The sequence below is a fragment of the Kitasatospora sp. NPDC114501 genome, from assembly GCF_055633695.1.
In genome coordinates this window covers 173,015-228,321 of record NZ_JBVKDS010000011.1, presented here as the reverse complement: position 1 = coordinate 228,321, position 55,307 = coordinate 173,015, and the positions used below count along the sequence as shown (strand labels likewise).

At 75.1% G+C, this 55,307-nt stretch carries 53 protein-coding genes and 2 pseudogenes (2 of these 55 running past the window's edge); 29 read left to right on the top strand and 26 right to left on the bottom strand.

Annotation, left to right across the window (positions count from 1 at the left end; translation table 11 throughout):
* From ACZ7RU_RS22020 to ACZ7RU_RS22005, 4 genes are all read left to right on the top strand, one after another.
* On the top strand, positions 1–790 hold the 3' portion of the coding sequence (locus ACZ7RU_RS22020) for a universal stress protein (protein ID WP_470342626.1). Its footprint begins 5 nt before the window's first position; the window shows 790 of its 795 coding nt (coding positions 6–795); its start codon lies off the left edge, out of view; its stop codon occupies positions 788–790.
* 178 nt (positions 791–968) lie between these two features.
* Positions 969–2,180 carry a M48 family metalloprotease gene (locus ACZ7RU_RS22015; protein ID WP_470342625.1) on the top strand — a complete coding sequence of 404 codons (1,212 nt, stop codon included), beginning with the start codon at positions 969–971 and terminating at the stop codon, positions 2,178–2,180.
* Positions 2,181–2,210: 30 nt separating this feature from the next.
* Entirely contained in the window at positions 2,211–2,633 is a 423-nt protein-coding gene (locus ACZ7RU_RS22010; protein ID WP_049651037.1) for a MarR family winged helix-turn-helix transcriptional regulator, read from the top strand.
* 71 nt (positions 2,634–2,704) lie between these two features.
* Positions 2,705–4,057, top strand: coding sequence for a PP2C family protein-serine/threonine phosphatase (locus ACZ7RU_RS22005; RefSeq protein ID WP_470342624.1), 1,353 nt, complete (start codon positions 2,705–2,707; stop codon positions 4,055–4,057).
* 131 nt (positions 4,058–4,188) lie between these two features.
* Here ACZ7RU_RS22005 and ACZ7RU_RS22000 read toward each other — a convergent pair whose 3' ends face one another.
* The gene (locus ACZ7RU_RS22000; RefSeq protein ID WP_470342623.1) at positions 4,189–5,631 is read right to left on the bottom strand and encodes an ABC transporter substrate-binding protein; all 1,443 of its coding nucleotides are present in this window, start codon (positions 5,629–5,631) and stop codon (positions 4,189–4,191) included.
* Positions 5,632–5,635: 4 nt separating this feature from the next.
* Positions 5,636–6,226 (bottom strand): MTB12 C-terminal domain-containing protein, encoded by a 591-nt coding sequence (locus tag ACZ7RU_RS21995; protein WP_470342622.1) that lies wholly within the window; start codon positions 6,224–6,226, stop codon positions 5,636–5,638.
* 109 nt (positions 6,227–6,335) lie between these two features.
* On the opposite strand from ACZ7RU_RS21995, the gene ACZ7RU_RS21990 reads away from it, so the two are divergent.
* From ACZ7RU_RS21990 to ACZ7RU_RS21965, 6 genes are all read left to right on the top strand, one after another.
* Positions 6,336–7,013 (top strand): hypothetical protein, encoded by a 678-nt coding sequence (locus tag ACZ7RU_RS21990; RefSeq protein ID WP_470342621.1) that lies wholly within the window; start codon positions 6,336–6,338, stop codon positions 7,011–7,013.
* Between the two features lie 6 nt (positions 7,014–7,019).
* Positions 7,020–9,143, top strand: a complete 2,124-nt coding sequence (locus ACZ7RU_RS21985) for an ABC transporter permease subunit (RefSeq protein WP_470342620.1) — start codon at positions 7,020–7,022, stop codon at positions 9,141–9,143.
* Between the two features lie 405 nt (positions 9,144–9,548).
* Positions 9,549–9,827: a hypothetical protein gene (locus ACZ7RU_RS21980; RefSeq protein ID WP_470342619.1), complete on the top strand. Its 279-nt coding sequence runs from the start codon at positions 9,549–9,551 to the stop codon at positions 9,825–9,827.
* Positions 9,824–10,561: an ABC transporter ATP-binding protein gene (locus ACZ7RU_RS21975; protein ID WP_470342618.1), complete on the top strand. Its 738-nt coding sequence runs from the start codon at positions 9,824–9,826 to the stop codon at positions 10,559–10,561. Before ACZ7RU_RS21980 ends, ACZ7RU_RS21975 begins: the two co-directional genes overlap by 4 nt.
* A gap of 31 nt (positions 10,562–10,592) precedes the next feature.
* The gene (locus ACZ7RU_RS21970; RefSeq protein WP_470342617.1) at positions 10,593–11,264 is read left to right on the top strand and encodes an ATP-binding cassette domain-containing protein; all 672 of its coding nucleotides are present in this window, start codon (positions 10,593–10,595) and stop codon (positions 11,262–11,264) included.
* Between the two features lie 584 nt (positions 11,265–11,848).
* Positions 11,849–12,109: a hypothetical protein gene (locus ACZ7RU_RS21965; RefSeq protein ID WP_470342616.1), complete on the top strand. Its 261-nt coding sequence runs from the start codon at positions 11,849–11,851 to the stop codon at positions 12,107–12,109.
* Positions 12,110–12,424: 315 nt separating this feature from the next.
* On the opposite strand, the gene ACZ7RU_RS21960 is transcribed toward ACZ7RU_RS21965, so the two are convergent.
* The 3 genes from ACZ7RU_RS21960 to ACZ7RU_RS21950 form a co-directional block, all read right to left on the bottom strand.
* A complete protein-coding gene (locus ACZ7RU_RS21960) occupies positions 12,425–13,387 on the bottom strand; it encodes a hypothetical protein (RefSeq protein ID WP_470342615.1) in 963 nt (320 codons plus the stop codon).
* A gap of 110 nt (positions 13,388–13,497) precedes the next feature.
* Positions 13,498–14,271, bottom strand: a complete 774-nt coding sequence (locus ACZ7RU_RS21955; RefSeq protein ID WP_470342614.1) for a GNAT family N-acetyltransferase — start codon at positions 14,269–14,271, stop codon at positions 13,498–13,500.
* 4 nt (positions 14,272–14,275) lie between these two features.
* A complete protein-coding gene (locus ACZ7RU_RS21950; RefSeq protein WP_470342613.1) occupies positions 14,276–14,767 on the bottom strand; it encodes a MerR family transcriptional regulator in 492 nt (163 codons plus the stop codon).
* Positions 14,768–14,922: 155 nt separating this feature from the next.
* Between ACZ7RU_RS21950 and ACZ7RU_RS21945 the strand changes: the two genes are divergently transcribed.
* A complete protein-coding gene (locus ACZ7RU_RS21945) occupies positions 14,923–15,816 on the top strand; it encodes an NAD(P)-dependent oxidoreductase (RefSeq protein WP_470342612.1) in 894 nt (297 codons plus the stop codon).
* An 83-nt stretch (positions 15,817–15,899) separates the two neighbouring features.
* On the opposite strand, the gene ACZ7RU_RS21940 is transcribed toward ACZ7RU_RS21945, so the two are convergent.
* The 3 genes from ACZ7RU_RS21940 to ACZ7RU_RS21930 form a co-directional block, all read right to left on the bottom strand.
* Positions 15,900–16,688, bottom strand: a complete 789-nt coding sequence (locus ACZ7RU_RS21940) for an SDR family NAD(P)-dependent oxidoreductase (protein WP_470342611.1) — start codon at positions 16,686–16,688, stop codon at positions 15,900–15,902.
* Positions 16,689–16,924: 236 nt separating this feature from the next.
* The gene (locus ACZ7RU_RS21935) at positions 16,925–17,656 is read right to left on the bottom strand and encodes an MIP family channel protein (protein WP_470342610.1); all 732 of its coding nucleotides are present in this window, start codon (positions 17,654–17,656) and stop codon (positions 16,925–16,927) included.
* Between the two features lie 231 nt (positions 17,657–17,887).
* Positions 17,888–18,817, bottom strand: coding sequence for an NADP-dependent oxidoreductase (locus ACZ7RU_RS21930; protein WP_470342609.1), 930 nt, complete (start codon positions 18,815–18,817; stop codon positions 17,888–17,890).
* 147 nt (positions 18,818–18,964) lie between these two features.
* Here ACZ7RU_RS21930 and ACZ7RU_RS21925 point away from each other — a divergent pair, with 147 nt between their 5' ends.
* The gene (locus ACZ7RU_RS21925) at positions 18,965–20,380 is read left to right on the top strand and encodes a LuxR C-terminal-related transcriptional regulator (RefSeq protein WP_470342608.1); all 1,416 of its coding nucleotides are present in this window, start codon (positions 18,965–18,967) and stop codon (positions 20,378–20,380) included.
* A gap of 27 nt (positions 20,381–20,407) precedes the next feature.
* Positions 20,408–20,851, top strand: a complete 444-nt coding sequence (locus ACZ7RU_RS21920; RefSeq protein ID WP_470342607.1) for a protein-tyrosine phosphatase family protein — start codon at positions 20,408–20,410, stop codon at positions 20,849–20,851.
* A gap of 131 nt (positions 20,852–20,982) precedes the next feature.
* Here ACZ7RU_RS21920 and ACZ7RU_RS21915 read toward each other — a convergent pair whose 3' ends face one another.
* Both ACZ7RU_RS21915 and ACZ7RU_RS21910 read right to left on the bottom strand, forming a co-directional pair.
* Complete coding sequence (locus ACZ7RU_RS21915; protein WP_470342606.1) at positions 20,983–21,339, bottom strand: hypothetical protein; 357 nt, start codon at positions 21,337–21,339, stop codon at positions 20,983–20,985.
* Between the two features lie 22 nt (positions 21,340–21,361).
* The gene (locus ACZ7RU_RS21910) at positions 21,362–22,246 is read right to left on the bottom strand and encodes an NmrA/HSCARG family protein (RefSeq protein ID WP_470342605.1); all 885 of its coding nucleotides are present in this window, start codon (positions 22,244–22,246) and stop codon (positions 21,362–21,364) included.
* A gap of 74 nt (positions 22,247–22,320) precedes the next feature.
* On the opposite strand from ACZ7RU_RS21910, the pseudogene ACZ7RU_RS21905 reads away from it, so the two are divergent.
* Positions 22,321–22,788: pseudogene (locus ACZ7RU_RS21905) on the top strand (MarR family winged helix-turn-helix transcriptional regulator); the annotation flags it as partial.
* Positions 22,789–22,899: 111 nt separating this feature from the next.
* Here the strand turns inward: ACZ7RU_RS21905 and ACZ7RU_RS21900 are convergent.
* From ACZ7RU_RS21900 to ACZ7RU_RS21890, 3 genes are all read right to left on the bottom strand, one after another.
* The gene (locus tag ACZ7RU_RS21900; RefSeq protein WP_470342604.1) at positions 22,900–23,661 is read right to left on the bottom strand and encodes a dienelactone hydrolase family protein; all 762 of its coding nucleotides are present in this window, start codon (positions 23,659–23,661) and stop codon (positions 22,900–22,902) included.
* A 272-nt stretch (positions 23,662–23,933) separates the two neighbouring features.
* Positions 23,934–24,332, bottom strand: coding sequence for a hypothetical protein (locus ACZ7RU_RS21895; protein ID WP_470342603.1), 399 nt, complete (start codon positions 24,330–24,332; stop codon positions 23,934–23,936).
* Positions 24,333–24,456: 124 nt separating this feature from the next.
* On the bottom strand, positions 24,457–25,218 hold the full coding sequence (locus ACZ7RU_RS21890) for an alpha/beta fold hydrolase (RefSeq protein WP_470342602.1): 762 nt from the start codon (positions 25,216–25,218) through the stop codon (positions 24,457–24,459).
* A 136-nt stretch (positions 25,219–25,354) separates the two neighbouring features.
* Here ACZ7RU_RS21890 and ACZ7RU_RS21885 point away from each other — a divergent pair, with 136 nt between their 5' ends.
* Both ACZ7RU_RS21885 and ACZ7RU_RS21880 read left to right on the top strand, forming a co-directional pair.
* Positions 25,355–25,888 carry a SigE family RNA polymerase sigma factor gene (locus ACZ7RU_RS21885; RefSeq protein WP_470342601.1) on the top strand — a complete coding sequence of 178 codons (534 nt, stop codon included), beginning with the start codon at positions 25,355–25,357 and terminating at the stop codon, positions 25,886–25,888.
* Positions 25,885–26,868: a hypothetical protein gene (locus ACZ7RU_RS21880; RefSeq protein WP_470342600.1), complete on the top strand. Its 984-nt coding sequence runs from the start codon at positions 25,885–25,887 to the stop codon at positions 26,866–26,868. The genes ACZ7RU_RS21885 and ACZ7RU_RS21880 overlap by 4 nt, the downstream gene beginning before the upstream one ends.
* A gap of 57 nt (positions 26,869–26,925) precedes the next feature.
* On the opposite strand, the gene ACZ7RU_RS21875 is transcribed toward ACZ7RU_RS21880, so the two are convergent.
* Positions 26,926–28,152 (bottom strand): glycosyltransferase, encoded by a 1,227-nt coding sequence (locus ACZ7RU_RS21875; protein WP_470342599.1) that lies wholly within the window; start codon positions 28,150–28,152, stop codon positions 26,926–26,928.
* A gap of 219 nt (positions 28,153–28,371) precedes the next feature.
* Between ACZ7RU_RS21875 and ACZ7RU_RS21870 the strand changes: the two genes are divergently transcribed.
* Entirely contained in the window at positions 28,372–29,175 is an 804-nt protein-coding gene (locus ACZ7RU_RS21870; protein WP_470342598.1) for a nucleotidyltransferase domain-containing protein, read from the top strand.
* Positions 29,176–29,235: 60 nt separating this feature from the next.
* Here the strand turns inward: ACZ7RU_RS21870 and ACZ7RU_RS21865 are convergent, their stop codons facing one another.
* On the bottom strand, positions 29,236–29,739 hold the full coding sequence (locus ACZ7RU_RS21865) for a hypothetical protein (protein WP_470342597.1): 504 nt from the start codon (positions 29,737–29,739) through the stop codon (positions 29,236–29,238).
* Between the two features lie 187 nt (positions 29,740–29,926).
* On the opposite strand from ACZ7RU_RS21865, the gene ACZ7RU_RS21860 reads away from it, so the two are divergent.
* From ACZ7RU_RS21860 to ACZ7RU_RS21850, 3 genes and pseudogenes are all read left to right on the top strand, one after another.
* Positions 29,927–30,592 (top strand): DedA family protein, encoded by a 666-nt coding sequence (locus ACZ7RU_RS21860; protein ID WP_470342596.1) that lies wholly within the window; start codon positions 29,927–29,929, stop codon positions 30,590–30,592.
* Positions 30,593–30,714: 122 nt separating this feature from the next.
* Positions 30,715–31,878, top strand: a complete 1,164-nt coding sequence (locus ACZ7RU_RS21855; protein ID WP_470342595.1) for a sensor histidine kinase — start codon at positions 30,715–30,717, stop codon at positions 31,876–31,878.
* Positions 31,869–32,512, top strand: a pseudogene (locus tag ACZ7RU_RS21850) (response regulator transcription factor). The gene ACZ7RU_RS21855 and the pseudogene ACZ7RU_RS21850 overlap by 10 nt, the downstream one beginning before the upstream one ends.
* A gap of 52 nt (positions 32,513–32,564) precedes the next feature.
* Here the strand turns inward: ACZ7RU_RS21850 and ACZ7RU_RS21845 are convergent.
* Complete coding sequence (locus ACZ7RU_RS21845; RefSeq protein ID WP_470342594.1) at positions 32,565–33,023, bottom strand: MarR family winged helix-turn-helix transcriptional regulator; 459 nt, start codon at positions 33,021–33,023, stop codon at positions 32,565–32,567.
* Between the two features lie 118 nt (positions 33,024–33,141).
* Positions 33,142–33,624, bottom strand: coding sequence for a YbaK/EbsC family protein (locus ACZ7RU_RS21840; RefSeq protein WP_470342593.1), 483 nt, complete (start codon positions 33,622–33,624; stop codon positions 33,142–33,144).
* 322 nt (positions 33,625–33,946) lie between these two features.
* On the opposite strand from ACZ7RU_RS21840, the gene ACZ7RU_RS21835 reads away from it, so the two are divergent.
* The 5 genes from ACZ7RU_RS21835 (at position 33,947) to ACZ7RU_RS21815 (ending at position 39,955) form a co-directional block, all read left to right on the top strand.
* Positions 33,947–37,087 (top strand): sensor histidine kinase, encoded by a 3,141-nt coding sequence (locus tag ACZ7RU_RS21835; RefSeq protein WP_470342592.1) that lies wholly within the window; start codon positions 33,947–33,949, stop codon positions 37,085–37,087.
* Complete coding sequence (locus tag ACZ7RU_RS21830) at positions 37,084–37,548, top strand: roadblock/LC7 domain-containing protein (protein WP_470342591.1); 465 nt, start codon at positions 37,084–37,086, stop codon at positions 37,546–37,548. Before ACZ7RU_RS21835 ends, ACZ7RU_RS21830 begins: the two co-directional genes overlap by 4 nt.
* Before the next feature lie 5 nt (positions 37,549–37,553).
* Positions 37,554–38,123: a DUF742 domain-containing protein gene (locus tag ACZ7RU_RS21825; protein ID WP_470342590.1), complete on the top strand. Its 570-nt coding sequence runs from the start codon at positions 37,554–37,556 to the stop codon at positions 38,121–38,123.
* Positions 38,124–38,125: 2 nt separating this feature from the next.
* On the top strand, positions 38,126–38,734 hold the full coding sequence (locus tag ACZ7RU_RS21820) for a GTP-binding protein (protein ID WP_470342589.1): 609 nt from the start codon (positions 38,126–38,128) through the stop codon (positions 38,732–38,734).
* Between the two features lie 87 nt (positions 38,735–38,821).
* Complete coding sequence (locus ACZ7RU_RS21815; protein ID WP_470342588.1) at positions 38,822–39,955, top strand: FAD-dependent monooxygenase; 1,134 nt, start codon at positions 38,822–38,824, stop codon at positions 39,953–39,955.
* A gap of 21 nt (positions 39,956–39,976) precedes the next feature.
* Here ACZ7RU_RS21815 and ACZ7RU_RS21810 read toward each other — a convergent pair whose 3' ends face one another.
* The 6 genes from ACZ7RU_RS21810 to ACZ7RU_RS21785 form a co-directional block, all read right to left on the bottom strand.
* Positions 39,977–40,627 (bottom strand): DUF4328 domain-containing protein, encoded by a 651-nt coding sequence (locus ACZ7RU_RS21810; protein WP_470342587.1) that lies wholly within the window; start codon positions 40,625–40,627, stop codon positions 39,977–39,979.
* 29 nt (positions 40,628–40,656) lie between these two features.
* Positions 40,657–41,823: a transferase gene (locus ACZ7RU_RS21805; protein ID WP_470342586.1), complete on the bottom strand. Its 1,167-nt coding sequence runs from the start codon at positions 41,821–41,823 to the stop codon at positions 40,657–40,659.
* 274 nt (positions 41,824–42,097) lie between these two features.
* Positions 42,098–42,898, bottom strand: a complete 801-nt coding sequence (locus ACZ7RU_RS21800; RefSeq protein ID WP_470342585.1) for a serine hydrolase — start codon at positions 42,896–42,898, stop codon at positions 42,098–42,100.
* 91 nt (positions 42,899–42,989) lie between these two features.
* The gene (locus tag ACZ7RU_RS21795) at positions 42,990–43,625 is read right to left on the bottom strand and encodes a DUF1707 SHOCT-like domain-containing protein (protein WP_470342584.1); all 636 of its coding nucleotides are present in this window, start codon (positions 43,623–43,625) and stop codon (positions 42,990–42,992) included.
* A gap of 244 nt (positions 43,626–43,869) precedes the next feature.
* Positions 43,870–44,151 (bottom strand): hypothetical protein, encoded by a 282-nt coding sequence (locus ACZ7RU_RS21790; protein WP_470342583.1) that lies wholly within the window; start codon positions 44,149–44,151, stop codon positions 43,870–43,872.
* Positions 44,152–44,492: 341 nt separating this feature from the next.
* Positions 44,493–45,032, bottom strand: coding sequence for a CGNR zinc finger domain-containing protein (locus tag ACZ7RU_RS21785; protein WP_470342582.1), 540 nt, complete (start codon positions 45,030–45,032; stop codon positions 44,493–44,495).
* A gap of 26 nt (positions 45,033–45,058) precedes the next feature.
* Here ACZ7RU_RS21785 and ACZ7RU_RS21780 point away from each other — a divergent pair, with 26 nt between their 5' ends.
* The 3 genes from ACZ7RU_RS21780 to ACZ7RU_RS21770 are packed head-to-tail and all read left to right on the top strand — an operon-like array spanning position 45,059 to position 47,117.
* Positions 45,059–46,366 (top strand): MFS transporter, encoded by a 1,308-nt coding sequence (locus ACZ7RU_RS21780; protein WP_470342581.1) that lies wholly within the window; start codon positions 45,059–45,061, stop codon positions 46,364–46,366.
* Positions 46,367–46,375: 9 nt separating this feature from the next.
* Positions 46,376–46,519 carry a DUF2510 domain-containing protein gene (locus ACZ7RU_RS21775; protein WP_470342580.1) on the top strand — a complete coding sequence of 48 codons (144 nt, stop codon included), beginning with the start codon at positions 46,376–46,378 and terminating at the stop codon, positions 46,517–46,519.
* Between the two features lie 4 nt (positions 46,520–46,523).
* Positions 46,524–47,117 (top strand): hypothetical protein, encoded by a 594-nt coding sequence (locus ACZ7RU_RS21770; protein WP_470342579.1) that lies wholly within the window; start codon positions 46,524–46,526, stop codon positions 47,115–47,117.
* A 225-nt stretch (positions 47,118–47,342) separates the two neighbouring features.
* Here the strand turns inward: ACZ7RU_RS21770 and ACZ7RU_RS21765 are convergent, their stop codons facing one another.
* From ACZ7RU_RS21765 to ACZ7RU_RS21755, 3 genes are all read right to left on the bottom strand, one after another.
* A complete protein-coding gene (locus ACZ7RU_RS21765; protein WP_470342578.1) occupies positions 47,343–48,857 on the bottom strand; it encodes a hypothetical protein in 1,515 nt (504 codons plus the stop codon).
* Positions 48,858–48,956: 99 nt separating this feature from the next.
* The gene (locus ACZ7RU_RS21760) at positions 48,957–49,739 is read right to left on the bottom strand and encodes a leucyl/phenylalanyl-tRNA--protein transferase (RefSeq protein WP_470342577.1); all 783 of its coding nucleotides are present in this window, start codon (positions 49,737–49,739) and stop codon (positions 48,957–48,959) included.
* A complete protein-coding gene (locus tag ACZ7RU_RS21755; RefSeq protein ID WP_470342576.1) occupies positions 49,736–53,074 on the bottom strand; it encodes an amino acid adenylation domain-containing protein in 3,339 nt (1,112 codons plus the stop codon). The genes ACZ7RU_RS21760 and ACZ7RU_RS21755 overlap by 4 nt, the downstream gene beginning before the upstream one ends.
* A gap of 232 nt (positions 53,075–53,306) precedes the next feature.
* Here ACZ7RU_RS21755 and ACZ7RU_RS21750 point away from each other — a divergent pair, with 232 nt between their 5' ends.
* A protein-coding gene (locus ACZ7RU_RS21750) for an EAL domain-containing protein (RefSeq protein ID WP_470342575.1) crosses the window boundary here: on the top strand, positions 53,307–55,307 show its 5' portion. The gene runs 1,185 nt beyond the window's last position; 2,001 of the gene's 3,186 nt are visible here — the first part of the coding sequence; its start codon is at positions 53,307–53,309; its stop codon lies beyond the right edge, outside the window.

Genomic DNA, 55,307 nt, shown 5'->3' with positions numbered 1-55,307 from the left:
CAGCAGTCAGCTCTCACCTGTGGGCGGCGAACCCCCGGTCGTGGGCGAGGGCCGGCCCTCCCCCGCCCTGGAGCGCCGGATCGTGGTCGGGATCGACGGCTCCGATCCGTCGAAGGCGGCCCTGCGCTGGGCGGTCGGCCAGGCCGTGCTGACCGGGGCGACGGTGCACGCGGTCGCCGCCTGGGAGTACCCCTCGCTGTACGGGTGGTTCGCGCCGGTGGACGACGGCTTCGAGCGGACCGCCCGCCGCACGCTGAGCGCCGAGATCAACGAGATCCTGGGCCCGGACCGCCCGGTGGAGGTCCGGGAGAGCCTGGTACTCGGCCACGCCGCCGACGTGCTGCTGGAGGCGGCCGAGGGGGCCGACCTGCTGGTGCTGGGCAGCCGCGGGCGGGGCACCTTCGCCCGGACGCTGCTCGGCTCGGTGTCCGCCCGCTGCGCGGTGCACGGGGCCTGCCCGGTGGTGATCGTCCGCGCGGACGGGACGGCCGCCGCCCCGTCGCGGGCCGTGGCGGGCGGCGTCGAACAGCGGGGCCCCGGCGCCGTGCGCACCAAGGACTGGCAGCTCAGCCTGCACGTGGTCGAGGACGAGGACACCACCCGGGTGCACGCCGTGCTGGACGCCGACGGCACCGTCCTGCACAGCGACGCCCGCTCCCGCCGCAACCCGCGCGACGCCCCGGCGCCGGAGGTCGGCGACGAGTTCGCGGTCGGCCGCGCCCTGGTGGACCTCGGCCACCAGCTGCTGCGCGCCGGCGTCCACGGCGCCACCGGGCCCACCGAGGAGTGAGCGCCCGCCCGCGGCTGGACGCTGGGCCGGAGCGTGGGCACCGGGCCGTGGCGTGGGCGCCGGCCGGTCGGGTGCGCCATGCTGAATCCCCGCTGAACCCCCGTACCGACCTGCCGACGCCGCACCGACGCCGCACCGACACCCGTCCCGCGACCCGACCGGAAGAGCCGCCCCCGCCGTGGACACCACCCCCGACGTCGCCGCCGACACCACCGCCGACTTCACCCCCCGAGAGCGCGCCCGGGGCCGCGCGCTGCGGCGCGCCCAGCTGCCGTGGGCGCTGGGCGGACGGCTGGCGGGCCTCGCCCTCACCCTGCTGCTCGGCCTCACCCCGGCCGGCGCCGCCCTGGTGACCGCCACCGGTGACTGGTTCGGCGGCTCCCGGACGGCCGGAGTGCTGGCCGGTGCGGCGGCCCTGCTGCTGCTCGGCCAGGCGCTGCAACTGCCGTTCGGCGCCGGGGCGCGGACCGTCCGGGCCCGGTTCGGACTGGTGACCCAGGGCTGGGCCGGCTGGGCGCTGGACGCCGTGCGCGGCCTCGCGCTCACCCTCGTCCTCGTCCTCCCGCTCGCGCTCGGCCTGTTCGCGCTGACCGCCTGGTCGCCGCAGCGCTGGTGGCTGCCGGCGGCGGGCGCGGCGGCGCTGCTGACGGTCGCGCTCTCCTTCCTCCACCCGCTGCTGATCGAGCCGGTGTTCAACCGCTTCTCCCCGATGCCCCCGGGCGAGCTGCGCACCGCGCTGCTGGCGCTGGCCGAGCGGGACGGCGTCCGGGTGCGGGACGTCCTGGTGGCGGACGCCTCCCGTCGGACCACCGCGCTCAACGCGTACGTCTCCGGGTTCGGGGCCACCCGCCGGATCGTCGCGTACGACACGCTGCTGACCACCGCCGAGCCGCGCGAGGTGGAGCTGGTGGTCGCGCACGAGCTGGGCCACGTCAAGCACCGGGACGTGCCGGTGGGCACCGCGCTGGGCGCGGTCGGTGCGGCCGTCGCGGTGGCGGTCCTGGGCCTGCTCGGCGCCTGGCGGCCACTGCTGGACGCCGCCGGGGCGACGGACGCGGCGGACCCCAGGGCGCTGCCGTTGCTGGCCGCGCTCGCGGCGCTGCTGGGCGCGGTGTCGGGGCCGCTGCAGTGCGCGGTGAGCCGCCGGATCGAGGCCAGGGCGGACCGGCACGCACTCGAACTGACCGGGGACGTCGAGCAGTTCGTGGCGATGCAGCGCAGACTGGCGGTGGCGAACGTCTCCGATGTCGACCCGCCGAGGGTGCTTGAGCTACTGTTCGCCACTCACCCGAGTGCGACCAGCCGGATCGCCGCAGCCCGTGCCTGGCAGGCCGCACCGGAGCAACTGGCGCCGGAGCGGCGCGCGACCCCGGGCGAATTCGTTGTATAGTGCAACAAATATCGAGGAGGTAGGAACGCCGTGCCCGGCCGCCAGTCGTCCATCGAGACCATCCAGCGCGAGCTGACCGCCTTCGCCCGCCGCGCCCGGCACAAGGCCTCCCAGCTGCACCCCGACCTCTCTCTGGTCACGTACAGCATCCTCGACCTGATCACCGAGCGCGGCGGCTGCCGGGCCGCCGACGTGGCCGCGTACTTCATGCTCGACAAGTCCACCGTCAGCCGCCAGGTCACCGCCCTGGAGAAGCTCGGCCTGCTGGCCCGTGAGACCGACCCGGACGACCAGCGCGGCCAGATCCTGCGCGCCACCGAGGCCGGTCTCACCCTGCTGCGGGACGCCAACGAGCAGCGTCGGCTCTCCTTCACCGCGCGCTTCACCGACTGGTCCGACGAGGACGTCGCCCGCTTCGCCGACTACCTGGCCCGCTACGGCCAGGAGGGCTGACCGCGCCCGTCGGCGAACGGGCCGGGCCCCTCCGGGTGCGCCCCGCACCCTCCACGGTGTACAGAGGAGGAGTGCCCCTCCGGCAGCGCCCCGATGCGCCGCACCCGCCGCCCGCGTCGCATCCCCCCGACCGCCGCCGTGCCTGGCGGCCCGACCGCCGGGTGCTGACGGCGTTCACGCTCGCGCTGATCGTGCTCATCACCGTGGTGGACATCCTCTCCCCGCCGGAGATCCACCTCGGCCCGCTGCTGATCGTCGCCCCCGCCCTCACCGCCTCCTTCGCCGGCCCCCGGGCCACCGCCGGGGTCGCCGCGCTCGCGTTCGCCGCGCTGACCTTCGTCGGCGCCGTACGCGACAGCCTGACCGGCGCCAACGTCCAGACCCAACTGGGCGCGCAGCTGGTCGTCTCGGTGCTGATCGTCGGCCTGCGAGTGCTGCGCGAGCGGCACGAGCGCGAACTGGCCCGGGTGCGCTCGGTGTCCGAGGCCGCCCAGCGGGTGCTGCTGCGCCCGCTGCCGGAGCGGATCGGACCGCTGCACCTGGCCTCCGTCTACCTGGCGGCCGAGGCCGAGGCGCAGGTCGGCGGCGACCTGTACGCCGCCGCCCGCACCGCCACCGGCACCCGGCTGCTGGTCGGCGACGTGCGCGGCAAGGGCCTGTCCTCGCTCGGTGACGCGGCCCTGCTGCTCGGCGCCTTCCGCGCCGCCGCCCACCTCCACGCCGAACTGCCCGACCTGGCCGCCTACCTGGACGGCAGCGTCAGCTGGGACCTCGCCCAACTCGCCGAACAGTCCCAGCGGGATCGCAGGGACGGCCGGGACCGTCGGGCCTGCCAGGACGGCCAGGACCGCAGGGACGGTCGGGACCGTCGGGACGGTCGGGACCGTCGGGACCGGGGCGAGCGACATGGTGGGGGCGAGCGGCAGCAGCGGGGCGGGCGGCAGGGACTGCGGGCGCTGTCCGCGCTGCCCCTCCCCCCGCCCGAGGAACCCCCCGAGGAGAGCGGCGAGGCCGGCGAGTCCTTCATCACCGCCGTCCTGCTCGACATCCCCGACGACGGCTCCCCGGTCCGCCTGATCGACTGCGGCCACCCGCCCCCGCTGCTACTGCGCCCCGACGGCATCAGCACCCTCACCGCCCGCCATCCCGCCCCGCCCCTGGGCCTCGGCGAGCTCGCGCCGGTGCGGTACGAGACGGAGACCTTCCCGTTCCGGCCCGGCGACCGGCTGCTGATCTACACCGACGGCGTGATCGAGGCCCGCGACGCCCAGCGGCGCTTCTACCCGCTCACCGAACGGGTCGCAGCCTGGCACGCCGAGCGCCCCGCCGCGATGCTCCACCACCTGCGCCGCGACCTGCTGGCCCACGTCGGTGGCCGACTGGACGACGACGCGGCCATGGTCGTGGTCGAGCGGTTGCCGTGAGGGGTGCTGCCGGGCGACAGCGGACGGATGACAGCCGACGGATGACAGCTAACAGATAACAGAGTTCAGCTGACAGATTTTGAAATCTGTCAGCTGAACTCGGTCAGCTGTCGACTGTCAGCGCGCCCGCCCTACGGCTTGTACGGCAGCTGCGGCACGTCGAAGCAGTTCGTCGTCATCGACGGCACCTGGGTGACCCAGCCGCCCCGCCCGCCCTGGGCCGCGTCCTGCCAGCGGGCGGCGTTCAGGCAGGCGCGGGTCGGGCCGGCGGGCGGCGGCTGCGGGACGAAGGAGGCGGGCAGGATCAGGCCGTGCGCGTCGTACGGTTCGGCGCGCTCCATGAACGCCTCGACGCAGGAACGGGTCGGCGCGGAACCGCAGGAGTACAGCGCGTCGGTCAGCCACTGCGCGCCCGCCCAGCCCTCCAACTCCCAGGCGGACAGCCGGGCGGCCCGGTCCGGGTGGTAACGGGCCATCGCGGTACGGAAGTCGTGCACCGCCGGGTACTGCTCGTCCTCGTAGTTCAGGCTCGACGAGGTCGCCCACAGGGCGTTGCGGCAGTTCGGCGAGGCGGCGTAGTCGGTGCGCACCGTCTCCGACCAGTTCTGCACGTTGGTGACCTTCGCCGCCACCGTCACCCCGGCCTCGTCCAGCGCCCGGCACAGCGCCGCGTTGCCCCGGGAGTCCATCGCGTCGAACAGCAACTGCGAGCCGTCGGCTCGCACCGCCGCGGCCACCGCCTGGAAGTTCGGCAGCGCGAAGTCCACCGTCTGGAGCAGCACCCGGTACCCCTCGGCCTCCAGTCCGGCCTTCAGCTGTCCGGCGTACCGGGTCGAGTCGGCCTGGTTGTAGGCGACCACGGCGGCGCTGGTCGCGCCCAGGCGCTGCTTGAAGAAACGGAACACCTCGGTGCTCTGGTAGAGCGTCCCGTTCCAGCCGACCGACCGCCCGTCGCGCGGGGCGGCACTGCCGTAGATCCCGTACAGGTGCGGCCAGCGGTCGTACTCCGTGCCGATCGGCTGGCCGCCGACGTCCGGCACCGCCTTGCTGCTCACGTACGGGGCGCCCGCGTAGTCGAGGACGCTGCCGCTGACGAAGGCGAAGACGTGCGCCTGGTCGATCAGCCGGTGCACGCAGTCCTGGTTGCCGACCCCGCTGCCGCCGTCGTCGCAGGTCACCAGCCGGACGCTGCGCCCGTGCAGGCCACCGCGGTCGTTGAGGGCCTGGAAGAACGCCTCGGCACCGTAGCGCGGGCCGCTGAACACCTCGCTGCCGACCGGGCTGGTGAGCGAGGTGACGAGGCCGATCCGGATCTCGGTGGCGGTGACCCCGGTGTCGGAGTCGGGGTTGGCACCCCCGGTCGTGCCGGTGGCGCCGGTGGTGACCGTGGGGCGGACGGTGAAGGCCTCGCCGGGCAGCCGGGTGCCGCAGCCGGCGAGCAGCGCGAGGGTCAGCAGGAGAGCGGCACAGGCCGGACGGGAGCGGTTCGGGCGGTCCGCCGCCGGGACACGGCCGGGCCGCCGGCGCGGGGACGCGTCGGCGGCCCGGCGTCGCGACGGGGCGGTCGGCCGCATCCGCTCAGCTGCAACCGGGGATCGGGGAGGCGGTGGCACCGCCGGCCTGGGTGAGCAGACCGCACAGCGTCGATCGGGACACCTTCCAGGTGCCGTTGTCGAGGACGGACTGACCGGTCGCGCTCGGCTCCACCACGTTGCCCTGGAGCGAGAGCGAGTAGGTGACGGTCGCGTCGCTCGCGTCGGTGAACCCGACGTCGTCGACCTTCGCCCGCACCTGGCCGACCCGCGGGTCCTGGGAGAAGCCCTGGAGCACCGGCAGCAGCGTGTCACCGCCATGGAGCAGCTTGGCCTTGTCGGTGATCGGGGTGTCGGGGTCGAAGAACTTCTCCCAGTTGGTGGTGATCTCCGCCTTGGCGGCGGCCGGATCGGCGGGGGCGGTGCCGGTGGCCGTGGCGGTGGCCGTCGCGGTGCCCGTGGCAGGGGTGCTCCCCGTGGCGGTGGCGCCGGTGGCCGCCGGGGAGGTCGCCGCGGAGCCGGACTTGCCGTCGCTGCTGCACGCGGCCGCCGTACCGGCGAGTAGCAGGGCGAGCAGCGCGCCCGCCGTCCGCAGAGCCCTGCCACCGCCGGCGGTACCGCTTCGCGTCACGTGCATGGTGGTCTTCCCTCTCGACTGCGCCGCCCGGGCCCCCGCACTCGGCGTCCCGGATGCTGTTCCAGGCCGATCCTGGAAACGTCTCAAGTGACACCATGAAGGCGGATCCATGGACGAATCGCATTCCGGCGGGGAAATCACCCGTAACGCCCCGGAGGGTTCCCCCGTCCGGGGCGGGTGGGTCCGGGGCCGGCCCCTCCTGGGCGGGTTCCGTCGGGCCCGGCTCCTCCGGACCGGCCGGGAGTGGGCGGGCTGGCTGCTCGCCGCGGCCGGCGCCGTGCTGTGCGTGCTCGGCTGGTACGGGACCTCCGGTGAGCGCTTCGCCGAGCAGCAGGTCCCGTACCTGGCGTCGTCCACCATCCCCGGCGCGGCGCTGATCGTGTCCGGGACCGTCCTGGTCGCCCTGCGGCCGCCACCGTCCCCGCCGGGGCGCGCGGATCTGACCGACCGACGGGTGGAGCGGCTGTACGACCTGCTGGTCGAACCGGACGCCGGGCCCGCCCCGCCGGCCCCGGTCGGCCGAACCGCTGATACCGACCGTTCCGACCCCTCCGGCACGTCCGACCGTTCCGGCCGGGCCGACGACGCCGGGTGGCTGGCCGTCCCCGAGGGCACCCGCTACCACCGGCCGGACTGCCCGCTGGTCGTCGGCAGGGAACGGGCCGCACCCGTGGACGCGGACGCCGTCCGGGCCCGGAGCCTGACGCCCTGCCCGCTCTGCTCGCCGCCGACAGCCGGTCCTGCGTCCACCCGTCCGGGCGAATCCGCCCCGCCGAACGCCGGCTGACCGCCCATGAGCACATCGGTCACATCGGTCACATCGATCCTCACCGCCCTCACCGCCGCCCCCGGCTCGTTCGGCTCGTTCGGCTCGTTCGGACTCACCGTCGACCTCGCCCTCGCCGGACTCACCGTCGGCGCCGCGGCCGCGCTCAGCGGCATCGGCCTGGTCGTCTGCCACCGCGCCACGGGCGTGCTCAACATCGCCCAGGGCGCCCAGGCCATGGCCGTCGCCTACCTGCTGCGCGACCTCGTCGTGGTCCGGCACTGGCCGGTCTGGCCCGCCGTCGCCTGCTGCCTGCTGGTCGTCGCCCCCGCGCTCGGGGTCCTGCTCGACCTCCTGGTCTACCGCCCACTGCAACGGCGCGGCGCCGGACCGGCCGAGACCATGGTCGCCGGGATCGGCGTGTTCGTGCTGCTCATCGGCCTGGCCGTACTGCTGTGGGGCGCGGCGCCACTGGCCGGCGCGCCCTCCCCGCTCGGCGGCGCCCCGATCCGGCTGCCCGGCGGGCACGGGCTGCGGCCGGACACCGTCGCCCAGCTCGCCGCCATCCTCGTGCTCGGCCTCACCGTCCTCGCCACCACCCGGTGGACCGGGTTCGGCCTCCGGCTGCGCGCCGTCGTCGACGACCGCCGCCTCGCCGCCCTCACCGGAGTCGACGCCGACCGGGTCTCCGCCGCCGGCTGGGCCTTCGGCACCTTCACCGCCGGACTGGTCGGCGTCGCCCTCGCGCCGTACCTGCTGCTCGACCCGTACGGGCTGCCGCTGCTGGTGATGGAGACCATGGCCGTGGCGGTCGCCGCCCGGCTGCGCAGCATCCCGGTCGCGGTCGCCACCGGGCTCGGGCTCGGCATCGCCCAGGCCGAACTCACCCGGCTGCGACCGTCCGGGCAGTTGCTGCCGCTGGTCGAGGCCGTGCAGTCCAACCTGTTCGTGGTCGCGCTGCTCGCCACCGCCCTGCTCGGCGGGCCGGGCATCACCGGGGAACGGGCCGGGGGCTGGGCCGCGCCGCTGGTCGCCGGCCGTCCGTGGAGAGGGGTAAGGGCTGGGAGCGGAGGTGGGGCCGGAGTCGGCATCGCGACCGGGGGCGGTGGCGGTGGCAGGGCCGGGGGCGGGGCAGGGACCGGCGGCGAGGCCAGGGGCGGGGCCGGGGGCGGGCGGCTGGCGGGCTCCGTCTGCCTGGTGCTGCTCCTGCTGCCGCTCGGTTTCCGGGGCAACGACCTGCGCGACGCCCTGCTCGTGCCCGCGCTCGCGCTCGTCCTGCTGTCCATCGTCGTGGTCACCGGCTACGGCGGGCAGATCTCGCTCGGCCAGGCCGGTTACGCGGGACTCGGTGCGATCGGCACCGCACTGCTGATGTCCGGCCGCATCCCCGGCCTCCGGCCCCTGCCCGCCGCACCCGCCCTGCTGCTCGCCGTCCTCGCCACCGCCCCGCTCGGCCTGCTCACCGGCTGGCCCGCGATCCGCCGCCGCGGACTCGCCCTCGCCCTGGTCACCTTCGGGGTGGGAACGGCGATGAGCCGGTTCGTCTTCGAGCAGCCGTACGCCACCACCGGCCTCGTGCTCGACCGTCCGTCCTTCCTCGCCGGCGACCGCGCCTACTACCTCGCCGAACTCGTCCTCCTCGGCCTCGGTCTGCTCACCGTCCGCGCCCTGCACCGGGGGCGCCTCGGCCGGGCCCTGACCGCCATGCGGGACCACGAACCGGGCGCGGTCGCGGCCGGCGTGGACGTCCCCGGCCTCAAGCTCCTCGCCTTCGTCGCGGGCGCGGCCCTGGCAGCCCTCGGCGGCGGACTGATGGGCCTCGCCGGACGCGCCTTCGACCCCACCGCCTTCGACCCGGTGCGCGGCCTCCTCTGGTTCGCCGCCGTGATGGTCGCCGGCGCCGACAGCGCCCTGGCCGCCGTCCTCGCCGCCGCCCTCCTCGTCGGCCTCGACGCGGGCACCGTCGCCGGAGTCTCCGCCGTCGCCGTCGGCGCCCTCGCGGCCACCATCGGCCGCCTCCCCGGCGGCCTCGCCGCCCTCCCCCTCCCCCGCCACCGCCCACCCCCGCCGACTGCCCTACCGCCCTCCCGCCTCACCCCGACGGGCCACCGCCTGCGGGAAACCCTCTCAGCCCGGAACGGACAGCGATGACCGCCGGCTCCCCCTCCACTCAGCACGTCGGCAGGCAGGACCGCCGAACCCCCCATCAACTCCCTTACGACGCAACGAGGTACGCGACCGGCCCGCAACAGAACCGCAAAGCCAGACCGCGCACATCTCCCGCAGCCCTGCCAGCAGCCCTGGTTTCCCCCTACCCACAGCAGCAGCCGCACCGGCCGGGCGGCATCAGCACACGCGAGCGCAGACCACCGCGTGAAAGGGGAAATCATGACCACCCGCCTCCCCACCGCCCGCACCAGCGAGCGGCGCCACGAGCGGGCAAGCCGCGAACGCCCCGGGCCCGCTCGGGCCCATCGACATCAGCGGGTGCGAGCGCAGACCGCCACACCCCACTCTTCACACCACCGCGTCTGCCGCCGCACACGAAGGACGACCATGAGTGCCGCACGGCTCACCATGCGGGGATTCGCGCGGCAGTGCGTGCGCATCGAGGCCTCGAGAGGCTGGCCTGAAGACCCGGCCAAGGCCGCCGGACCACCACACCAGGCAGACCCGACACCCGCGCCGCCCACCCGCCACGAGCGCCACACCCCCGCCGTACAAGGCGTCGAGGCCGCGAGCGAACCGGCCCTGACGGCGCGACCGGGGCGGATCACCGCGCCCACCGCGACCAACACGCACCCCATCCGCCCGGCGCGCGAGGTGCGACTGTGACCGCCGCCCCGGCCGCCGCTCGGCTCACCGCGCGGGGGGTCGTGCGGCGGTACGGGGGGATCGAGGCGGTGGGCGGCGTGGATCTGGTGGCGCGGGCGGGGCGGATCACGGCGCTGATCGGGCCCAACGGGGCGGGGAAGAGCACGTTGTTCGACTGTCTGGCCGGGACGGTGCGGCCGGATGGCGGGCGGGTGCTGCTCGGGGGGCGGGATGTCACCGGGCTGGCCGCGCACCGGCGGGTGCGGCTGGGGCTGGCGCGGACCTTCCAGCAGATCGCCGTCTTCCCCACTCTCTCGGTGGCCGACAACGTCCTGGTGGGCGCCGAGCAGCACGCCCGTCGGGTGGAGGCCCGGGTGGCCGCCGAGCGGTGCGCCCGCGCGTTGCGGCTTCTCGGTCTGCAGGAGCTCGCCGCCGAGCCCGCCGGTGGGCAGCCCACGGGGGTGTTGCGGCTGGTGGAGCTGGCGCGGGCGCTGGCGGGCGGGCCCCGGGTGTTGTTGTTGGACGAACCGGCGGCGGGACTCGACGGGGTGCAGACGGCTCGGCTGGTGTCCGTGCTGCGCGGCCTCGCCGAGAGCGGCATGGCACTGCTGCTGGTCGAGCACGACGCCGAGCTGGTCGCCGAACTCGCCGACTCCGTCTACGCCATGGCGGAGGGCCGGGTGGTCGCGTCCGGTCCGGTCGCGACCGTCCTCGCCGACCCCCGGGTCACCCGGGCGTGGGGAGCCGCCACGTGAGTCCGGACCACCGCACCGCCGAGGCGGGTTGATGCCCGTCGAAGCCGCCCTCCGTGCCGCCCGGGTCCGCTACGGCCCGCTGGAGGCGTTGCACGGCGTCGACCTGGACTTCCCGTCCGCCGCCGTCACCGTTCTGCTCGGCCGCAACGGGGCCGGGCGGACCAGCGTGCTGCACGCCCTCGCCGGGCTGGTGCCGCTGGCGGGTGGGCGGGCGCTCTGGCGGGACCGGGACGTCGGCAGGCTGTCGGTACACCAGCGGGTGCGGCGGGGGCTGGCCCTGGTCCCGGCCGAGCGCGGGGTGTTCGGCTCGCTGACCGTGGCCGAGAACCTGCGCCTGGGCGGGCCGGGGCGCGCCGAGGTACTGGAGCTGTTCCCGGAGCTGACCGGCCTGCTGAGCCGCCGGGCCGGCACCCTGTCCGGCGGCCAGCAGCAACTCGTCGCCGTCGGGCGAGCCTTGGCGGCGCGGCCGGCCCTGCTCCTGCTGGACGAGCCCGAGCGCGGGCTGGCCCCCGCCGTCGCCGCCCGGCTGCACACCCGCCTGCTGGCGGACGCCGCCGCCGGCCGTACGGTCGTGCTCACCGCGCAGTCGCTGCCGCGCGCCCTTGCCGGGGCGGCGGTGGTGCATGTGCTGCACCGGGGCGAGGTGGTGTTCTCCGGCGAGCCCGGGGAGGCTCTCCCGGGCCCGTGGACGATCATCCCGTGACGAGCGCTCCCGCTCAACCACCCCGAGACGCACTCCTCCCGGGCCACCCCCGGCTGCCCCAGGAACGAAGGAAGATCCATACCCACGCATCGCGGCGGTCGGCGAACGGCCTCACGGAGGCCGCCAGGAGCTTCGATACCGTCGGGCACTGGCTCGACAACAGCCACACGGCCGCCGACACGATGTCGGCCTGGGACTCCGGCCAGCCACTGAAGGACCGCACCGACGCCTGGCAGACCCCCGTGAAGTCCGTCGCCGGTCAACTCCACCTCAATTCGACCCAGTTGCACGAATCGGCCCACTCCTACCAGGCCGACCAGGCCGACCAGGCCGACCAGGAGCACGCTCGTCGTCTCGACGCGGCACTCGGCGACCTCGGGGGAACGGGGCAGCAGCCAGAACTCCGCCCCGGACCTGGGCAAGCAGTACGGCCTCACCGTCGACGAGACCACCGCGACGGTCGACGGCAGCGGCGGCGCGGCGCCAGGTGGGCCCGCGCGGCGGGCCCGCTGCCAAGTACGACCGGGTGAAGACCGGGCCCCGGTGCGCCGGCCCGTCTGCCGCCGCTCGCCTGGGCGGGACTGGTGCTGGGTGTCGGCGCGGTGCGCTGGGGCGGTTGGCAGCTCGCTGCCGCCGTACGGCACCGGACGTGCCGGATCGGCCTGGGGCACGCCCTGCTGTGCGTGCTGCTGCCGGTGGCGGTGATCGGCGTGCCGTTCCAGTACGCCCTCGCGCAGACCGCCGCGCACGACACCGGGACGCAGCGGAGCACCTGCTTCGGACAGGGCCGGCTCACGGGCGCGGTCGATCCCGCGGCGGTGCGTCAGACACGGCTCCCGGCCTGATCGCCGCCGGGCGCGTACGAGGCCGAGGCCGAACCCCGTCCCGAGGCCGAAGCCGAGGAGGGCGGCGGGCACGACAACCGTCGCACCGAGGCGGCGGGGGTGGCAGAGGTCGAACATGTTGGGCTCCTTCCCCGGGGGCCCGGACAGCCCCCGCTCGTGGTGCCTCAACGATGACCCCGGCCGCCCCTCCCGCACATCTACCGAACGGCACAACCTGAGCAGCGACGGCCCGGGTGCCCCCTGCCGATCGGCAGGGGGCACAAAGCACCGGAACAGCAGTGGCGGACGGCCACCGGCACAGTCCGCCGGAGGCCTTCAGCCCCGGCCCGGCCCGGTCCGCGCCGCCCCCAGCCCGAGGGCCAGCCACGGGGTGGCCGCGGCGACCACCGCCAGCGGCCAGCCGACGAGCGGCGACGGCAGGACCAGCCCGACGTACGCCGCGAGTCCCACACCGACCAGCAGGATGCCGGCCACCGGCAGGTGCACGGCCGGTCGGAAGCGTCGCGCCTCGTGCACCCTGCGGCGCCCGTCCGCCAGGATCACCGGGACGAAGATCAGGCCGGCGAAGGCGAGGGCCAGGATCCACGGCAGCGCGAGACCGCTGACCGTGGTGTACGCGTACGGCTGGGCCCCCAGAGCCGGGGCGGTGGGCGCGTACTCGACCGTCACCTCCTTACCGACACGGGCCGGGCCTGCCGTCTCGACGTCCAGGGCGAGGGTCCGCAGGCCGTCCGCGAAGGGCACCGAGAGGTCCACCGTCGTGCGGTACACGGCCTTCCTGTTCACCGTGCTGATCCGGCGGGGCTCCGAGCGGAGCTGGACGATCGGGAGGGCGCTGCTGACGGCGCCCGCCTGGTGGATGCGGCGCAGCCGGCGGCCCTCCGCGCCGTCCGGCCCGCTGGCCTGGGCCAGCGCGGCGGCGGAGGTGAGCACCAGGGTGATGCCGAGGAGGAGGGCGAGCGTCCGTGACCCCCGCGACCCCCGCGACCCCCGCGCCCCGCCACGCCACGGAACCGGGGAAGGTTCCGAATCCGGTGACGATCCCGGTTCGACCGTCGTGCGGCGGGCGGCCGTTCGACGGGCGGTGGCGGAGGCAGCTGCGGAAGCGGCCAGCCAGCCGAGCCCGGCCAGGACCGCGAGGCCGGTCGGGAGCAGCCGCTCGGCGGTGGGCGTGCCACGGCCGGACGGCAGGACCGCGACGAGCAGCCCGTGCCCGGCGGCGACCAGCGCGGCCGCCAGGGTCAGCCAACCCGTCAGCCGCGTCCACACGGTGGTCATGGATCTCCTGGTCGCGGGTGAGTATCAGCAGAACGGGATCATCCCCAGGCTTCGTCACGCCCCGGCACCTCCGGCCGGCCCCACGTCGCAGCCCCGCCCCGTCAGGTCCGCTACGGCCGGCGGACGTACGGAGTCGAGGTGCTCACCCAGGCGAAGCCGAGGCGCTGGAGGATGGGCCGGCTCTGGTCACTCGCGTCGACCTGGAGGTACTGGTAGCCGAGCTCGGCCGCGCGGCGGGCGCGGTGGGCGACCAGGGCCCGGTAGATGCCCCGGCCGCGCCAGTCGGGTGCGGTGCCGCCGCCCCAGAGGCCGGCGAAGCCGGTGCCCGGGACCAGCTCCATCCGGGCACCGCTGACCGGGCGGTCGCCGGCCATCGCGACGACCATGCCGACCGTCTCGGTGCCGTGCCGCAGGTGGTCGAGTATCCGCTCGCGCAGACCGGGGTGCTCGGTGCCGAAGGCCTGTTCGTGGGCTTCCATCAGCAGGTCCACCCCGGCCGGGTCGGTCACCGGGAGCAGCCGGACGCCCTCGGGCAGGGCGGCCTCGAGGGGCAGGTCCGCGATCCGGGCGATCATCAGCGCCTCGGCCGGTTCCGGGGTGAAGCCGGCCGCCAGCAGTCGCGCGCCGAGGTCGGCGGGGCGGTCGTGGGAGTAGGTCTTCCACTCGAACTCCAGCCCGAGCTCGGCGAAGTGGCGCACCTGCGCGGCGATCGCCGCGTCCGCGCCCGTCTCGTCCAGACCGGACCAGACCACGCCGTTCCAACCGTGCTCCGGGCCCGTCTGCCGGACCACCGCGCCGTCGCGTTCGACTCGACACCCGGGGTCGGGCGGCGCGTTGCGCCGGAGTCGGTCGTCGAACAGGGCGAGCACCTCGTCGTGGTTCATCCGCTCACTCCAGCACGGCCCGGGAGCGCACGCCATCGAGTTTCCGCGCGGGCGACCGCGGGCGGCGGTCCCCGCCCGACGCGCGGTCCCCGGCCGGCCCGCGCTCCGCCGCCCGCAGCCGGCCGGACCTGATCAGCTCGCTCGGCGCCTCCGCCCCCATGATGGCGTCCAACAGGGCGCGGGCCTCGGCGAGTTCGTCCATCTGCCGGGTGATCCGGGCGCGCTCTCGGGCCAGCCCGGTGAGCAGCTCGGGGCAGGTCGGGCCGGGAGGGCGCTGTCCGGGCAGCGGCAGGCCGTGGAGGATCTCGGCGATCACCGCGCTGTTGAGGCCGGCCGCGAGGAGGGTGCGGATGCCCCGGACGGTGTCCACGTCCCGCTCGCCGTACTCGCGGTAGCCGCTGGGGCGGCGCTCGGGGGTGAGCAGCCCCTGTTCCTCGTAGTAGCGCAGGGCGCGCGGGGTGACGCCGGCGCGCCGCGCGAGTTCTCCGATCCGCATCGCGGACACCTCCTTCCGTGGAACGTCCGCCATGGCGCTCCGCCCCGTCTCTCCGCTCGGCTCTCCACCGTGGCTCCGGCGCCTCGGCTCCGGCGCCTCGGCTCGACTCCGGCGCCTTGACCCTGCCGTCGGCGTGAAGGTCTAGCGTAACCGCCATGCCGAACGAACGGTCTTCCTCAACCACCCCTGCCCGCACCGCCGTTGCCGTACTGGGGCTGGGCCCGATGGGTCGGGCGCTGGCCGGCGCGCTGCTGGCCGCCGGCCACCCGGTCACCGTGTGGAACCGCACGCCGGGCCGCGACGGCGAGCCGCTCGCCCTCGGCGCACGCTCGGCCGCGAGTGCCGCCGAGGCGGTGTCGGGCGCCCCGCTCGTGCTGCTCTGCGTCCGCGACCAGCCGGCCGCCCGGGCCGTCCTGGAGGCCGCCGGGACGGCGCTGCGCGGACGGACCGTCGTCAACGCCACGTCGGTCGCGCCGGGCGACGCGCGGACGAACGCCGCCGACGCCGAGGCCCGGGGCCTCCGCCTGCTGGACGCCGCGGTCCTCACCCCCACCCCGACCATCGGCCGCCCGGAGGGCACCGTCCTGCTGAGCGGCGACGCCGAGGCCTTCGCCGCCCACGAGGCGACGCTGCGGGCGCTGGGCACGGTACGCCACGTGGGCGCGGACCCGGGCCGGGCGGCGGCCTACGACGCGGCCCTGCTCGACCTGTTCTGGACCACCGTGCACGGCTACCTGCACGCCCTCGCGCTGGCCCGCGCCGAGGGCATCAGCGGCGCCGAACTCGCGCCGTACGCCCACGGATTGCCACGTCTGCTGCCGCAGCTGATCGACCGCTTCGCGCAGCGCGCGGACGAGCGCCGGCATCCGGGCGACCACAGCAGCCTCGCCTCCGCCGAGGCCGGGCTGGCGCACGTCGCGCACACCGCCCGGGCGCGCGGCCTGGACACCTCCGTACTGGACGCGGCGCTCGCGGTCACCCGGCGGGCGGTCGGGGCCGGGCACGGGCCGGACGGGGTGTCCGCCCTGGTCGAGCTGCTCGCCGGGTAGACCGGGTAGCTCGGTAGCCGGGCAGCCTGGTAACTCGGCAACCGGGTAACCCGGTAGCCCGGTAGCCGGACACCCGCGCGGCGCTACTGCGCCAGGTACCCGCCGTCCACCGGCAGCACGACCCCGGTGACGAAGGACGCGTCGTCCGAGGCGAGGAAGAGGACGGCCGCCGCGACCTCGGCCGGGTCACCGAGCCGGCCCATCGGGTGCAGCTTCTCGATCGCCGCGAGGTACTCGGTGCCGCCGGGCTCGTCGTACAGCCGGGCGACGCGCTCGGTGGTGATGGTGCCGGGGGCGACGGCGTTGATCCGGATGCCGCGGTCCGCCCATTCGACGGCGAGGTGCTTGGTGAGGCCGGAGGCGACGAACTTGGCGGGCCCGTACACCGCTTGGCCTCGCTGGCCGGCCTCGCCGGAGATGGACGACAGGCAGACGATCGACCCGCCGGGCCGGTCCTGCGCGGCCATCGCCTCGATCGCGTACTTGCAGGTGAGGAACATCCCGCGGCCGTCCACGGCCATCACGTGGTCCCAGTCCTCGGCGGTGGCCTCGGTGATCTCCATCAGCGGGATGATCCCGGCGTTGGCCACCAGGACGTCCAGCCGTCCGTGCCGCTCGACGGCGGCCGCCACCATCCGGCGGGCGTCCTCGTCCCGGGCCACGTCTCCCACCACCGTGCTGACCGCGCCCGGGAGTCGACCGGCCAGCCGGTCCAGGCCCGCCGCGTCCACGTCGGCGGCGACCACCGACGCGCCCTCCTGGACGAAGCGTTCGGCGACGGCCCGTCCGATGCCGCTGGCCGCGCCCGTCACCACACAGGCGCGGCCGGCCAGCCGCCCGCCCGCGGGGCCTCCCCCGTTCACAGTCACCATGGCGCGACTCTACCCAGCGGGCGGGCGGGATTCGGGGCTCTTCGACCGGTGCGCCGGATCCGGCCGGTGGGCGGCTCAAAAGCGGCGCGGGGGACGGCCGAAGCGCCAGAGCGGAGCCGCAGAGCACCGCACACCCGCTGACCGCTGCCGCACACCCCGCAGAGCGCTGCACCGGCAACAACGGTGGCCGGGACCGTCGTACGGTCCCGGCCGCCACGCCTGCCGAACTCCGCGGCCTACACCCGCGCGTCGGTGGCCAGGGCCTCCGCCACCGGCAGGTTGGGCTGCGGGTGGGTCAGCAGGTGTACGCCCGCCGCCAGCGCGCCGCCGACCAGCGGGGCGAGCAGGAACAGCCACAGCTGCGACAGCGCGTCGCCGCCCGCGAACAGCGCCGGCCCGAGGCTGCGCGCCGGGTTGACCGAGGTGCCGGTGAGCGGGATGCCGACCAGGTGGACGACCACCAGCGCGACCCCGATCGGCAGTCCGTCGAAGCCGACCGCGGCCAGCCGGTGGGTGACCGACAGGACGACGTACACCAGCAGGAAGGTGAGGACGACCTCGGTCAGGAACGCGCCGGCGGCGTTGACGTGCACCTGGGAGCGGTCGCCCCAGCCGTTGGTGCCGAGCTTGCCGTGGGTTTCGAGCCCCGGTATCTGCTTCGCCAGCAGCAGGACGAGCGCCGCCCCCGCGATGCCGCCGAACAGCTGCGCCACCCAGTACGACACCGCCGTGCGCCCGTCGATCCGGCGGGCCAGCAGGAAGCCGAGCGTCACCGCCGGGTTGACGTGGCAGCCGGAGATCGGGCCGAGCGCGTACGCGAGCGCGAGCAGCACGAAGCCGAACGCGAGCGCGATGCCCACCGCTCCGATGGCATCCCCCGCGAGCACCGCCGCACCCACCGCCAGCAGCACCAGCAGCAGGGTCCCGACGAACTCGCCGATCACCGCCCGCCTGTCCGTTCCACCCATGTGCCCGGTCCTCCTGACCGTCAGGGCAGGCGGACCGGTGCCGCCCGCGCCCGGCCGACCCTGGTCGACCGTTCGAGGAACCGCATGTCGGCCGAACGGCTCACCGCCGTGTTCCCGGCGCGTCCGCCTGCCGAATTGCTCCGACCGGATGAAACCGTACGAAAATGGCGCGCCCAATGCAAAACGTAGGTAAAACGGGCAGACGCGGACAGGCCGGGCGGCGGACGGCTGTCAGACCGTCAGCACGATCTTTCCGCGCAGGTGCCCCTCCTCGCTGATCCGCTGTGCCTCGGCCGCCTCCGCCAGCGGGAGCACCCGGTGCAGCGGCAGCCGCAGGGTGCCCGCCGCGTGCAGGGCGAGCGCGGCCGCGTAGGCGCGCTGGTGGTAGGAATCGACGCCCTCGGCACCGCCGGTGAAGCGGACGCCGTGATCCTGCGCGCCCTGGATGTCGGCGATCGTCAGCACCCGGTCCGCGCTCCCCGTCAGCTCGATCGACAGCGGCAGCACTCCGCCCCGCCCGGCCACGTCCAGCGCCCGGTCCACCCCGCCCGGGGCGGCGGCCCGCACCCGCTCGGCCAGGCCCTCGCCGTACGTGACCGGGATCGCGCCGAGCTCGCGCAGATGGGCGTGGTTCGACTCGCTCGCCGTGCCGACCACGGTGATCCCGCGCGCCCGGGCGAGCTGGAGCAGCAGGGTGCCCACCCCGCCGCCGGCGCCGTGCACCAGCAGCGTCTCGCCGGAGCGCACGCCGAGCACGTCGAGGGATCGCTCGGAGGTCTCGGCGCCCACCGGGATCGCCGCCGCCTCCGCCCAGCTCAGCGTGGCCGGCTTGTGGGCCAGCGTCTCCGCGTCCACCAACGCGTGCTGGGCGTACCCGCCGCCCATCAGGGCGCCGAACACCTCGTCGCCGGGCGCGAAACCGCTCACCTCCGCGCCGACGGCCTCGACCACGCCGGACAGCTCGAAGCCCGGCACGTAGGGGAAGACGACCGGGAAGAACCCGGCCAGCTCGCCGGTGCGCAGCTTGTGGTCCAGCGGGTTGACGCCCACGGCGCGGACCGCGACCCGCACCTGGCCGGGGCCGGGGGCGGGCAGTTCGATGTCGATCGGGCGCAGCAGGTCCGCGCCGCCGAACTCGGGGAAGGCGATCGCCTTGGTCATGGAAGGTCCTTGGGGTTGAGGTGAGTTGGTTCCTCCGACGTCTTCCATCCTGCGGCCGGGCGGCGGCCGTTCGGCCAGCCCTTCGGACGGTTCGACCTGGCCGAACGGCCAGGCGCGGACGGCGCCGCCCGAACTAGGCTGGGCCGCATGGACGGCACGAGTGGCACCAGGAGCGCGCACGGCGGCCCGCGCGGCGGCGTGGACGGCGGCACGGACCGCGGCAGGGACGAGACCTGGCGGCGGCACTGGGGCCGCCCCGAGGACGCGCTGGCCCGGGTCGCCGAGGTGCTCCGCACGCCCCGCCCGGACCTCCTGCGGCAGCTGTCGGCGGCGCTCGACACCCTCGTCCCGCACACGGCGCTGGCGCAGCTCAGCGGCGTCTGCACGTTCAGCCCCTCGCTCGGCTACGGCCCGCCCGAGCTGACCGGGGCCATCGGCGCGCTCGACCTGTCCCGGCTGGCCGAGCGCGCGGCCGGGACGACCACGGCCGGCCGCCCCTGGCAGGGCGAGGCCGAACTCGCCGGAGGCGCCCGGCCGGTGGTGGTCACGGCGGCCTCGCCGGGCAACGGCAACGGCGCCGTCCTGGTCCTCGTCCGGGCCGACACCGGACCCGTCGCGCCCGAGGCGCTCGCCGTCCTGCAACAGCTGTGGGACCTGGTGATCGCCCACTCCGACCACCGCGCCACCGACGCCGCCCCCGCCCAGACCGCCACCTCCCGGGCCTCCGCCAACGCCCGCGCCCGGGCCATCGCCGAGTTCACCGGCACCCACAGCGCCGCGCTCACCGCGATCCTGGCGCCGCTGCGCTCGGCCGACCTGGACGACGCGACGGCCCGCCGCAGCGCCACCGAGCTGGCCGTCACCGCCCTGCTCGAACTGCGCCAGGGCGCCGACCTGGACCGCGCACTCAGCGAGAAGCCCGCCGCCGACGCCTTCGCCCGGATGGTGCGCGAGCTGCGCCCGCTGCTCCGGCACACCCGGGTCCAACTCGACGTCGCGCCCCCGGCGGAGGCCGACCGGTCCCTCCCCTCGGACGCCGCGCACACCGCCCGCGACGCCGTCCGGGCGGCCGTGCTGCTGATGCTCGAACAGGAGAAGCCGACCCGGCTGCACGTGAGCTGGCAGTTCACGGCGGACGGCCTGCTGCGCGCCGTGGTGCGCGGGGACGGACTCGGCCTGCTCACCGCCGAGGCCCTCACCGTCCACCGCACCGCCGACCGCATCGCCGCCCTCGGCGGACGGTACGGCGTCGAGGCCGTTCCCGGTTGGGGCACCACGGTGACCGTCGACCTCCCGCTCGCCCTGCCCGAACCCGCCCCCGCTCCCACCGCCGACCCCCTCGACGGCCTCCACCCTCGCGAACGGGAGGTCCTCGACCAGCTGGCGCGCGGCCGCCGCAACCGGGACATCGCGGCGGCGCTGCACATCAGCGAGTCGACGGTGAAGTTCCACGTCGCCAACATCCTCGCCAAACTCGACGTCACCTCGCGCGGCGAGGCCGCCGCCCTCGCCCACCGCGCCGGCCTGCCGCACGGCCCGGTCGGGCTGCACGCCGCCTCCTGACCCCGAACTCCCCCGAGGAAAGCCGACATGACCGACCCCACCAGCTGGGACCCGACCGTCCCCGGCATCCTGCGCCTGCCCTCCGGCCGCCTCCTGCGCGGCCGCGGCCTCAGCCGCCCCCTGCCACCGGGACCCCGACCCGACTTCGGCCTCTATCTGTTGGGCCGCCCGCCGCAACCCTTCGACTGGCCGAGCCGCTGGGTCCGCTGGCCCGACTTCCGCCTCCCCGCCGACCGCGCGGACGCCGCCGACGCCTTCCGCGAAGCCTGGGACCGTTCCCCCACCGAACGCGTCGAACTCGCCTGCGCGGGAGGGCGGGGGCGCACGGGCACCGCCCTCGCCTGCATCGCCGTCCTGGACGGCGTCCCGGCCGCGGAGGCGGTGGCGTACGTCCGGGAGCACTACAGCCGGCATGCCGTCGAAACGCCCTGGCAGCGCAAGTTCGTGGAGCGACTGGCTTCCGGCGTGTAACGGTTCAGGGATCTCGGTGGCGGACGGGATCACCGGGACGGTGACCGGACGCGCTCCGACGCGCCCTGTTCGGCGCTGCGGAGGCCGAGGTCCACGAGGCCGCCGAGGCGGGCTCGGAGGCCGTCGGCACCTCACCTCTGCCGAACGAGCGCGACGTCCGGTTCCTCCCCCGTCACCGTGAAGCGCTCCGGGGCGCCCGGCTCCTCAGGGCGCCAACCGGCGGCGAGGGCGGCGCGGATGAGGGTTGCGGCAAGGGACGGGGTGACGGGGGCGAGGTGGAAGACCTCGGCGATGCGGTCGGCGGGGGCGGTCAGCAGGATGCCGTAGTTGAGCCACGGATCGTCGAAGCGTCGGGTCAGTTCCACCTGGCGACCGGGCCGCCTGTCGGGCCGGATGCGGATCACCACGTGCTCGGCGTCGTGGAAGCGGACCACCCAGCGGTAGTCCCGGCCGTCGACGTGGATCCTGCGGGGTGTCCTGGGTGCCATCCGGGCAACGGTACGCCCCGGGTCAGAGGTCCCAGGTGCGGCCGGCCGTCCACCGCTCCACCGACTGCCAGTCGATGTCGGGGTGTGCGGCGTGCAGGGCGTCGGTGTCGATGTCGAGGCCGGGGTTCCGGAAGTAGCGGAACATCGCGGCGAGGTCCTCGGAGTAGCCGGCCACGACCGGGAGCGGCACCTCCTCGCAGCGGATGGTGCGGCCGCTCGCCGCGGTGATGGCGGCGGCGATCTGCTCGCCGGTGCACCACTGGGAGGCGATGTCGAGGCGTCGGCCCGCGTAGTCGTCGGGCCGGGTGAGGACGTGGGCGGCGAAGGCGCCGATGGTGTCGGCGGCGATCACGGGGAGCGGGACGCCGGGCGGCATGGGGAGGTGGAAGACGCCGTCGCGGAGGGACTGGAGGGTCCACTCGTTGGCGTAGTTGTCCAGGAAGGCGGCGGGGCCGAGGACGGTCCAGGGCAGGTCGAGGCCGGCCAGGTGCTGCTCGATGCGGTACTTGCTGTCGAAGTGCGGGATGCCGGTGGAGCGGTCGGCGTTGGTCGCGGAGGTGAAGACGACGTGCCGGACGGTGCCTGCGGCCCGGGCGGAGTCCAGCAGGGCGATGCCCTGGCGGACCTCGGTGTCGGGGTCGGTTCCGAACGGGGTGGACATCGCGAACAGCGCGCCGGCGCCGTCGAGGGCGGCGGCGAGCGAGGCCGGGTCGTCGAAGTCGGCCCGAACCAACTCGGCGCCGAGTTCGGCGAGTTCGGCGGCGGCGGCCGAGCCGGGGTGGCGGGTGAGGGCGCGGACGGGGCGGCCGGCGCGCAGCAGGGCGCGGGCGGTGGCACCGCCCTGGGCGCCGGTGGCTCCGGTGACGGCGACGGGGAGGGAGGCGTCCGACGTGGTTATCTGCGTCATGCAGGAAACATAGAGATAGATATCTGCGCGGCGCAAATAATTATCCGCCCGGTCCGGCCGGTTACCCTTCCCCCATGACGACGACCCGCGACGAACTGATGGCCCGGCTGTGGCCGGTCTCGCGCCGCTACCTGGCCTCGTACGTCCTGTTCAACCAGGCCGTCGCCGACCACCTGGGCATGCACCCGACCGACGTCCAGTGCCTCAACCTGCTCACCCTCGAGGACGGTCCGGTCACCACCGGCCGGATCGCCGAGCTCACCGGGCTCACCAGCGGCTCGGCCACCCGGCTGGTCGACCGGCTGGCGAAGGCCGGACTGGTCACCCGGCAACGGGACGAGGCGGACCGCCGCCGCGTGCTGGTCGTGGTCCTCCCCGAGGCGCTGGAGCGGTTCGGGGAGGTGTGGCGCGAGCTGTCCACCGACTGGGTGGCCGCCTTCGCCGAGGACAGTGAGGACGAACTCGCCTTCCTGCTACGGCACATGAACCGTACCGTCGAGCTCGGCCACCGCCAGGTCGCCCGCCTGGCGGCGATGGACTCCGGTCGGCCGAGCGACGTCGCCGAGCCAGGCGGGGCCGGTGAGGCGAGCGAGGCCGGCGAGGCGGGCAACTGTTCTACCGACGGTTGACACTGGCGGCGCCGGAGCCCGCGTTCACTGCGCCCGGCCGCCCAGATGCCGGGCCAGGAACTCTTCGGACGAGGCGAGTTCGAGCTCCGGCACGTCCAGGTGGCCGCCGGAGTTGGCGTGCAGCGTCTTCTCCCGTGACCCCAGCGCGCCGAACAGTGCGAGCGCCCCCTCGCGCGGGACCAGCTCGTCGTCCCATTGGAGGAGGAACTCCACCGGCACGCCGACCCGAGCCGCCGCCTCCGTCTGCGACGCGTGCCCCGTCAGCCCGAACACCGCGACGGCGACGCGCGGTTCGACCGCCGCCAGCGGGATGCCGATCACGCTCCCCAGCGACAGGCCCCAGAAGCCCACCGGCCCGAGGGCCGCCCCGCGATCCCCCCACTCCCCCCGCTCGACCAGCGCGTCCAGCACGGCCACCCACTCCGGCACCGCCCGCTCCGCGAGCGCCGCCGTGTGCCGCGCGACCCAGGCGCTGATCGGCCGGCCCGCCGCGATCAGCTCCCCGATCTCGGTGGCGAACCGCTCGTCCTGCGCGTTGCGGGGGCGATCCCCGTGCCCGGGCGCGTCCAGCGCCAGCGCCGCGAACCCGTGTCGCCGCACGCACCGCCGGGCCCGGTCCACCAGGCCCGGCCCCAGCTTGTGCTGGCCACCGCCGTGCCCCAGCAGCACCAACGGCCGCCCGTCGAGGGGCGGCCCGTCCGGCTGCCAGAGCACGCCGGGCACGCCGTCGAGAGTGAAGCGGCGTTCCGTCACGCCGTCCGCGCTGGATTCCGAGATGAAGTGCACCCGGCCATCATGGCTCCCGACAGGCGTTCGAGTCCCGGCTTTTCCCGTTGTGTACGGAACGGCCACGGACGGCGGCGCTCCCCGCGATCACGGAGGCCCTCCACCCGGCGGACCGGGAGAACAGTGGGACACCGTCGAGCCGCTGCTGCGGGCCCTGCGACGGCTCGGCCCGGCGGCCGCACCCGCGGTGTGGCCTGGCAGAACGGCTGACCCCGCGGGTCGAGCACGGCCACCTGGTCGCAGGCGCCGAGAAACGAAGGACGGCCGTGCCGCTACGGGAGGACGGGGTTGCCGCCCGGGTCGATCCACGGCGGTCGGCCCGGCCGGCGGCCGACGGCCCGCCAAACGGCCTGGGCAGCGGCGAACTTCACGTCGCCGGGACCGGTGTCCACCGGTGAGGTGATGATCTCGACGACGGACACGAGCAGCCCCCGGGATTCCTCCGGGAGCTGTGCGAGCGCGTACCGGACTCCTTCCAGCGCCTCCGCCAGAATCCGCTGATCACCAGCACGGCCCGCCTCTCCCGACGGCCCGTAGGAACGGGCGCGCCATCCGAACACGTCCTCACCCATCCGGATCTCGGGCACGGCTGCCGCTGCCGTCCGTACCGTCACCTGGGCGAAGCGTGCCCACCGGCTGGTCTGCCGGAGCAGCTTGTAGCTTCCTTCCACGTCTGCACGGCTCCCACCGGTGATCAGTTCCGAAGAGACCCCGGCTCTGCCGAAGCGGGGAGGTCGCCCCCCCGGCGCCCCGGCCCCGGGGCCGCCCACCGGGAGTCCGGTGGGCGGGCGGGTGTTACCGCGCGACCGGGGCCGACTCGCGGAGGAAGGCGAGGAGCAGCTCGGTGGTCTCGGCGGGGCGTTCCAGGCTGGGGAGGTGGCCGGCCCAGGGGAGTTCCTGGTGGCGGGCGTTGGGGAGGAGGGTGGGGAGGGTGGCGGCGATCTCCCGGAAGTCCGGGAAGTCGTGGGCGCCGGAGACGGCCAGGGTGGGGGCGGTGATCCGGCTGAGGTCGACGTCCTCGCGGTCGGGGCCGACCGTCGCCTCCAGCTGGACGTCGAAGGCGTGGCGCTGCATCCGGCGGACGTTCGCGCGGGTCTCCTCGTCGGCCTCCGGGCCGAGCCAGGCGTCGACGTTCAGCTCGACGGCCGCGTCGATCTCCCCGGCCTCGATCAGCTCGTCCTCGCGGCCGCCGAAGGCGCGCAGGGTGTCGCTGGGCTGGTGTCCGGGCATGCCCGCGCCGAGCAGGGCCAGCGCGGTGACCGCCTCGGGGCGCAGCGCGGCGGCCGTCAGGGCGATCCGGCCGCCGTGCGAGGCGCCGACCAGGGCGGCGGTCTCGATGCCGAGGTGGTCGAGCAGGGCCAGGACGTCCGCGGTGTCGCTGTACGGGACGTCCGAGAGCGGGGTGTCGCCGAAGCCGTGGAAGTCGCAGCGGACCACCCGGTACCCGGCGTCGATCAGCGGCTGCCACTGTGCGTCCCACATCCGACGGTCGCACACCGAGGAGTGCAGCAGAACCACGGCGGGCCCACTGCCTGCTACATCATGAGAAATGATCATCAGGCGGATGGTAGCGCCCCCGCCGCCGTTCCCCAAGCAGTTTTTGCCCGAGCAGCTTTGCCCGAGCAGTTTGATTCGCCCCACCGGTAAGCGTTTCCGGCCGCCCCCGGGCTCTGGACGGGTGAAGGAGGTGCTCATGGGAGAAGCGAAGAGTGGTCGGGACGACGGGTTCCAGGCGTTCATCGTCGCGGTCTGGCCGCGCCTGGTGCGGACGGCGTACCTGCTGGCCGGCGAACAGTACGCGGCCGAGGACCTGGTGCAGTCCACCGCCGAGAAGGCCTGCGCGGCCTGGTCGAAGGTGCGCCGGGCCGACGATCCGTACGCCTACGTGCGGCGGATCCTGGTCAACCAGCACGCCCGCCGCTGGCGCCGCCGGGCACCGGAGCTGCTGGTGGACGCGGTGCCGGACGCGGCGGGTGTGGAGGACGGCTTCGCCCGCTCCGACCAGCGCGGCGCCCTGCTGGCCGCGCTGGCCACCCTGCCGCCGCGCCAGCGCGAGGCGGTGGTGCTGCGGCACTGGGAGGACCTGAGCGACAGCCAGACGGCCGCGGCCATGGGGTGCTCGGTGGGCGCGGTGCGCAGCCACGCGGCGAAGGGCATCGCCCGGCTGCGGCAGGTCACGGCGCTGGTGGAACTCAAGGACTCGACCCGCATCGGAGGAGCGGTATGACGAACGGTACGAACCGGGAGCCGGACGGGACGGGCGCCGGCCTGGACGACGGCACGGACCTGTGGGTGGGGCTCGGCCTGGCCGAGGCGGCGGCCGGTGCGCGAGTCGGCCCGCCGCCGGTGGCGGACATCGTGGCGGGCGGGCGCCGGCTGCGGCACCGCCGCCGTACGGTGGTCGGCGCGGCGGCGCTGGCCACCGTGGTGGCGCTGACCGGCGGGGCGCTGGCGCAGCTGCGCCCGGACCCGGCGGCCGCCCGCGGGACCGGTCCGGCGGGCGTCGGCGCCGTGCTCGGACCGGCGGGCGCCCCCGTGACGAGCGCCGGCCCCGCAGCAGGCACCGCCACCGGCACCGCAGCGAGCACCGCCACCGGCACCGCGGTGCGCGACCCGCTCACCCCGGTCCGGGTGCTGCTCGGCCAGGGCCGGACCCCGGACGGCAAGCAGTGGCAGCTGTGGGAGGCGCTGTGGCCGCTGGCCCCGCAGGAGCGGGCGTTCGAGCAGGCGACGGCGGTGTGGGAGGAGCGCAGCCGGTACGACCCGGAACTCGCCAAGCCCACGGCGGAGTTCGTCCGGCAGTACTGGCAGCCGGACAGCGACGTCAGCAACGTCTACTTCACGGTGGACGGGGTGCGGCTGAGCCACGACTCCGAGGGCACCCGGACGGCCCCGGGCAGGGTCGACCCGCGCAGCAGGACCGTCTTCGGCGGCGGCCTGGTCGGCCACCGGGGCAAGGGTGACACCAAGGCCCCGCTGGACGTGGTGCTGATCTCGCTCGGCCCGGACGTCGGCCGGGTGGTGGTGACCTGGGCGGACGGCAGCACCACCGAGCCGCAGGCCGTCACGGTGGCCGACTCGCCCATCCGGGAGGTGGTGGTGGCCCGTCCGGGGACGATGCGGGCCAAGTCCTGGCAGTTCTTCGACAAGGACGGCAGGGAGCTTCCGGACGCCGGCGCGAGGTACCTCACCGAACCGGCCTCCTGAGGTGGACGGCGGGAGCGGGAGGCCGGCCCGGCCGGCCTCCCGCTCCCCGCCCGCCCCTCAGCCCAGCAGCAGCTTCGCGGCCACCGCCGCGCCGTCGGTGCGGATGTCGGCGGCGAGGGCGGCGGCGCGCTCGCGGGTGACGGGGGCGAGCGCCTCGCGCAGGGCGGCGGTGAGGGACTCGGTGGTCGGGACCGGGCCGTCGTGGGCGACGCCGACGCCCAGCGCCGCCACCCGCGAGGCCCAGTACGGCTGGTCCACGATCTGCGGGACCAGCACCTGGGGCGCGCCGGCCCGGGCGGCCGTGGTGGTGGTGCCCGCACCGCCGTGGTGGACGACGGCGGCGACCTTCGGGAACAGCGCCTGCTGGTTGACCTCGCCGATCGCGAAGCAGTCCGCGGCCCCGTCCACCTCGGCCAGTCGGGCCCAACCTCGGCCGAGCAGCACCCGGCGTCCCTGGGCCCGTACCGCCTCGACGGCGACCCGGGCTGCGCCCGCCGGGTCGCGCAGCGGCATGCTGCCGAAGCCGACGTACACCGGCGCCTCGCCGGCCGCCAGGAAGGCCGACAGGTCGGCGGGCAGCGGGCGTTCGTCCGGCAGGATCCAGGCGCCGGTCTGCACCACCTCGGGCCAACCCGCGCCGTCCCCGCCCGCGCCCGGGCTCGTCCACGGGTCGAGCAGCGGGTCGGTGGCCAGCCACGGCCGGTCGGTGAGGACGTGGTCGCGCACGTTGTCGACCTCCGGCAGACCGACCGCCGCCCGGTGGGTGTTGACCGCACCTCCGAACAGCGCGTTCATCGTCCCGATGTTGAGGTCCCACAGCTCCCGGAGGTCGGTCACCTCCGGCGGGTACGGCTGCATCGGGTACTCGAACGGCCGGTGGTGCGGGGACGGCAGCACGGTCGGCTGGAGGGCGAGGTACCGGAAGCGGGCGCCCAGTTGCTCGGCCGCCGACCGGGAGCCGGCCACCGCCGGGAACAGGCCGGTGGACACCACCGCACCGCCAGGCTCGCCCGCCGCGAGCACCGCCGCGTGGAACTGCTCCACCAGCGCGGCCGCGCGCGCGGGCAGCTCGGACGGCACCGGGGGCGGGCCGCTGACCAGCTCGCGCACCGACTGCCCGACCGGCACCAGCTCCACCCCGGCCTCGGCCAGCCGGGCCGCGAACTCCTCGTCCGGCGGCGCGCACACCCGCGCCTCGGCGCCCAGTTCCCGCAGCCGCAGCGCCAGCGCGGCCATCGGCTCGACGTCCCCGCGCGACCCGTACGTCGACAGCACCACTCGCACTCGTCACTCCCCGTTCCAGCTGATCACGTCCTTGAGCCGGTGATTCTGCGGCATCACCGGGGCCTTGCCGCAAGGCCCCCCGTGCGCTATAAGTTGAGCGTGGCGAGGAGTGGGTACACCTCCGCGAACGCCGACGCGGTTCCGGGACTCAGTTCCGAACTCCCCCTGACCGCCGGGCCCTTCCGCCTCCCTCGGCGCACCGCGTGCCAGACTCTCCCCATGCGCGCGATCATCGAGAACATGGCCGAACGACTCGCCCGCGTACCCGGCGTGGTGGGGGTGATGCTCGGCGGGAGCCGGGCCCGGGGCGAGGAACGGCCGGAGTCGGACTGGGACCTCGGGGTGTACTACCGGGGCGGCCTCGACCTCGGCGCGCTGCGGGCGCTCGCCGGGCCGGAGACGGAGGTGACCGGGCCGGGCGGCTGGGGTCCGTGGGTCAACGGCGGGGCGTGGCTGCGGGTCGACGGCGTCGCCGTGGACTGGATCCTGCGGGACCTCGACCGGGTCGGGCGGGTGTGGGCGGACTGCCGCCAGGGCCGGTACGAGGTGGGAACGCAGGCCGGCCACCCGCTCGGCTTCTGGTCGCCCTGCTATCCGGGCGAGGTCGCCCTCGGGCAGCCGTTGGCCGATCCCACCGGGGAGTTGACGCGGCTCAAGCAGCAGACCGCCGACTACCCGGAGCCGCTGCGCGAGGCGCTCACCGCGGCCGTCTGGGAGTCGGGGTTCCTGCTCGACACCGCCGCGAAGAGCGCCGCCCGCGCCGACGCCCTGCACGTCTCGCTCTGCCTGTCCCGCGCCGTCGGCGTCCTGGTCCAGGCCCTGTACGCCCACCACCGCCGCTGGTGCCTCAACGAGAAGGGCGCCCTGGCCGTGGCCGCCCGACTGCCCGACACCCCGACGGACTTCGGCCCGCGCGTCCGCGCCCTGCTCGCCGCGCCCGGCGGGTCGGCGGCCGAGCTGACGGCCACCGTCGCCCGGGCGCAGGAGCTGACCCGGGAGACCGTGGCCGCGCTGAACCGGTGAACCGGTGAGCCTTGAACCGCTGGACCGGGAGCGGGCGAACGCCAGCCCCCCTACGGGAGTTCAGTCCCCGAGCCCGGCGGCGGTGCGCGGATCGCCGCCGGCCACCACCTCGGTGGCCGCCGCCCTCACCTCCCGCACCCAGGCCCGCGCCACCTCCTCCGGCCACGCCCCGAGGCAGTCCGGGCAGCCGGCCTCGTCGACCGCCGCCACGAACCGCCGCTCCGCCTCAGTCGCCTCCGCGCCGGCCCAGCGCCAGGACGTGACGGCGGCCTCGTCGGGCGAGAGCTCTCCGGACACCAGCTCGACGGCCGTCTCGTACATCCGGCAGCGCTCCACCAACTCCGCGTCGAGGACCGGCAGGCCGAGTTCCTCCGTCGCCCGCCGCAACAGCTCCGCCAGCTCGCCCGAGCGCTCACCCCGGCCCGGCCGCCCCGCCAGCTCGCAGAGCGCGGGCGACTCCCCGCCGACGCCCCGCGCCAGCAGGTCGGCGGCGGCCATCGGCAGGTCCTCGGGGAACACCCGCCCGGCGGCGTGCCGCAGGGCCAGGGTGAATACGGCGTCCATGGGTCCATCCTGACGCCACGGCCGGCGGCCCGCCAGCGAGTTCCGGCACCCTGCGGAAAACCGCGGGTGCGACGGTACGGAAACCCGCAACCGGTTCGCCGGAAACCCGCATACCGCCGACGACCTGCGATTCCTAGCGTGGAGCCAACCGGGGACAAGCCGTCCCCCGACCACTCCGGAGCCCCGCGTGCAGCACACGATCCTCGCCGTCACCCAGCAGCCCGCCGACGGCTTCGCCGGCTGGGCGGCCGACCTGGTGGACACCATGGGCGGCCCAGGCGCCGGCCTGGCGATCGCGCTGGAGAACCTGTTCCCGCCACTGCCCAGCGAGGTGATCCTGCCGCTGACGGGCTTCGCCGCCGGGCAGGGCGTGATCAGCCTCGCCTCCGCGCTGACCTGGACCACCCTCGGTTCGGTCGCCGGGGCCGTCGTCCTGTACTGGCTGGGCGCCCTGTTCGGCCGGGAGCGGATGCACGCGATCTGGGCCCGGCTGCCACTGGTGAAGGCCTCCGACCTGGAGCGCACCGAGGCCTGGTTCGCCCGGCACGGGACGAAGGCGGTGCTGCTGGGCCGGATGGTGCCGATCTTCCGCAGCCTGATCTCGGTGCCCGCCGGGGTCGAGCGGATGCCGCTGCCGGCGTTCGTCATGCTGACCACGCTCGGCAGCCTGGTGTGGAACAGCGTGCTGGTGATGGCCGGGTTCCTGCTCGGGGACCGCTGGGACACGGTGGAGACGTACGTCGGACTGTTCTCCAAGGCGGTCCTGGTGCTGGTCGCACTGGCCGTGGCCGGGTACGTCGCGATGCGCTGGCGCGGGCGCGGCGGCGCCGCCCAGCACCGCCGCGCCCGGTGACCGTCGCGGCCCGCCGCCCGGACCCGGCCGGACCTGCGAGCCCCTCGGGCCCGGCCGGACCTGCCGGCTCCACCGCCCCCACCGGCCCGGCCGAACCTGCCGGCCCCGTAAGCTCGGACCCCGTGCAGGGGGACGGATCGGACACCACGTCATGGCCGCGCCGGGCCGCCGGAGTTCTGCTCGGCTGCCCGAGCGCCGCCCTCGCCGCGCTGTACCTCCTCCTCGCCGGCACCGCCCTCGGCCCGTTCCTGCTCTGGCCGCGCACCCGCCCGTACGCGGTGCCGAGCCTGCTGTCCGGGGTGCGCCGCCTCGCCGCGCTCGAACGGGCCCGGCGAGGCGCCTTCTTCGGCGACCGCTTCCCCCGCCACTACCGGGCGGACGACCGCAGGCTGCTGCGCTACCTGGCGGTGCGCAGTAGTGGCGGGCTGGTCGCCGGGGTGGTGCTGGGGCTGCTGGCCTTCGGGCTGGTGCTGGCCGTGCTGCTGGTCGGCGGGGTGGTGCGCGGCTCGCTGGGCTGGGAGGAGCTGGCGACCCAGGTGCTGCTGGGCGGGGTGCTGCTCTTCCTCGCCGTGCAGGGCCTGTTCTCGCTGGCCGCGCTGGACGCCCGGCTCGCCCGGGAGTGCTTCGGACCGTCCGAGGCCGAGCTGCTGCGCCGCCGGATCGCCGAACTCGCCGACAGCCGGGCCGCGGTGGTGCGGGCGGTGGACACCGAGCGGCGACGGATCGAGCGGGACCTGCACGACGGCGTGCAGCAGCGGGTGGTGGCGCTGGCGATGCTGCTCGGCCGGGCGCGGCGCGGCCTGGACCGCGACCAGGGCCCGGAGCGGACGGAGGCCCTGCTGCGCCAGGCGCACCGGGAGGCGCAGGGGGTGCTGACCGAGCTGCGCGAGGTGGCCTGGCGGGCGTACCCGTCGGCGCTGGACACCCTGGGGCTGGAGGAGGCGCTGGGCGGGGTGGCCGAACGGTGCGCCATCCCCCTGCGGCTCCGTTACGAGGTGGCCGGCCCGCTGCCCGAACCGGTGCGGACCGCGGCCTACTTCGTGGTCTCCGAGTGCGTCACCAACGCCGCCAAGCACTCCGCCGCCTCGGCGATCTCGGCCCGGGTCGAGCGGGCCGCCGGCCTGCTCACCGTACGGGTGGAGGACGACGGCGGCGGTGGCGCGGACCCGGCGGGCAGCGGCCTGACCGGCCTGCGCGGGCGGGTCGCCGCGCTGGACGGTACCCTCCACGTCCACAGCCCCGCCGGGGGCCCGACCGTCATCACCGCGGAGCTGCCATGCGCGTGACCCTCGCCGAGGACTCGACCCTGCTGCGGGAGGGCCTGGTCCGCCTGCTCGCCGAGGAGGGGCACGAGGTGCTGGCCGCGGTCGGGGACGCGACGGCGCTGACGGCGGCGGTGGCGGAGCAGCCGCCGGACGTCGTGGTGGTGGACATCCGGATGCCGCCGACCCACACCGACGAGGGGCTGCGGGCCGCGGTGGAGATCCGCGGGCGGTGGCCGGACGTCGGGGTCATGGTGCTCTCCCAGCACATCGAACGCGGTTACGCGGCGCAGCTGTTGGCCGCCGGCGCGGAGCGGGTCGGGTACCTGCTCAAGGACCGGGTGGCCGAGGTCGACGAGTTCCTGGACGCACTGGTGCGGGTCGCGGCGGGCGGCGCGGTGATCGACCCGGAGGTGGTGCGGCAGCTGGTGGTGCGCACCACCCGCACCGACCCGCTGGCCCGGCTCACCCCGCGCGAGCGCAGCGTGCTGGAGGCGCTCGCGCAGGGCTTCACCAACGCGGCGATCGCCCAGCGGCTGCACGTCTCGTCGAGCGCGGTGGAGAAAAACCTCAACGCCGTCTTCGACAAGCTGGAGCTGCCCGCACCACCGACTACAACCGCCGGATCCTGGCGGTCCTGCGCTACCTCGGCGGGTAGGGCCGGGTAGGGCCGGGTAGGGCGGGTAGACGCCCCCGGGGACACCTTGCCCTCAGTGGTGCCAGGCCTGCCCGCCCGTGTTGTGGATGAACCGCTGGAGGACCTTGAGCGTGGCCAGGTACTCCTCGTCGGAGATGCCCGCGTGGCGCTCGGCCCACAGCTCGTCCTGGAGGGCGGCCGCCTTGTCGAAGAACGCCCGGCCCTCGGGGGTGAGGTCGAGCCGGCCCCCGGCGGACTCGGTGACCCAGCCGCGCTCGACCGTCCCGTCGATCTCGGCGGCCAGGGCCTCCGGCCCGGTGTCCAGGTAGTCGCGCAGGACGGCGGAGACGTCGTCCCGGGTCCGCGGCTGCTCGGCCCGGGCGAGCTGGGCGAGCACCCACCACTGCGGCTGGGTGGTGCCCAGCTCGGCCAGCGCACCGCGGGTGCGGCTGACGACGGCCTTGTAGGCCGCCCAACTCCAGTAGCCGATCGGCTGCTTGACCAGTTCGGCGTCGCTGTGCGAGTACTCCATGGCCTGGACCTTCCCCGTCCTCGTCGACCGCCTTGCCGGCGGCCGCTCCGATGCGGACGACGATAGGAGTTCAAGTCGACTTGAGGTCAAGCGCTGCCCGAGTGCGCGGCTCGACCGGCTACTCGGCCGCCACGGTGGCCGGGGTCCCGCCGGTGACGGCGAGCAGCTCCCGGTAGGTCATCGGCACGACGGTGTGCGGGTGCCCGGCGGCGGCCCAGAGCACCTCGTACGCCTCGAGCGCCGTGTCGACCACGGCGCGCAGCCGGGCCGGGTGGCCGGTGGGGGCGACGCCGCCGATGGCCTGGCCGGTGGCCTCGCGGACCTGGGCGGCGGTGGCGCGCTCGATCGGGCCGGTACCCAGCTGCCCGGCCAGGTGGGCGGTGTCGACCCGGTGGGCGCCGCTGGTCATCACCAGCAGTGGCGCTCCGTCGCAGACGAACACCAGGCTGTTCGCGATGGCGCCGACCTCGCAGCCGAGCGCGGCGGCGGCCTCGGCGGCGGTGCGGGCGGAGTCGGGCAGGACGCGGATCTCGCCGGGGACGCCGGCCGCCGCCAGCGCTTCGGCGACGGCCTGACTGCGGGTGGGGAGCGAAGAGGTCATCGGCCCATCATGCCGTCCGGACCGTCTGCGGCCGCACCGGGCAGCGCACCAACAGAAGCCCGCAGACGCCCGTGGACGTACCGACCTCCGTCCGCCGGGCGCCTTCCGGCGGGGCGTCACACAGTTTTCACACCCCGGCCATCCATCGGCCGCACGATTAGTCGACACTGTGTCAGGCAAGTCCGGAACCGCCCGCTCCGCATACACACGGTCAACGACCGGATGACGTTGTGTCGACCACGTGTGCAAGCACAGCCCAGGCGGCGAACGGATTTTCACTCCAATCACACGGTGCGACTAGTATCGCTTCGTCAAAAAACCCGTGCCCGGACGGCCCGCCCCTCACCGGCCGGCCGCCAGCCCCAAGGAGTCAGCTCTGCGCGCGCGTGCGAATCGGCGGCCCCCGACGCCGAAGGGCCCCCGCAGGCGTCCACGCCTGTCCCTGCGGACGGCGCTGCTCGTCCTGGCCGTCGTCCCCAGCATCGCCCTCGCCGTCCTCTGGGCGGTCACCAGCGGCGAGACCATCTTCGACTTCCAGCGGCAGGCCGCCCAGGGCCTGCTGGCCCAGAAGGCCGGACAGCCGTCGAACATCGTCTACTACAACCTCCAGGAGGAGCGCCGGCTCAGCGCCGAGGCGCTCGCCCGGCCCGGCGCCAACGCCGACCAGCTCCGTCGCCAGCGCCAGCTGACCGACGACGCGGTGCGCCAGTTCCAGGCCCTCTCCGGCGAGACCGCCGACAGCGCGCCCGAGGAGGTGCGCACCGCCGTCACCGAGGCCCGGCAGGCGATGGGCAGGCTGGCCGAGCAGCGCGCCAACGTGGACCGCGGCTCCGTCGACCAGCAGACGGTCTACACCTACTACACCGACCTGATCGCGGTGGACCTGCGGCTGTTCACCGCGCTCAGCCACGTGGACACCGGCGAGGTCACCTGGATCTCCAAGACCCTGGTCAACGCCTTCTGGGCCAAGGAGATGATCGCCCGCGAGGACGCCCTCCTCGCCCGCGGCTGGCCCACCGGCCGGCTGAGCACCGCCGACCTCCAGGCCGTCCAGCAGACCATCGGTGCACAGGACCACCTGCTCACCGTCCAGGTCCTCCCGTACATCCCGGAGGGCGAGGCACCCGCCTGGCGCGAGCTGATGAACAGCCCGGCCTGGCAGGCCAAGGCCGCCGTCGAACAGCAGCTCACCAAGCCCACCGCCGCCGAGGCCAACGGCACCGTCAGGCTGCCCGCCGCCCAGGAGCAGTGGCGCCAGGCCCTCGACCAGCTCAACCCGCCACTGGTCAAGGCCCTCGAGACCCGCACCAGCGGCATCGTGGACGTCGGCAAGGGCACCATCGTGGACCTGCTCACCCGCGTGGTGCTGACCACCGTCATCGGCCTGATCACGGTCGTCGCGGTCGTCATCGCCTCCTGGCGCCTGAGCCGCTCGCTGCGCCGCCGCATCAAGGACCTGCACACCCAGGCCGAGGAGATGCGGCGCACCCTGCCCGAGGTGGTCGACCGGCTCGGCCGCGGCGAGCAGGTGGACGTCGCGACCGAGAGCCGCAGCATCACGGCCGGCTCGCACGGCGACGGCACCGACGAGCTGGCCCGCCTCGGCCAGGCGCTCGACCTGGCCCGCTCCGCCGCCCTGGAGGCCGCCGTCGGCCAGGCCGAGCAGCACCGCGGCTTCGAGCGGCTGCTCCAGCGCATCGCCCGCCGCACCCAGCTGTTGATCGGCCGCCAGCTGCGCAAGCTGGACGAGCTGGAGCGCCGGCACGACGACCCGGAGGTCCTGGAGGGCCTCTTCGACCTCGACCACCTCACCGCCCGCCTGCGCCGCTACGAGGAGAACCTCGTCATCATGGCCGGCGGCCAGCCCCAGCGGCGCTGGCGCAAGCCCGTCCCGCTGCTGGACGTGCTGCGCGCCGCGCAGGGCGAGGTGCAGGACTACCGCCGGATCTCGATCGACATCGAGGGCCACCCGTGGCTCTCCGAGCGGGCCGTCGGCCCGGTGGCGCACGTGCTCGCCGAGCTGATGGAGAACGCCACCACCTTCTCCAAGCCGCCCACGCCGGTCGAGGTGCGCGCCGCCATGGTCGGCCGCGGGCTCGCGATCGAGATCGAGGACCGCGGCCTGGGCATGGACCCGGAGCAGTACGACGCCGCCAACGAGCTGATGAGCCGACCGCCGCGCACCGACGTGCTGGCCCGGGCCGACGACATCCGCCTCGGCTTCCACGTGGTCTCCCGGCTCGCCTCCCTGCACGGGCTGAGGATCGAGTTCCGCCCGTCGGCCTTCGGCGGCACCCGGGTGGTCGTGCTCGTCCCGGACGAGCTGGTCATCGAGGGCGACACCGGGCTGCCGGACGGCGCCGGCGGCACGGCCACCGAGCCGATCCCGCTGGTGCGCCGCTCGCGCCGGGCCGTGCGCTCGGCCTCCGACGAGACGCCCGCCCCGGTGCCGGCCGGTCCGCCGGTCGCGCCGGTGGACTCCTTCGCGCAGGGCGACTTCGCGCCGCAGGCCGCTCCGGTGCCGCTGTCACCGCCGGAACCCGCTCCGGAGCCGACGCCGGTGCCGGCTCCGGTGCCGATCTCGGTGCAGGCCCCGGTGTCGGAGCCGGTGCCCCTGCCGGTGCGGGTGCCGCTGCGGCTGCCTCCGGCGGACGCCGGGGTGGGCGAAGGACCGGCCGACGGGCCGGAGACGACTCTCCAGGACGTCCCGGTGCCACCGGCGCCGTTCCCCGCGGAGCAGCCGTTCGCCGCGGAGCCGTCCTACCCGGCGTACCCCGCCGGGCCGTCCTTCGACCCGGAGCAGTCGTACGGTGCCGAAGCGCCGTACGCCGGTGAACCGCCGTACGCCGCGGAGCCGTCGTACCTGTCAGGACCGTCCCACGGCCCGGAACACCCCGCCCAACCGGAGCAGTCCATCGAGCACAGCTCGCCGGCCGACCCGGCACCCGCCCTGGACGCCCCGGCCTACCCGGACATCGCCTACGCCCGGGTCACCGAGGCCGAGGCCCCGTACGCCGACGAGCAGTACCGCCCGGCCGACCACTACCGGCTGGCCGAGCGGCGCCGGAGCCGGGAGTACCGGACCTCGGTGCCGTTCAGCCCGGCCGAGGGCGGCCAGCCCCCGCTGCCGCAGCGCGTCCGGCAGGCCAGCCTGGCGGCCGAGCTGCGGGTGCCCCCGCCCGCCCAGCCGCAGTGGGTCGGGCGGCCCGCCGAGGACGCCACCCCCGCGGGCCCGTTCCAGCGCACCGAGCGCCCGGTGCGGCGCTCGGGTGCGGCGATCGGCGCCTTCCAGCGCCAGTCCCGCGCCGCCCGGGCCCAGGACAGCGGCGAGCACCCGCTGCCCGCCACCTCGCCGGCGCCCTCCCCCACCCCCGCCGACCCCCCGGCTCCCGCGCCCGCCCCGTCACCCTGGGCCCTGCCGGCCGCGGACCCCCGAACCACACGAACGGATGACCAGTCATGAACCGCACGATCGCCACCCACCAGGACCTGGACTGGCTGCTGGACGGACTCGTCGACTCGGTGCCCGGGACCAGGAACGCCGTCCTGCTCTCCGACGACGGTCTCGTGGTCAGCCACTCCCGCACCATCGAGCGGGCCGACGCCGAGCGCCTGGCCGCCGTCGCCACCGGCCAGCAGAGCCTGGCCCGCGGGGTCGGGGCGCTGTTCGACGGCGGTCCGGTGCACCAGGTGATCGTCGAGCTCGCCGAGTGCTGGCTGTTCGTCATCGCCGCCGCCCAGGGCACCCACCTGGCCGTGGTCGCCTCCCAGGAGGTGGACGCCGAGGTGATGTCCGTCGCGATGCACACCCTGGTGCAGCAGGTCGGCCAGAAGCTCACCACGCCGGTCCGCAACGACGGCGCCGCCGGTGCCCCCGCCGCCCCGGCGTCCTTCGACGCCTTCGCCGCCCGGAACCGGGGCTGACCGGGGTGGAACCGTACGGGAACGACGCCTGGGGGGACGGCCTCGACGACGGCCTGCGGGCCGACCCGGGGCCCGGCCCGCAGGTCGGCGGCCCGCAGTCCGCCGCGCGGTTCGGTCCGCACGACGGCCGGGACGACGGCGGGCGGCGCGGTGCGGTGCCGCACTGGAGCGAGCTGGAGGAGGAGGACGCGGAGGACGAGACGGGCAGCATGGTGCGCCCGTACACGATCACCCGCGGCCGGACCGCGCCCGAGCGCGACGACCTCACCCTCATCACCGTGCTCACCACGGTCGAGGAGGAGGCCGACGCGGTCCTGGCGCGGGGCAGCCGCGCCGGTGCGCGCGGCCTCCAGCCCGAACACCGGCTGATCCTCGAACGCTGTCGGCGCCCGATCGCCGTCGCCGAGGTGTCGGCGGGCCTGGACCTCCCGGTCTCGGTCACCAAGATCCTGCTGGGCGACCTGGTCGCCCAGGGCCTGCTGAAGGCCCGGGCACCGCTCTCGGTGGCCCGGGCCGCCGGGGGCGTGGACCTCGGCCTGCTCACGGCCGTACGCGAAGGACTCCGGAGACTCTGAACATGGCAACGCCCCACTCCGCCACACCCCACTCCGTCACCGCCGACCCGGCCGCCGCCCCGGCCGCCGTCAAGATCCTGATCGCGGGCGGCTTCGGCGTGGGCAAGACCACCCTGGTCGGCTCGGTCAGCGAGGTCGCCCCGCTGCGCACCGAGGAGTACCTGACCCGGGCCAGCGTCGGCGTCGACGACCTCTCCGGCGTCGACCAGAAGACCACCACCACCGTCGCCCTCGACTTCGGCCGGATCACCGTCAGCCCCGAGCTGGTCGTCTACCTGTTCGGCACGCCCGGCCAGGAACGCTTCTGGTTCATGTGGAACGACCTGGTCAACGGCGCCCTCGGCGGGATCGTCATCGCCGACACCCGCCGGCTGGAGACCAGCTTCGCCTCCATCGACTTCTTCGAGAGCCGGGGCATCCCGTTCGTGGTCGCGATCAACTGCTTCCACAACACCAACACCCGCACCCCCGAGGAGATCCGGGCCGCGCTCGACCTCGACCCGCAGGTGCCGATGCTGCTCGGCGACGTGCGCGAGCGCGCCTTCGGGCGGGACCTGCTGCTCGCCCTGGTCGACCACCTGATGGACCTCGCCGCGGCCCCGGCCGGCTGAACCGGCTCCGGCCGGGCCCCTTCCGCACCTCCCGAACCTGCCTGCACCTCCCGAACCTCCTGTGAACTTCCCTTCGGAGCACCTCTCATGAGCAGATCCCTGCGCGTCCTCGTCAACGGCGGCGGCATCGGCGGCCTGACCCTCGCCACCGCCCTCGCCAAGCGCGGCCACCAGGTCGACGTCGCCGAGCTGCGCGAGCAGTTGGAGGCCCTCGGCGTCGGCATCATCCAGCCGTCCAACGCCCTGCACGTGATGCGCGAGATCGGCGTGCTGGAGGACTGCCTCGCCGCCGGCTTCGAGTGGGAGGTGCTGACCATCTGCGACCCGGCCGGCGCCACCCTCGCGCGGATCCCGCAGCCCCGGATGGGCGACGCCCCCTCCAACAACGGCATCCCGCGCCCCGCGCTGGCCCGCGTCCTCGCCGACGCGGCCGCAGCGGCGGGCGTCACGGTCCGCTTCGGCACCACCATCGGCACCCTGTGCGAGGACGCCCACGGCGTCGAGGTCGCCCTCACCGACGGCCACGTCGGCCGCTACGACCTGGTCGTCGGCTTCGACGGCATCGGCTCGCCGCTGCGCCGCCACCTCTACGGTGACAAGTACCTCCCCGAGTACACCGGCTTCGCCAACTGGCGTGTCACGCTGCCGCGTTCGCCCGAGGTACAGGGTGTGGTGATGTCCACCGGCAACCTCCGGGCCAAGGCCCTGCTCACCCCGATCAGCGCCGGGCAGATGTACCTGGGCGCGGTCTTCGCCGAGGCGGAGGACTTCCGCCCGGACCCGGAACGCGCCCACGAGCAGCTGCGCGAGCGGCTGGCCGGCTTCGGCGGCCCGGTGGCCGAGGCGCTGGCGCAGGTCACCGACCCGGCCGCCGTGGTCTACTCGCGGATCTCCCAGGTCACCGTCGAGGAGCCCTGGCACGTCGGCCGGATCGTGCTGGCCGGCGACGCCGCCCACGCTTCCACCCCGCACCTGGCCCAGGGCGCCGCGATGGCCGTCGAGGACGCCCTCGTGCTCGCCCAGAGCCTGGACGCGGCCGACGGCGTCCCGGCCGCCCTCGCCGCCTGGGAGGAGCGCCGCCGCCCGCGGGCGATGTGGGTCCAGGCCCTGTCCCGGGCGCTCCTCAAGCAGGAGACGGGCACGCCGACCACGCCGGAGGAGGACGAGCTGCTGAAGGTCGGCGTCCCCGGCGCGGCGCACGTCCTCGTGCAGCCGTACTGACGGCCCCGGAGGACGGCGGACTCAGCGGGGCGCTTCGGCGCTCCGCTGGGTCTGCCAGGCGCTGATCCGGTGGATCGCGTGGATGATGATCGCCCCGGCGATCACCTCCAGGACCGCGCTGACGGTGGACAGGACCACGAGCCGGCGCAGGTCGTCGACCGAGTCGAACTCGTCCTTGACCGCGTTCACGTACCCGTTGCCCACGTACATCCCGACCAGCAGCGCCCCCCACCACACGGCCAACAGGCCCCGGGGAGCCGACCGCTGGGGAGCACTGGCCTTCCAGACGTCCGAGACGACCTGGTAGGGGACCCACAGGTTCGCCACCGGGGTGATCCAGCCCGCGATCGCCCAGCCCCGCGCACGGCGCTGGCTGCCCGGGCCGCCCAGCGACTCGGCGTTGATCCGCGCCCGCCGGATCCACACCGCGAACACCGCGTAGACCGGGACCAGCAGCAGCAACCACTGCGGCCCCCTGACGGAGTCCCAGAAGTCGGCGGCCGCCACGAGGTCCGCCTCCGTCGCCCTTCCGGCGAGGTAGTCCTCGACCACCAGGTAGGCGCGCCAGTCGGCCACGACGAGCAGCAGGCCGAGCGCCACCGACCCGAAGATCAGCAGCGACGCGGCGACACCCCACCCGACCACGGCCCTGTGTTGCGGTGAACTGTCCATGTCTCCCCCGTTTCCGTCGTGTCCCCGGATCACCAGAGACCGGCCCACTGCAGTACCCGGTAGCCGAGCCAGCCCGGCAGCACCAGCAGGACGGCCAGCCACATGCCCACCAGGTCCGCCTTGCGCGTGGCCAGTTGGGCCCGGTACGCCATCGTCGGCCGTCGCCGCCCGGTGGCCGCCAGCGCGGTACGGATGGTCTGGGCCACGTGCACCGTGGGCGTCTCCAGGGTCGTGACGCCCGACCGGGCCATCCATGCCCGCAGCCCCCTGCGCTCCTGCACCGGAAGGGCTCTGGGCATCCAGTGCCCGTCGAAGACGACGACGGCACCGACCCAGTACTCCCCCGTCGCCACCTCCTCCGGCAGCAGCGGAGTGGGCAGGCCCTCGTTGAAGCGGGCGGCCAGTTCGGAGCGGCCGGCCGGGACCAGCAGGATCAGCTTCTCGGGGGGTTGGGTGGCCCGCGCCCGCTCGATCTCCCACCGCAGCCCCTCCCCGAGCCCGAGCCGCAGGACGATGAGCTGGGAGAGGTCCATCAGTCGGCCGACGGTGGCCTGCCAGTCGTCGAGCGGCAGGTAGAACCGGGCCGCGCCCAGCCGCGGCAGCGGCTCGCCCGGCCGGCCCACCGCGATCACGGGGCCCACGACGCCCAGTGCGGCCGCCAGTTGCTCCTCCCGGCTGTGGAGGTTGATGTCCGCCCCGTCGTCCACCCGGGCGGCGGTCTCGTCGTCGTCGAAGCTGCGCAGGTAGAGCACGGGGTCGCGACCGTCCCGCAACAGGGCCTGGGCCGCCCCGCGGGCCGCGAGCGGACGGGTGCGGCGCAGGACCAGGAAGCCGGTCCCCGCGGCCGCCACACCTCCCACCAGCACCGCGAGCGACGCCTCCAGGGTCATGCGGTCGCCCTGCTCGGAGATCGCGACGGCGAGGGTCCCGACTCCGAACAGCACGTACCCGGCGGTGTTCGCCACCCGGACGGTTCTCCGCCACCTCGGCTGCCGCGCCTCGTACTGGTTGACGAGTCCGACGAGTTCCATCACCCCGGCCCGGCGAAGGCGCCGCAGCCACAGGGCGGGCCCGAACAGCACCAGGGCGACCGCCCCGAGCAGCAGGGCCCCGACCCTGCTCACGCCCACGTCCTGCCCCATGCCGACGTTGACCAGCAGGTGCAGCGCCACGTAGGCCGAGGCGATCGCACCCACCGTGATTGACCGGGCGAACATCCGTAGCCGGGACGACACTTCAGCCCACCCCCTGAACCGCTTGAGCAGGACGCTTCAATCCGATACCGCATCCGACTGATCGTCATGCACGTTCGACCGGTAACGGTTTGAAGGCGAACACCCGGGCGGAGGCGCTCTTGGGTCCGCACGGCCCCGCAGCACCGGCCGGCGGCCGACCCGGCCGACCGGCTGCTCGCGCTCGCGCTCGACCAGTGCTACTTCGAACCGACCGGCCACGAGGGGTCCGTAAGGATCAACCTGCCGAACGAGGCGGCACAGGACGGGCTGACGGCACGCGCGGGGTGATCTCGTCGCGCCGGTCCCACACCGCCTTGGAGATCCGGGCGAGCAGCCGGGCCGCCGGGTCGGTGCGGTCCGTGCCGTCGGCGAGCGGGCCGGTGTAGCAGACGGCGATCAGGTAGGGCGGGCAGTCGGCCGACTGGACGAGGCCGACGCTCAGCCGGACGCCGGGGAACCAGCCGTTCTTGAAGGCGATCCGGGTGTTGGCCGGGAGGCCGGCGGCCAGGTCGACCCGGAAGTCGTTGTGTTCGAGGAGCGCGAGGAGTTCGGGCTCGCCGGCGAGCGAGCGCAGCAGGCGGACCAGGTCGCGGGCGCTCACCCGGTTGTGCACGCCCTGGGCGCGCGCCGGGTAGTCCTCGATCCCGCGCGGGGTGGCGCTGCGGGTGGCCCCGGCGCGCCGCCAGACGTCGGCGACGGCCTGCTGGGTGGTGCGGGCCAGGCAGAGGTTGGTGGCCAGGTTGGAGGAGTGGGTGATCATCCGCTCGGCGAGGAGGCGGAGCGGGACGTGGGTGCCCAGGAGCTCCCAGGGGAGGGGGTCGCTGTCCCGGTCCGGGTCGTTGCCGAACTCGCCGCCCACGACGGACTCGAAGCGGTTCACCACGGGGACCTCGGCGTCGAGGTTGACGCCGCTGCGGCAGAGCGCGGCCAGCACCGCGACCTTCATCGTGCTCGCGGCATCGTGCAGTTCGTCCGGGTTGTGGACGAACACCGGCTTCGAGTCGCCCGTCCAGGGGGCCACCACCACAGAGAGCATGGGGGAAGCGTAGGGGAGGCCGGGGCGGGACCCCGGCTGTTGCGGCGGACGACACGAACGCCCCGTACGGGCCGGGGAGCGGCGCGGCCGGTCAGCCGCCGGGCGGCAGGGCCATGGGCTTCCGCAGCGGCCACCGGCCGGTCGTCCGCCGCGCCTGCCGCACGACGACGCGGCCGTGGACCTTCCTGCCGACCAGCTCCACGCGCAGCCTGACCGGCGTCCCGGCGTCCGGGTCCTGGCGGTTCCTGACCTTGCTGAACGCCAGCGCCAGGCCGTCGGTGTCGACCACGATGCCCGGAGCGGTGATCAGCGTCAGGGTCCTGCCCTGCATGTCCAGGTCGATCCGCAGGGTGTCCTGGGTGATCACGGCCTGGGTGAAGTCGAGGGTCACGTCGCACCACTGCACCGACAGCTCCAGGCGGCGCGGCACCACCCAGCGCCCCTCCCGCCTGACCGGACTGAACCCCTGCTGGATCCGGACGACGTCCTTGGGCTCGGCCACCACACCGTCGGCGGAGACCGACACGGCCGGCAGGTCGGCGGTGAGGTCGGCCAGTTCACCGACCGTCCGCGCCGACAGGGCGGCCTCCACGCGCTGGTCCAGTTCGTCCGAGGTGAGCCTGCCGTCGCCCGCCGCGACGACCAGCAGCTCGACCACCCGGTCCCGGTCCGCGTGCGAGGCCCGCAACTCGGGCTGCTTCCCGGCGGGCACGATCTCTCCCGGCATACTTCCCGTCCTGAGTTCGACGAAGGCGTGTGCGCCGTACGGTCGGCGGCGCGGACCGGAACTCACGATATATCGCGATAGTGGTTCCCGCCAGACCCGCGCGACCCGCGCGACCCGCCGGACCCGCCGGACCCGTTCAGCGGTGCGCGCCGCGGCGGGGCGCGGGACTCGGGACCCTCGTCCGCACGACACGGAGTGGGAAGTCGGCCGAGCCGACTTCCCACTCCGTGGCCGTACGCCGGGATCAGTTGACGTAGTAGCTGAACCCGAGCGTCGTCGCGGACATCCCGGGTGCCACGTCCCGCATCAGCGTCCCCTGACAGTTCGCCGCGGAGTACACCTGGACCCTCACGTCCGTGAGGTTCTCGATGATCACCGGCGACAGCGTCGGGTAGCACCCCCGGGCCGGGTCGTGCCGCGTCACACCGTTCACCACCAGAGTCCCCGTCGCTGCCTGGGCGGGCACGGCGGACGCGAGCACTCCGGCGGCGACCAGCATCCCGACCACGGCGATTCGACGACGCATGACTGTTCTCCCTTCCGAGGGCGCACAACGGATGACGGCGCCCTTCCGGGCAATGGATTCCCCCAACGTCCTGTCCATGTCAGAAAACCCGCCGCAATCCCCCGAACCGCCGACAGCGTCCCGCCCACGATCCGCCAGGAGCGGGACGTCTGCCTGGCCGGCGCACCCTACCGCCGCAGGTGGCGGCTCACGTCGCCGACCAGGGTGATCCGCACCCGCCGCTCCACGAACCGCCACCGCCCGTCCTCCCCGCGCGCGAAACGGCGGTCGGACCCCCGACCCTCCCACGTTCTGCAGGCGTCGTACGCGTCGATCCACGACCCGCCGTCCGGAAGGGCAGGTCACGCGCGGGCCCGGCCGTTCGCCGTTCGCGCCGCACGGCGGTGGCGGCGGACGGCGTCGCGGTTGGCGCAGCGCTGGGAGCAGTAGCGCCGGCGGCCGGTGCGCGTGGTGTCGGCGAAGCTGGTGGTGCACTCGACGACCGCGCACCGGCCGAGGCGGTGCATGCCGCGGCCCACCAGGTGGAAGGCCGTGCCGACGGCGATCAGGGTGGACAGCACGGCGGCGAACGGCTGGTGCTCGTCCCGGTAGTGGAGGTGCCAGCCGCCCGCGTGGTCGGTCAGCCGGGGATGGGCGGCGTCGGCGGCCAGCATCCGGTTGAGCCGCTCGGCCCGTTCGCGTTCGTCGGCCGCGTCGACCACCGACTCCCAGGCGTCCAGCAGGGCCAGGATGCGCGTCAGGTCCGTCGGCCGTACCGGACCGTCGACCACCAGTCCGGCCGCGCGGCAGCGGTCCACCAGTTCCCCGGCGGTCCCGGGCCGGTGGTTGGCCAGATCCGCGGCGAGGTGCACGGCGCCGTCGCCGTAAGGGTTGAGATGCATAAGACCATGACAGCAGGCTGCCGGGCATGAGTCAGCACACCGTCACCGGAAATCGCTCCGGGCCGGAGGCCCCCGCGGCCTCCGGCCGCCCGCCCCGGTACCGCTGGGTGGTCCTCACCGTCGCCACCGTCACCCAGGCCGCCTCCGGCTTCTTCGTGCAGGGCATCGGGGCGATGGCCGTCCCCCTGCAGCGCTCACTGGAACTCAGTACGACCCAGCTCGGCCTGCTCCTGTCGGCCTCCCAGCTGGTCCCGCTGGTGGGCCTGTTGGTGGCCGGCGAACTCCTGGACCGGCACGACGAGCGCTGGGTCGTCGGCATCGGCGCCGCCGTGGTCGCCGCGGCCCTGCTCCTCGGCAGCCTGGCCCAGGGGTACGCCTCGCTGCTCGCCGTCCTGGTGGTCGTCGGCGCCGGGTACAGCACCGTGCAGCCCGGCGGCAGCAAGTCGGTGGCCGCCTGGTTCGACCCCACCCAGCGGGGGTTGGCCATGGGTGTCCGCCAGGCCGGGCTGCCGCTGGGCGGGGCGCTCGCCGCCGCCGTCCTGCCGCTGGTGGCCGTGGCCCACGGATGGCGGGCCGCGCTGGTGGTCGGCGGGCTGGTCGCCCTCCTGGGCGCCGGGCTCTTCACCGCCCTCTACCGACGACCGGCGACCGCCACCGCCGCCACCACCACCGCCACCGGGCGTCCCGCCCCGGCCGCCGGTCCACCGACGGATTCCGTCCGCTCCCGGCTGCGGATCCTCCGCGAGCCGGCCATGGCGAGGATCCTGCTCTCCGGACTGAGCCTGGTCTCGGTGCACGGCGGCGTCGGCGTGCTCAGCGCGCTGTACCTCCACGACGTGACGGCCCTCGGTCCCGGCGCGAGCGCGGCCGTCCTGGTGGCGGTCCAGGTCGCGGGGGCGGTCGGGCGGATCACGCTGGCGGCCTGGAGCGACCGGAGCCGGGCCGGGCGTTACCGGCCCGTCCTGGTCTGCATGGGCGCGGTGGTGGCGGGGCTGACGGCCCTGACGACGCCGGCGGGCCAGTCCCCGGTGGCGGCCGCCCTCCTGTTCACCTGGCTGGGATTCTTCGGAATCGGCTGGTACGGCCCCTGGGTGGCCCACCTGGCGGAGTCGGCGCCACCGGGCCGGACCGGCTTCGCCCTCGGCCTGGTCATGGCGGTCAACCAACTGGCCGTCGTCCTGGTCCCGCCCGCCCTGGGGCTGCTCCGCGACAGCACCCACGGCTTCACCGCCGCGTGGGCGGCCCTCGCCACGGCCACGGCCACGACCCTCGCGGTCACCGCCCGCGGCGGGCGCGGAACCCCTCCCGGCTCGGGGCGGCACATCGCCGGTTAGCGTACGGCCGTGAACAACGCGGCGCCTCCCGGGTGGTACCCGGTCCCCGGTCCGGACGGCGCACTCGGCCATGAGCGCTGGTGGGACGGCAGCGCCTGGACCGACGACGTCCGGCCGGTCCAGGGCGGCTACGGCTCAATGCCGTTGCTCTAACCCGGTGTCACGGTGCTACGGGCGGACCACGGCTTCTTGGAGCCGTACGAGCCCCACCCCCGCCCCGAAGCCGTCCACGCCCAAGCCCGCCCCGGTCCTCAGGAGCACCGTCGCGGACGAGCAGCACTCGATCACCCTCCCGGTGTTCGACGGCTGGGACGTCTCGACGGCCGGCACCCCGCAGAGGACGGTCCACCTCGGCAGCGGCCGCTACACCTGCGCGAACGGCAAGGCCTGCATCCGCGGCCGGTTCTCGGTGGAGAAGGACACCGTCCAGGGCGCCACCGCCAAGGCGGCCGCCGACGCCGCCATGCCGACGGTCGCCAAGCAGATCTTCAGCGGGATGGCCTCGCAGACCGACTACGGCTCCGGCAGCCTCACCGTCGCCGGGGTGGCCGGCTACGCCACCCACTGGCACATCACCGACGCCGACGGCAGCCAGGGCTACGTCCTGCTCGCCGCCCTCCCCGCGAAGGGCGGCGGCTACGTGGTCTTCGACGGCGGCGTGGACGACGGCCCGGCCGCCCCGGACGTCTCGGTGCTGGACCAGATCCTCCTGGGCGTCAAGAAGGACGAGACCCCCGCCGGCGGCACCTGACCGACCGCCCCGGGGGGGGCGGGAAGCGGTGGTTGTGTGTGCGGGGCCGGGCGCGACGGTCACCGAACCGGCGAGCGTCCCGGCGGCGAGCACGAAACCCGCCACCGGGGCGCCGACGCAGAGCCGGTGGTCGCGTCGCGATCCTTCGGCCGGTCGGAGCCCACCCACGACGAGGGCCCCTCGACCGGGGAAGACCGGCGAGGGGCCCAGGGACCTGTCAGCGGGTCAGCTGTGCTGCGGGGCGGGCAGGGTCGCCGAGCCCGCGAGCAGCGGCCACTCCCGGTGGAAGGGCGGCAGCGGCAGTTTGCCCTCGATGACCGGGGTGCCGAAGACCTTCAGGTGGGCGAGCAGCGAGCCGTTCAGGTCGACGCCGCCGACCAGCGACCAACTGCCCTGTGCCTGCGGCGGGTTGCCGGAGGAGTCGGCGACCAGCGAGCCCTCGGCCTGGGCGCGCAGGTAGGGGGCGACGGTGGTCTCCACGCCGACGGTGTCGTACAGGCCGAGGCTGATCTCGGCGCCGAGCGCGGCCCGTACGCCCGCCTTGCCGTTGAGCCGCAGGTGCACCGGGGTGACCTTGGTCTCGGCGCTGGTGACCGGGGTCCAGCCCTTGCCGCCGGTGTAGTCGGCGCGCACCGCCCAGGTGCCGGTGGCGTCCTGCTCCGCCTCCAGGTGGACCTGGCCGTCGGCGCTGACCTCCAGGTAGCAGGTGAGACCGAGGTTGACGACCACCGGCAGGCCGGCGACCGTCAGGACCGGGCTGGCCTGGAGCTTGGCGAAGGGCACCCGGATCGGTGCCGCGCCGGTGCTGCGGGCGGCGTCGCCGGTGACCTTCCACTGGGCGTGGGCGCCGAGGTCGAAGCCGATCGAGGCGGTGCGCGGGCTGCCGGCCGCCGCGCCGTGGTAGGCGAAGTGGACTGCGGGGTGGAGCTGGAGCGAGCCGGACGCGTCGAGGCCGGCGCCGTCGGGCAGCGGGACGGGGGCCTTGACGTTCACCTCCAGGGTGCCGGAGGCGTCGGCCCGGACGCCGTCGCCGCTCAGGCCGGCGGTCGCCTTGAGGTCCTTGACCAGCGGGGTCACCGTGATGCCGTGCGGGTCGACGGGGACGTTGCCGTCGGCCTCGGTGCCGCCGAGGAGTTCGGCCAGGGTGGCCGGACGGGTGGTCAGGGCGAGCGTGTCGCCCGCGCCGGGGCGGACGCCGGTGACGGCGACCAGCGCGCCCTGCGGGGCGGCGGCGGTGGGCGGGCTGGCGATCAGCTGTCCGGGCTGGACGGCGGCCGCAGCGGTCGGGACGGCGCCCGGCGAGGCGGAGGCCGAGGCGGCCGGCGGGGCGGTGGCCGAGGCTGAGGCCGCCGCCAGCACCGCCGTCCCGCCCGCCGGGTCGTACGCCGTCAGCTGGAGGTTCCTGGTGGCCGCCGTGACGGCGCCGCCGTCCTTGCCGGGACTGCCGATCGCGGCCTGCCGGTCCCCGGCGGGCGCGGCGGTGACGGCCGCCTTGCCCGGGGTCGGACGGCCGGTGGCGGGGGTGCCCGCCTTGGCGCGCGGGGTGCTGCCGGCGGGCGGCGCGGCGGCCGCCGGGCTGCCCCCGGCGGCGGTCGGGGCCGGGTCGGCGACGGTGGCGGCGGCCGGTGCGGCACCGGCCGGGGAGGGACCGGGGCTGGTCGGCCCGCACGCGGCGGCCCCGGCGAGGACGAGGGTGAGGACGGCGGGGCCGACGGCCCTGCCTATCGAGCTCTTGAACACGCGGCGTCATGTTACTGACGGGGAATAAGTTTGTCGAAGACAGGCCAAAAACCCCGGCCGGAACAGGTTTAACCACAGGTCAGCCAGGCAGAGGCCGGATCACCCGGTTCGGCCGAGCCGCGCCGCCGGCAGCGGCGCCCCGTCCAGTACACCGCCCCCGCCCCCGCCCGACAGCTCCGCGAGGTAGCGCGAGCGCGCCATCGGCTCGGCCCCGAGGCTCCGCACGTGCGGCCCGTCCCACTGGGCATCGAGCAGCCGCCCGCCGGCCGCACCGAACCGCGCCCCCAGGTCGGCGACGGCGACCCGGGCGGCGTCCGGGCGGCGGTGGAACATCGAGTCCAGGCTCAGCACCGGGCCGACCGCGACCCCGAACACCCCGCCGATCAGCTCCTCCCCCTCCCACACCTCCCCGCTGTGCGCCGCCCCCAGCTCATGCAGCCGCAGCAGCGCAGCCACCAACTCCTCGGTGAGCCAGGCCGGTTGACGCCCCTCGGCGCAGGCCGCCAGCACCTGCCCGAAGGCCCGGTCGGCGCTGGTCCACCAGGACGACCGGTTGCGCAGCCGCCGCGCCAGCCGGCTCCCGAGCCGCACGCCGTCGGGCGCGATCACCGGCCGGGGGTCGGGCGACCACCAGGCCAGCGCGTACGGGTCCGCGCCGCCCGGCAGCAGCGCCACCTCGCCCGCCTCGACGGCGTCCCCGTACACCGCCTCGTTGTAGGCGCTCGCGTACACGTCCGCCGCCGGCAGGGGGAACAGCCCGCGCCGGTACGCCGCCAGCAACTCCCCGGCCCCGAGCGCCCCGGGCCCTCCGAGCGACCCGCCGAAGGCCACCGGCCCGTCGCCGGGGCCGAGTTCGACGTCGAGCGCGTCGAAGTCGGTCACGGCGCCGCCGCCCGCAGGAACCCCTCCCGCTCCAGACCCGCCAGGTAGTGGTCGATCAACCCGGCGTCCACCGGCGGCAGTTCGACCCCGCTCCCGGCCAGTGCCGCGTCCGCGTCGGCCCGCTCGAACAGCGGGAACGTGGGCCGGAAGTACATCTCGCTGATCGACAGCTCCGACCCCGGCGCGCGGTCCACGAACAGCGGGACGAACGGCGCGATCGGGTGCGTCGGGTTCCCGGCGGCGAACCGGACCAGCCGCCGCACCCAGTCCCCGTACGGCAGTCGGTCGATCCGGTGGCCGCGCGCCCGCAGCCGATCGGCGAGGTCGGCGAGGTCGCCCGGCTGCGGGGAGGTGAGGTGGTAGACCTCGCCGGCGGCGGGCGCGTGGGCGGCGATGTGGGCGACGGCGAGGGTGAAGCGGTCGGCGGGGACGAAGTCGAGCAGCAGCCGCACGTCGGGGCAGGTGCCGCTGTCGGCCAGGTAGGCGATCAGCGCGCACAGTTCGGTGCCGGTGTTCATCACCCCGTCCGCCAGGTCCCCGGTGACGTCGTTGGTGCGCAGCACGGTGACCGGCAGCCCGGCGGCCGCCGCGTTGTGCAGCAGCTGTTCGGCGACCCACTTGCTCTCGACGTAGCCGACGCCGAGCCGTTCCGGGTGGGCGAGCGGGGTCCGCTCGGTGACCTTCGCGACGCCGGCCGCGCCGAATCCGGCCAGCACGGCGAGGGTGGAGAGGTAGTGCACGGGGATGCCCCGGCTGTGCCCGGCGAGGTGGGCGACCTCCCGGGTGCCGCCGACGTTGGCCTGCCGCAACTGGTGGTACGGGTAGAGGAAGTTGACCTGCCCGCCGAGGTGGTGGATCGCGTCCAGGTGCTCGGCCAGCCAGGCGAAGCGGCCGTCCGTCAGCCCGAGCCGGGGCCGGGTGAGGTCACCGACCAGCGGGACCACCCGCGGGTCGGCGAGGTCGTGCCGCAGGAAGCGCTGCTGCGCCGCCCGCAGCCGTTCCAGCGCGTGTTCCTCGTCGGGCGCGCGGACCAGGCAGTGGACGCGCGCCCGGGTGGTGGCGAGCAGCGCGTGCAGCAGGTGGGCGCCGCAGAAGCCGGTGGCGCCGGTGAGCAGGATCTCGGCGGGGTCGGCCCGGGAGGGGGCGGGGCTCCAGGACTGCCGGAGGTCCTCGGTGAGCCGGGCCTCGGCGAACCAGTCGACGCCAGCCTCCCGCACCACGGGGGCCGGGGTGCGCGCGGCCCGCAGCGCCCCGGCGAAGGCCCGCAGGAGGGGCTCGCGCAGCAGCGCCCGGGTGAGCGTCCGCACCTGCCCGACGTCGACGCCGAACATGATCCGTGCTCGTGCCAGCATCTCCATCGCCAGCAGCGAGGTGCCGCCGAGCGCGAAGAAGTCGTCGTCCGGGCCGACGTGTCCGACGCCGAGCAGCTCCGCCCAGAGCTGTCCGACGGCCGCCTCCACCGCCCCCGCTCCGGCGGTCTCGGACGAAGGCCCCTGGGTCGGTGCCGGGGGACGCACCGGCGCCCGTGGCAGCCGCCGCCGGTCGATCTTCCCCGCCGCCGTGAGCGGCATCGCCTCCAGCACCACGAACTCGGCCGGCACCAGGTACTCCGGCAGCCGCTCGGCCAGGAACGCCCGGATCGCCCCGGCGCCGCCGGCCGCCCCGGCGGCGGGCGTGTAGTACGCGGTGAGCGTGCGGCTGCCGTCCGCCGCCTCCCCGTCGGCCGCGACCCGGGCCTGCCGGACGTCCGGATGGGCGGCCAGGACGGCCTCGATCTCGGCCGGGTCCACCCGGTGCCCGCGCACCTTCACCTGGTCGTCGAAGCGCCCGAGGATCTCCAGTCGCCCGTCCGCCCGCCACCGCCCGGCGTCGCCGGTGCGGTACATCCGCTCGCCGGGCAGCGGCGCGTACGGGTCGGGCAGGAAGGCCTCGGCGGTGAGCCCGACCTGCCGCCAGTAGCCCCGGGCCAGGCCGGGCCCGCCGAGGTGGATCTGCCCCTTCTCCCCGGGCCGGACGGGGCGCAGCCGGTCGTCCAGCACGTGCACCCGCACCCCGGGCAGCGGCCGTCCGATCGGGACGGGTGCGGCGGCGCCCTCCGCGCCGTCGAGCAGGTCCGCCGTGACCTCGCAGAGCGTCGAGGTGACGGCCGCCTCGGTGACCCCGTACGCGTTGAGCAGCCGGGCGCCCGGCAGCCGTTCCAGGCAGTGGCGGCAGTCGTCGGCGTGCACGGCGTCCCCGCCGACCACCACCAGCCGCAGTCCCCGGGGGCCGGGGCCGCCGGGCGGGAGCAGGTCGAGCAGGTGGTGCCAGTAGGCGGGGGTGAAGTCGGCGACGGCCAGGCCCAGGGAGGGCAGCCGACCGGCCAGCTCGGTGGGCGCCCAGGTGCCGCCCGCGCTCCCGCCGCCGCCCAGCACCACCGTGGCGCCCGCGAGCAGCGCGCCGAACACCTGCTCCAGCGCGGTGTCGGAGCCCAGCGCGGCCAGTTGCAGGACGCGTTCGCCGGGGCGCAGCCGGTAGGCGTGGACGATCCGGTCGAGGGTGAACAGCAGCGCACGGTGGGTGACCGGGACGCCCTTGGGGCGGCCGGTGGTGCCGGAGGTGTAGATCAGGTAGGCGAGGTCGTCGGGGACGGCGCCGTCGTCCGAGATGCTCCCGGCGTACGGCGACTCGCCGGACTGCGGGAGCTCCTCGGCCTGCGGGGCCTCCCCGGCCGTGCCGCCCTCCGGCCCGAGCACGGACACCCGGGACGTCCCCGGGAAGCCGTCACCCTCCGCGACCACCACCCGGGCCCCGCAGTCCTCCACCAGCCGGGCCAGTCGCCGCCGGGGGTGCGCCGGGTCCAACGGCAGGAAGGCGCCGCCGGCCTTGAGCACGGCCAGCCAGGCGGTCACCAGGCCCGTCCCGCGCTCCAGGCAGACCGGCACCACCTGCTCCGGCCCGGTCCCGCGGGCCCGCAGGGCGGCGGCCAACCGGTCGCTGCGCAGGTCGAGTTCGCGGTAGCTCAGCGTGGCGTCGTCGGCGACGACGGCGACCGCCTCCGGGTCGTGCGCCGCCCGCGCACGGAACAGTCCGTGCACCGTGTCCGCGAATCCGGCCGCCGCCCGCCGTACGGGGGTTCCGTCGGGGAAGCCCAGTTCGGCCGGGCGCCACTCGCGTTCCACCCAGTCCCGGCAGTCGGCCCGCCCGGCCGGCCCGTGGACCTGCCACCAGCCCGCGGGGACGGTCAAGTCCCCCGGCCAGAGCGCGTACTGACCGTCGCCGTTGCGGACCACGGCGTGACGGCCGGAGCTCACATCCGTTCGTACGCCCTGTGCGCTGTCTACTGCGTCGTCCACCGGCTTGACCTCGTGCTGTGGCGGCAGAATGCTTGGGAGTGCGACATTTCCGACTATACGCACTCATGCCCCGTCGAGGACGTCCGGTCGCACCCCCACCGGACGCCTCGCTGCTGCGCGAAAGCGCTCACCCGCCCCACCGGGCACAGGCCCCGCACGCCTCGCCCGCCCAGCCCTCGCCCGAAGTCCCCCGCCCGACCGGCGGGGTGATGTCGCGGAGGAGGTAGCCTCGTTGACTCGCCGGCGACAACACCTGATGGTCTGTTACCTGCTCTGGATGGTGCTGTTCACCGGCATCTACTACGTGAACCCGGGCCAGCGGATCATCTGGTGGACGGGCATCGGCCTCGGCGGCGTCGCCGCCATCGTGGTCGGCGTCCGCCTCAACCGTCCCGCGCACGCGCGCTTCTGGTACGTGCTGGCGCTCGCCAACCTCAGCTTCACCGTGGGTGAGGTGGTGCAGGCCGTCCAACTGGACATCCTGCACCTGCCCAACCCGTTCCCGTCCGTCGCGGACGGCTTCTACCTCGCCGAGTACGTGCTGTACGCGGTCGGCGTGCTGGGCTTCATCCGCTGGCGCACGGCCCGTCAGGACCTCGCCGGGCTGCTCGACGCGCTCATCCCCACCATCGGGCTGGCCCTGCTCGCCTGGATCTACCTGATCCTCCCGTACGCCCGGAACCCGGACCTCACCTGGTTCCAGAAGGCCGTCTCGATCGCCTACCCGCTCGGCGACGTGGTGGTGCTCGCCCTGCTGATGCGCCTGCTGACCGCACGCGGGGGCAACTCCCGCTCGCTACAGCTGCTCGCCGTCGGCTCGCTCGGCATCATGGTCTCCGACGTGCTGTACGGGCTGATCCAGCTGCACGGCACCTGGCGCATCGGCACGCCCGTCGAACTCGGCTGGGCCGCCTTCTACACCGCCTGGGGCGCGGCCGCGCTGCACCCCTCGATGGTCGAGCTGACCCGACCGGTGCCCACCCAGCACCCGGACCTCAGCCCCGCCCGGCTGGCGCTGCTCACCCTGGCCTCGCTGATCGCCCCGACGATGCTGATCATCGAGTCGCTGGCCGGCAACACCAGCAACGCGGGCGTGATCGGTGCCTTCTCCGCGCTGCTCTACCTCCTGGTGCTGGCCCGGCTGGCGGTGGTCGTCTCCGCCCGCAGACAGGCCGTCGCCCGCGAGCGGGCGCTGCGCGAGGCGGGTGCCCGGCTGACCGGGGCCGTCACGGTGGAGGAGGTCGCGGACGCCGTCCAGTCCGCCGCCTCCACCCTGATGCCGGCCGAGTCCGGGCACGTCGCCCTGCTCGCGGTGACGGAGGAGGGCGTGCTGCACGTCCGGCACGCCGGGAGCGGCGCCGCCCGGCCCCGGCCGGGGGACGCGGCGCCGTCCGACCAGGTGCTCGAGCTGGCCGCCGCCCGGGAGACCCTGCTGCTGCCCGTGGCCTCGCTGGGCCTGGAGGCCGCCGGGCTGCCCGATGCCGCGCGGCCCAACGGCGAGCGGCGCGGCCGCGTCGACGGCATGCCGTACGCCCTGGTCAGCCCGCTCACCCTCGCCCAGCGCCCCTCCGGAGACCCGCTGATCGGCGCGCTCATCGTCACCGGCACCGAGCGGGAGCTGACCAGCCTCTGGAGTTCGCTGGAGATCCTCGCCGCGCAGGCGGCCCTCGCCGTCGAGCGGGTGGTGCTGAGCCGGGAGGTCACCCGCCGCAACAGCGAGCTGTACTTCCGCACCCTGGTGCAGAACGCCAGCGACGTCATCCTGATCCTCGACGCCGACGACGGCGTGCGCTACGCCTCCCCGTCCGCCGAGACGGTGCTCGGCCACCCGAACCTGGCCGGCACCCGGCTGACCGACCTGGTTCCGCCCGAGGACAGCCGGGAGGTCGGCAAGGCGCTGGCCCGGGTGCGGGAGTCGGCCGACCAGTCCCGGGGCGAGCATCCGCGCGAGCACTGGCGACTGCTGCGCCAGGACCGCACCCCGATCGAGGCCGAGGTCCGCTTCAACGACCTGCGCGCGGACCCGACCGTCGGCGCCCTGGTGCTCACCCTGCGCGACGTGACCGAGCAGCGGCAGATGGAGCGGGAGCTGACCCACCGGGCCTTCCACGACTCGCTGACCGGCCTGGCCAACCGGGTGCTGTTCCAGGACCGGGTCGGCCACGCGCTGTCCCGGGGCGAGCGCAGCGGGGCGGTCACCGGGGTGCTCTTCCTCGACCTGGACGACTTCAAG

Bases quoted from the DNA above. Each gene is read 5' to 3' on its own strand.
- ACZ7RU_RS21785 (WP_470342582.1), bottom strand. From the start codon at position 45,032: ATGCATCTCAACCCTTACGGCGACGGCGCCGTGCACCTCGCCGCGGAT.
- ACZ7RU_RS21800 (WP_470342585.1), bottom strand. From the start codon at position 42,898: ATGCTCTCTGTGGTGGTGGCCCCCTGGACGGGCGACTCGAAGCCGGTG.
- ACZ7RU_RS21920 (WP_470342607.1), top strand. From the start codon at position 20,408: ATGACCGACCCCACCAGCTGGGACCCGACCGTCCCCGGCATCCTGCGC.
- ACZ7RU_RS21840 (WP_470342593.1), bottom strand. From the start codon at position 33,624: ATGACCTCTTCGCTCCCCACCCGCAGTCAGGCCGTCGCCGAAGCGCTG.
- ACZ7RU_RS21955 (WP_470342614.1), bottom strand. From the start codon at position 14,271: ATGAACCACGACGAGGTGCTCGCCCTGTTCGACGACCGACTCCGGCGC.
- ACZ7RU_RS21795 (WP_470342584.1), bottom strand. From the start codon at position 43,625: ATGCCGGGAGAGATCGTGCCCGCCGGGAAGCAGCCCGAGTTGCGGGCC.
- ACZ7RU_RS21935 (WP_470342610.1), bottom strand. From the start codon at position 17,656: ATGGGTGGAACGGACAGGCGGGCGGTGATCGGCGAGTTCGTCGGGACC.
- ACZ7RU_RS21865 (WP_470342597.1), bottom strand. From the start codon at position 29,739: ATGGACGCCGTATTCACCCTGGCCCTGCGGCACGCCGCCGGGCGGGTG.
- ACZ7RU_RS21925 (WP_470342608.1), top strand. From the start codon at position 18,965: ATGGACGGCACGAGTGGCACCAGGAGCGCGCACGGCGGCCCGCGCGGC.
- ACZ7RU_RS21870 (WP_470342598.1), top strand. From the start codon at position 28,372: ATGCGCGCGATCATCGAGAACATGGCCGAACGACTCGCCCGCGTACCC.
- ACZ7RU_RS21940 (WP_470342611.1), bottom strand. From the start codon at position 16,688: ATGGTGACTGTGAACGGGGGAGGCCCCGCGGGCGGGCGGCTGGCCGGC.
- ACZ7RU_RS21890 (WP_470342602.1), bottom strand. From the start codon at position 25,218: ATGATCATTTCTCATGATGTAGCAGGCAGTGGGCCCGCCGTGGTTCTG.
- ACZ7RU_RS21810 (WP_470342587.1), bottom strand. From the start codon at position 40,627: ATGGACAGTTCACCGCAACACAGGGCCGTGGTCGGGTGGGGTGTCGCC.
- ACZ7RU_RS21985 (WP_470342620.1), top strand. From the start codon at position 7,020: ATGAGCACATCGGTCACATCGGTCACATCGATCCTCACCGCCCTCACC.
- ACZ7RU_RS21980 (WP_470342619.1), top strand. From the start codon at position 9,549: ATGAGTGCCGCACGGCTCACCATGCGGGGATTCGCGCGGCAGTGCGTG.
- ACZ7RU_RS21915 (WP_470342606.1), bottom strand. From the start codon at position 21,339: ATGGCACCCAGGACACCCCGCAGGATCCACGTCGACGGCCGGGACTAC.
- ACZ7RU_RS21845 (WP_470342594.1), bottom strand. From the start codon at position 33,023: ATGGAGTACTCGCACAGCGACGCCGAACTGGTCAAGCAGCCGATCGGC.
- ACZ7RU_RS21995 (WP_470342622.1), bottom strand. From the start codon at position 6,226: ATGCACGTGACGCGAAGCGGTACCGCCGGCGGTGGCAGGGCTCTGCGG.
- ACZ7RU_RS21880 (WP_470342600.1), top strand. From the start codon at position 25,885: ATGACGAACGGTACGAACCGGGAGCCGGACGGGACGGGCGCCGGCCTG.
- ACZ7RU_RS21830 (WP_470342591.1), top strand. From the start codon at position 37,084: ATGAACCGCACGATCGCCACCCACCAGGACCTGGACTGGCTGCTGGAC.
- ACZ7RU_RS21885 (WP_470342601.1), top strand. From the start codon at position 25,355: ATGGGAGAAGCGAAGAGTGGTCGGGACGACGGGTTCCAGGCGTTCATC.
- ACZ7RU_RS21960 (WP_470342615.1), bottom strand. From the start codon at position 13,387: ATGACCACCGTGTGGACGCGGCTGACGGGTTGGCTGACCCTGGCGGCC.
- ACZ7RU_RS21990 (WP_470342621.1), top strand. From the start codon at position 6,336: ATGGACGAATCGCATTCCGGCGGGGAAATCACCCGTAACGCCCCGGAG.
- ACZ7RU_RS21930 (WP_470342609.1), bottom strand. From the start codon at position 18,817: ATGACCAAGGCGATCGCCTTCCCCGAGTTCGGCGGCGCGGACCTGCTG.
- ACZ7RU_RS21910 (WP_470342605.1), bottom strand. From the start codon at position 22,246: ATGACGCAGATAACCACGTCGGACGCCTCCCTCCCCGTCGCCGTCACC.
- ACZ7RU_RS21820 (WP_470342589.1), top strand. From the start codon at position 38,126: ATGGCAACGCCCCACTCCGCCACACCCCACTCCGTCACCGCCGACCCG.
- ACZ7RU_RS21815 (WP_470342588.1), top strand. From the start codon at position 38,822: ATGAGCAGATCCCTGCGCGTCCTCGTCAACGGCGGCGGCATCGGCGGC.
- ACZ7RU_RS22000 (WP_470342623.1), bottom strand. From the start codon at position 5,631: ATGCGGCCGACCGCCCCGTCGCGACGCCGGGCCGCCGACGCGTCCCCG.
- ACZ7RU_RS21950 (WP_470342613.1), bottom strand. From the start codon at position 14,767: ATGCGGATCGGAGAACTCGCGCGGCGCGCCGGCGTCACCCCGCGCGCC.
- ACZ7RU_RS21780 (WP_470342581.1), top strand. From the start codon at position 45,059: ATGAGTCAGCACACCGTCACCGGAAATCGCTCCGGGCCGGAGGCCCCC.
- ACZ7RU_RS21970 (WP_470342617.1), top strand. From the start codon at position 10,593: ATGCCCGTCGAAGCCGCCCTCCGTGCCGCCCGGGTCCGCTACGGCCCG.
- ACZ7RU_RS21945 (WP_470342612.1), top strand. From the start codon at position 14,923: ATGCCGAACGAACGGTCTTCCTCAACCACCCCTGCCCGCACCGCCGTT.
- ACZ7RU_RS21790 (WP_470342583.1), bottom strand. From the start codon at position 44,151: ATGCGTCGTCGAATCGCCGTGGTCGGGATGCTGGTCGCCGCCGGAGTG.